Origin of the sequence: Gillisella vitis (genome assembly GCF_021559775.1) — a bacterium.
In the GTDB taxonomy this organism is placed as follows: Bacteria; Pseudomonadota; Alphaproteobacteria; order Rhizobiales; family Rhizobiaceae; genus Allorhizobium; species Allorhizobium ampelinum.
In genome coordinates this window covers 1047843-1104801 of sequence record NZ_CP056048.1, presented here as the reverse complement: position 1 = coordinate 1104801, position 56959 = coordinate 1047843, and the positions used below count along the sequence as shown (strand labels likewise).

The following is a 56959-nucleotide window of genomic DNA, read 5'->3' as shown; positions in this document are numbered from 1 at the left end:
GATTGCCTCAGACCTAACTGTATAAAGTGGCTGGATCAGAAGATTTTTGAGAACTGATCGATATTCTTGGCATCATAGACAAAGGGATCGGCCATCGCCGCTTCGCCATTGTCGCCGATTTTGATCTTGCCCATTCGTCCAGCCGGAACCTCGCTGCCGGGCTTGCCGGTCGCGTCACCTTTCACCAGATGATATGCGATCTGGGTGGCCGAATAGCCGAGATCGATGGGGTTCCAGATCGCAAATTCCTTGGTGGCACCAGACTTGATTGCACCAGCCATTTCCGATGGCAGGCCAAGACCGGTCACATAGACCTGACCGATCTTGCCTGCGTCCTTGACCGCCTGCGAGGCAGCCAAGACGCCAACCGTGGTCGGAGCAACGATAACCTTCACATTCGGATGGGAGGTCAGGATACCATTGGCTTCACGGTAGCTCTTGTCGGCAAGGTCATCACCATAGACCGTGGTGGTGAGGTTGAGGCCGGGGAAATCCTTCAACTGCTTTTTCATCTCGGCAATCCAGATATTCTGGTTGGTCGAGGTGGTGGTGGCCGAGAGAATGGCGAAATCGCCCTTGCCATCAGCCAGATGGTCGGCGGCCAGTTTCAGGCACATCTTGCCGATCAACTCGTTCGAAGACGGATTGAGATGCATGATGCGGCCAGCAGGTGCTACGCCGGAATCCCAGGAAATCACCTTGATGCCGCGTTGGGCAGCTTTCTTCAGCGCGGGAACCACGGCATCCGGGTCATTGGCGGAAATAGCGATGGCATCAACGCCTTGGGCGATCAGGGAATTGATCACCTCGATCTGGCCTTCAGCAGTCGTTGTGGTCGGACCGGTATAGATGATCTTGACGCCACCCAGTTCCTTGGCCGCCTCTTCCGCGCCTTTGTTGGCCGCCTCGAAGAAACCATTGCCGAGCGATTTGACCACGATGGCGATTTTCATGTCGGCGGCATGCGCCATGCCTGCCGTCGTGACGAAGGCAATCGCCGCCGCACCGAACAATCGTCTTGAAATTTTCATGTTGTTATCCTCCCAGATGTTGAACCCGTTAGCCCCAACCGGCGTATCGCTTCCTCAAGCGACCGAAGGGGCGTCCTCCCTGTCGGCCGAGGTCGAAGCCCGGACCGTCAAAAGCTTTATTCCAGCCGCCTCCACCATATGAGCTGCCTCTTCAGGCACGCCGTCATCGGTGATGATGGTTGAGACGGCATCCAGCCCGCATAAAATCATGCTGGACCGCCGCGTGAATTTCGTCGAATCGACCATGACGATCAGCTCGTCGGCCTGGCGCATCAACCGTTGCTCGCTCTGGATCACCAGCGCATCCGGCTCCATCACGCCTAGCGCCGAAATGCCCTGGGCACCAATGAACATCCGGCGGGCATAGAAATTGCGGATCGCATCATTCTCGAAAGGCGAAAGGATCAGGCTTTGATCCCGGTAGATCGCTCCACCCGGCACATTAATCGTGCATTTCGAATGTTTGACCAGATGCTCGGCGATGGCAAAGGAATTGGTCATCACCTGCAAGCGACGCGCTGACATGAAATGCACCATCTGAAAGGTCGTCGTTCCACCATTGATGATGATCGAATCGCCTTCCTCGCAGAGTTCAACAGCGGCGCGCGCAATTGCGCGTTTCTTATCGATATTGACCGATTCCGACACCCTGAACGGTCGGGCCGCCAGATTGCCCTGCTGCGGAGGATGTACTGCTTCCGCCCCACCCCGCACCCGGCGTAATTTCCCCTGGACATGCAGGGATGCAATGTCGCGCCGGATGGTTGCTTCGGACGCATCCGTCAATTCGGCAATATCCTGCACCGTCACCACAGGCTTTTCCTGTATGGCGCTGAGTATAATGCGATGGCGTTCGCGTTCGTGCATGGGGTCCTCCTGAGCGAGTTTTAGGCTTAACAGATTGAAGATGTCAATCATAAACGATCAAAATAGATTATATTGCAACGCACAATGAACATTTATGATCGTTTCTGATTGACACACGCGATAAATTTGCGCGATACCCATAACAGGATGGAGCGTTCGCCGATATGGCGGGCCTTAAAATCACATTTGGGAGGACTTCCATGACGGGCCAAACCGCAGCGGGCCAACCCCGCCTTCTCGACAATCGCTGGGATGATGTCTACGCCGAAACGCTGGATGAGGCAGGCAAGCTGCTCTACCGGTCCAACCTGCTTGGTGCTGACAAACGCATTACCAATTATGGCGGTGGCAACACCTCGGCCAAGGTCATGGAAACCGATCCGCTCACCGGCCAGACGGTCAAGGTTTTGTGGGTCAAAGGGTCCGGCGGCGATGTCGGCACCATTAAACTCGACGGATTCGCCACGCTTTACCAAGACAAGCTTGAGGCGCTGAAAGGTATTTACCAGGGTGTTGACGATGAAGACCGCATGGTCGGTTTCCTTCCTCATTGCACATTCAACCTCAATCCGCGTGCAGCGTCCATCGATACGCCGCTGCATGGTTTCGTGCCGTTCACCCATGTCGATCACATGCATCCGGATGCGATCATCGCCATTGCCGCGTCGAAAAACTCGAAAGAGCTGACAAAAGTGATCTTTGGCGATGAGATCGGCTGGCTGCCCTGGCGCCGCCCCGGATTTCAACTTGGGCTTGATCTGGAAGCCTTCGTCAAGGCCAATCCCCAAGCTAAGGGCGTCGTGCTGGAAAGCCATGGCCTGTTCACCTGGGATAATGACGCCAAGGCCTGCTACGAGCTTACGCTTGATATCATCAACAAAGCCATCCAGTGGTTTGCACGCGAAACAGAAGGCAAGGTTATTTTCGGCGGCGCGGCCACGCAAAGCCTGCCGTCCGCCGACCGACGCGCCATCGCTGCAAGGCTGATGCCGGAAATTCGCGGACGGATCGGCCAGGCGGAGCGCAAGCTTGGCCATTTCGACGATCAGGATGCCGTGCTGGAATTCGTCAATTCCAATCATCTCCAGCCGCTCGGCGCGCTGGGCACCTCCTGCCCCGACCATTTTCTTCGCACCAAGATCCGGCCACTGATTGTTGACTTCGATCCGAGCCAGCCGGATGTGGATGCAGTGTTTGCTGGTCTCGATGCAGCACTCGAGGCCTACCGCGCCGATTACAACAGGTATTACGACAGCTGCAAACACGATAATTCTCCCAAAATCCGTGATCCCAATCCGGTGATCTTCCTCATTCCGGGCGTCGGCATGCTGTCTTTCGCCAAGGACAAAGCGACGGCCCGGATCGCTGGCGAATTCTACGTCAATGCCATCAATGTCATGCGTGGCGCATCGACCGTTTCGCAGTATCAGGGCCTGCCGGAGCAGGAAGCCTTCGATATCGAATATTGGCTGCTGGAAGAAGCAAAGCTGCAACGCATGCCCAAGCCGAAAAGCCTGGCCGGAAAGGTCGCTTTCGTCACCGGCGGCGCGGGCGGCATTGGCAGGGCTACGGCGGAGCGGCTAGTGGCTGAAGGAGCTTGCGTTGTGCTGGCCGACATTGACGCTGCCGCACTTTCTGAGACGACCGCCGATTTCACCAAACGCCATGGCGGTGATGCCATACGCTCGGTTCAACTGGACGTCACCCGCGAAGATGCCGTGATCAGCGCCTTTGCCGAGGCCAGTGTCGAATTCGGTGGGGTGGATATTCTGGTGTCGAATGCGGGCATTGCCTCGTCCGCCCCCGTCGAAGACACCACGCTTGCCATGTGGAACAAGAATATAGACATTCTCGCGACCGGCTACTTCCTGGTGTCACGGGAAGCCTTCCGGCTATTCCGCCGGCAGGCATTGGGTGGCAACGTGGTGTTTGTCGCCTCGAAAAATGGTCTTGCCTCTTCCCCCAATGCCTCGGCCTATTGCACGGCCAAGGCAGCGGAAATTCATCTAGCGCGTTGCCTGGCGCTGGAAGGCGCCGATGCGGGAATCCGCGTCAACACCGTCAATCCGGATGCCGTGCTTCGAGGTTCAAAAATCTGGAATGGCGAATGGCGCGAGCAGCGCGCGGCATCCTCCAAGATCGAGGTGGACGATCTTGAGGAACATTATCGCAAGCGCTCGATGCTGAAGCTGAACGTATTTCCTGAAGATATTGCCGAAGCCATCTACTTTCTGGCTTCGGATGCGTCGGCAAAATCGACCGGCAATATCATCAATGTCGATGCGGGCAACGCCCAGAGTTTTACGCGCTAAACCTCTGGTAAAAGAGAATGCATCCTTGGGAGGAAAGCATGACAGACCTGAACATCACTGCGGACGCGGTTGCCGCAGACAATGACAAGAGGGCAAGCGCGCTAACGTCAGACTATACGGCGCTTGGCGAAAAGCTGGCGCGCAGCAATATCGACATCGACGCCGTCACCAAATCCGTTTCCGAGTTTTTCGTCGCCGTCCCCTCCTGGGGGGTCGGCACCGGCGGCACCCGTTTTGCCCGCTTTCCAGGACTGGGAGAACCGCGTCATATCTTCGACAAGCTCGACGATTGCGGCGTCATCCAGCAATTGACCCGTGCCACACCGAAAGTCTCGCTGCATATCCCATGGGACAAGGCCGATCCGAAGGAATTGACAGCCAAGGCCGCAACTCTTGGCCTTGGCTTCGACGCCATGAACTCCAACACGTTTTCGGACGCCATTGATCAGGTCCATTCCTACAAATACGGGTCACTCAGCCATGTTGACGCCGCAACACGGCAACAGGCCATCGAGCACAATATCGAATGTATCGAACTTGGCGATCAGCTTGGCTCGAAAGCTCTGACCGTCTGGGTTGGCGACGGCTCCAACTTTCCCGGCCAGAGCAATTTTACCAAGTCATTCGAGCGCTATCTCGCGTCGATGGCCGAAATCTACAAAACGCTGCCGGATGATTGGCGGCTATTTTCCGAACACAAGATGTATGAACCGGCCTTCTACTCCACCATCGTTCAGGATTGGGGCACCAACTACCTGATTGCCCAGACGCTGGGGCCGAAGGCACAGTGCCTTGTCGATCTTGGTCACCACGCGCCCAATACCAATATTGAAATGATCGTGGCGCGGCTAATCCAGTTCGGTAAACTGGGAGGCTTCCACTTCAACGACTCGAAATATGGCGACGACGATCTGGACGCCGGTTCCATCGAACCTTACCGCCTATTTCTGGTGTTCAACGAGCTGGTGGATGCGCAGTATCGAGGCGTCGAAGGCTTTCACCCGGCCCATATGATCGACCAGTCGCACAATGTGACCGATCCGATTGAAAGCCTGATCGCCAGCGCCAACGAAATCCGCCGTGCATACGCCCAGACCCTGCTGGTGGACCGCGCCGCTCTGGACGGCTATCAGAACGATAATGATGCGCTGATGGCAACCGAAACACTGAAGCGCGCCTATCGCACCGATGTGGAGCCGATCCTGGCAAAGGCCCGGCTGGACGCAGGCGGCGCAATCGACCCGGTCGCGGCTTATCGTGCTTCCGGTTACCGCGCCAAAGTTTCGGCAGAACGGCCAGCGGTCAAAGGAGGCTCTGGCGGCATCGTATAGTTGCATGCTCACAAACGGTTCTTGGTTCCAGTGAGTTTTGAAGCTATGCATCAGGGGGCTGGGGCGGCAATTTTGTCGCGCCCGGTCTTTTCTGTCGGAGCCCTGCGTGTCCAACATTTCTCCCGCGTCCAGCCATCAGTCGCATCAATGCTGCCTCTGTCATAAAACCGTTCCGCCAAGGCATTTGCATGCCGTCAACTCAATGCGATCTTCGTTGATAGAATTGATCGAGGCGCAATGCGGCCCGTTGGCCGCCGATGCCCGGATCTGCGATGACGACCTGTCAGCATTGCGTCGCCAGCGGGTCGAAAAACTGCTTCAGGAAGAACGCGGCGAACTTTCGGACCTTGACCGGCGCGTGATCGCCGATCTTGGCCGCGATGTTTCCACGGTTCAGACTGCGGCGGCGGAGATCGAACGGCCCACCCGGTTTGGCGATCGCGCCTCGGATGCTGTCGCCTCTTTTGGCGGTTCGTGGCGATTCATCATCATCTTTTCCATCATCCTCGTCACCTGGATGGCAATCAACTCTATCGGGCTATTTCTTCAGCCTTTTGACCCCTATCCCTACATCCTCCTGAACCTGCTGCTGTCCTGTGTCGCCGCAATGCAGGCGCCAATCATCATGATGAGCCAGAAGCGCCAGGAGGAAAAGGATCGGCAGCGGGCGGAGAACGATTACATGATCAACTTGCGCGCCGAACTGGAAATCCGCCAATTGCATGAAAAGATCGACCACCAGATGGCCCATCAATGGGCGCGCTTGGCCGAGTTGCAGCAGATACAGATCGACCTGCTCGAGGGCCGGATTTCCAAAAAAGATATATGAGACTCCAATTTATTAGATTTATTTAATATTAAGGTAAGAAACTGGTTCTACATTGTTTCTCACAGGGAATGGATCTTCCTCCGGCGTCCCCTCTGCCATTCTGAGATCCATTCGCCCAACCTGTGGCCGCCCGAAGAAGTCCCCTCGACTTCGGGAATTGCTTTAGCGCCGCGCCTCAAAACGCGGCGCTTTTTTTTGCCCAATTTTGTTGTTCCGCTATGGAATGGGGCGATAGATGACCGTATCAAAGCGCTCAGTCTTTCTGGTCAATCGGCTTAAACGTTTTCGGATCGAAATAAGCTTCGACTGCGTTGCCGCTGGAATCGACAGCGTGGGCCTCATAGCACCCGTCGCCACTCCTGATAGAGCGAACATTCCAGCCCTCTCCTTCAAGCTTTCTCTGCAAACTCTCTCGGGGTTGCCATTCTTTCAGCGGCACCGCGCATTTTTCCTCAGCCAGAACCGTGCCTGCCAGAGCCACAGTGATAGACAAGGCAATCAGCACAATCTTCATATCGACCCTTCTGTCTACCAACCCATCAACGGCTTCGGGGAACTGTCGCCGCACGCAGATAACGAACGTAGAAAATGCCGTTTATCAACGCGACTGCCCTTTATCGTCGGTTGCGCTGACACCAAGCTGAAGATCCGCTGTGTGCAGCCTACCAAGATTTTTCTGAAATTTCGACCCGCTTAAGCTAGGTGTCATAAAGAACGTCAAAAGCTTTTTATTTCGGGCGTCTTGCGCCTCTGCCGTTCTGATCGGAGACACACATGCGGGTATTGCTGGTAGAGGATGATGCAGTTCTGGGTCAGGCCATTCGCGATCATGTCGGGGCAGCCGGTCATGCTGTGGACTGGATGAAGGGGCTACAGGACGCTGAGGCCTGCACGAGAACCGTTGCCTATGGCCTGATCCTGCTTGACCTGCGTTTGCCTGACGGCAACGGCATCGACTTTCTGAAAAGGTTGCGCGAGCATGGCGACGTAACCCCACTCATCATCCTCACAGCTCATGACCAGATCTCGGATCGGATCGAGGGCCTCAACTCTGGCGCTGACGATTATCTGGTCAAGCCCTTCAATCTCGATGAGTTGACGGCGCGCATATTGGCTGTTGCGCGCCGCTACGCCGCAAAGCCAAATCCAATCATTCGCATCGGCACATTGGAAATCAATCCCACCGAGCGGCGTATTGCCGATGGTGCCGAGGCCATTAGCCTCTCCAGCCGGGAATGGGCGGTGCTGGATGCGCTTTTGGCACGGCCTGGCGCTGTGGTCTCCAAATCCCGTATCGAGGAAGCCCTTTATGCGTTCGGATCGGAAATCGAAAGCAATACGGTGGAAGTCTATGTCAGTCGGCTGCGCAAGAAAATCGGCAAGGATCGCTTGCTAACGGTCCGCGGCGTTGGCTACAGCATTGCGGGGGCGGCATGACCAAGCCAAGCATGACCCGCAAACTTCTCCTGTGGCTTTCCGCTGCGATTACCGTGCTTTGGCTGGTGGCAGCAAGCTGTGGCGCCATTGTCATGCAGGCTGAATTTGGCGAGATTTTCGACAGCGCCCTGCAGGAGACCGGCGACAGGCTTTTGCCATTGGTCGTCGATGACATCATGCAGCGCGACCCGCTGAAAAGCCCCGTGCAAATCCTCAGCACTGTCGATCCCAATTCCGATGGATATCTGATCTATCAGGTGAGGGACGCCAGCGGTCGCGTGCTGATGCACTCCCATACCGAGGCAGCAGCCCCGCTGCCAGCGCCGCTGACACCCGGTTTCTGGCAAAACGACAAATACCGGATCTATACGACCACAGCGGTCAGCGACACGATCATCGTTCAGGTGGCCGACTCGATGAAACACCGGCATATCTCTGCCCTTGCGGCAGGTCTTGCCATGTTGCTGCCAGTGATTGCGCTCGTCCCCCTCAGCGTTTTAGCCGCCTGGCTGATCATCCGCCGTTCCCTGCTTCCCGTTGAACAGTTTCGGCAGGAAATCAGCGGGAAGGACCACGGCAATCTGGTGGAAATCGACCTTAGCCCGCTGCCCAAGGAATTGCAGCCCATAGGACGTTCCGTCAATCTTCTGCTCACCCGATTGCGGGCCGCTTTGGACGCCGAGCGCGAATTTACCGCCAATAGTGCCCACGAATTGCGCACCCCCATTGCCGGCGCTCTGGCGCAGACGCAATTGATGCTGTCCCAGTTGAAGGAGCAGGAAGCCCGCGCCCGGGCAAGTCAGGTTGAAGCCTCGCTGCAAAAGCTTGCCAGCCTGGCGGAAAAACTGTTGCAATTGTCTCGTGCAGAAGCGGGCATCGGCTCGACCGGGCAGCCTGTCGATCTGGTACCCGTGCTCGATCTTGTCGTGGAGGATTTCCAGCGCGCCACGGGAAATGCCATTGTTTATCGACACCCGCCAACAGCAACCTTGCCACGCGCCGTCAGCGAAGACGCCTTTGCCATCGTCATCCGTAACATGATCGAGAATGCTGTGCGACATGGAACACAGGGCGCGCCAGTTGAGGTGACGCTTGGCGAAGACGGCACGATCCGCGTCGTCAACGGTTCACCGGTTTTGCCACCCGAACAATTGATAGCCATCCGAAAACGCTTCCAACGTGCCAATGCCACCACGCCCGGATCGGGCCTCGGCTTGTCGATTATCGAGCGTTTGGCAGAGCAGATGAATGCCCGTTTTGATATCCTGTCGCCCGCCAGCGGGCGACAGGATGGATTTGAAGCCCGGATAAGGATTTAAGCCACCGATTAGATCGTCCTGTCGCCAACAGCGCCAAGCCAGTCCTGCGGATTAGCTATGGTAATGGTGCTGCGGATGTCCTGGGCATGGGCACCGATTAGTAGCCGATACTGACCCGCTACCGCCCGGAATGCCGCTGCATCGACATCGTAATAACTCAGGTCGCGCGGGTTGATTTCAAGGGTCACTTCGCCGCTTTCACCTGGCTCCAGGGCAATCTTGGCGAAGGCCCGCAACTCCTTCAATGGACGTTCAACGCCAGAGACAGGTGCTTGGACATAAAGCTGCACCACATCGGACCCCGCACGTTTTCCGGTATTGGAGACCCTGACGGAGACTGTCACGCCGGATTCCGTCATTTCGGACGCGGAGGCCTTTGGCTCATCCCACTCAAAACTAGTATAGCCAAGCCCGAACCCGAAGGGAAAAAGCGGCTCGACGTTACGGCTGTCGTGATGACGGTAACCGACAAAGACACCTTCCTCATAACGCACATGGCCATCCTTGCCGGGATAGATCGACGGGTCATTTGTGATGGCGGAGTTATCCGACAACTGCTTTGGAAACGTTTGCGGTAGACGCCCGCCCGGTTCCTGATCGCCAAACAGCATATCGGCCACCGCATTGCCAAGTTCCTGGCCTGGATACCAGACCTGAAGCACCGTCTTGACCTTTTCCAACCAAGGCATTTCAACGGGGCCACCGGTTTGCAGCACAACAACGCAATTCGGATTGACGGCGCTAACGCGCTCGATCAATTCTTCCTGACGGCCCGGCAGGCGCATATCGGGCAGATCGAGACCTTCCGTATCCCATTGCCCCTCGCGCCCAACAAAGAGCAATGCCACATCCGCGCCTCTTGCACATTCTACTGCTTCCACCATCGCGTCTTCACCGAGAATTTTCTCGATGCCGAAACGGATCGCGGTGATATGGATGCCGTATTCCTCTGGCGGTGGCGACAGGTATTCAACTTTGATCGCGTAGCTACGGCCAGCCTTCATCTCCACCGAGTGCCGAATTTCATCATTGGCCGTGCCAAAAAAATTTTCGCCGCGCTTCCAATCGGTATAACCGTCGATCACCAGTTCCCCATCGACATACAGCTTGGCAAGACCCGAATTGGTCATGCCTAGCAAATGTGGACCATCCTCCTGCGGCGTGAAGGTGCCGGTGAACCGCACCGAGAAATCCGTCAGAGACAGATCCGGCGATGGCAGTTCGAACCAGAAAAACTCCCCTGTCTGCACCGCTTCCGTTGCAACAGGAGTACCCTGACAATTGACGCCCTTGAAATACTCGACAGTGACCGGCTGCGAAAACAGCTTGACCAACCGGCTATTGCCGCAGGCCACACTGTGCTGCACATCAGCAGTGCCTTGCAGAGCCGCGCGAATGCCCTCAAGCGGGCTGATTGTATAATGTGCATTGATCTGGGCGCTGCCGCCGCCCATCACCCGGGCAACAGCCGCATTTGGACCAATAACCGCGACACGCTTCAGGGAAGCTTTTTCCAACGGCAGGATGTTGTCATTCTTCAGAAGGACCGCACCTTCAGCGCCAATTTTGCGGATTAACGCCCGATCAGCGGGAAGATCCTCGGCATGTTCGGACAGGTCAGGCGCGGACGAAAACGCCCCGACACGCTCCAGCAGAGTGAGAATGCGCCCCGCCGCTTCGCGCACCGTTTCTGGCCTGACGGTGCCGTCGCGAACCGCCTGCACCAGCTTTTCACCACGATCACGAGTTGGACCAGGCATTTCCAGATCAAGCCCTGCATTGACGGATTCGGATGTAGAATGGGAGCCGAACCAGTCGGACATGACAATGCCGTCAAAGCCCCATTGCTCACGCAGCACATCCGTCAACAACCAGTTATGTTCGCTTGTATAGGTACCGTTCAGCCGGTTATAGGAGGACATAACCGCCATAACACCCGCCTTTTTCACCGCCTGTTCGAAGGGCAGAAGATAGATTTCGCGCAAGGCGCGTTCATCGATATCCGAGGACATCGTCTGCCGTTCGATCTCGGATTCATTGCCGGCGAAATGCTTGATCGTGGCCGCCACACCCTGGCTCTGCACGCCTTTGATATAAGCAACAGCCAAAGCCGCCGTCAGCATCGGGTCTTCGGAATAGCATTCGAAATTGCGCCCGTTCAACCCGGACCGATGGATATTGACAGTTGGCGCAAGAAGGACGCTCGCGCCCTTGCTCTTCACCTGTCCCGCCAAAGAGACACCCACCGCCTCGATGAGCGCCGGGTTCCAGGTGGCACCGAGCGCAATCGCAACGGGATAGCAAGTCGCCTTGACGCCGCCAACCAATGACCCGCCGCCGCGCGCGCCGTTTGGCCCGTCAGTCACCTTGATCTTTGGAATACCGAGCCGCTCCACCGGCACAGTGGTCCAGAAATCCGCACCTGATAGCACGGAAACCTGCTCCTCAAGGGTCATCTCATCAAGCAGACTGTCGATCATGTGATACTCCTCCCTATTTACCTACCAACTACTCGGTATTATTATTTCTCGCAAGAGATCCTGTCTGCCTTCACCCGGTTTTCGATTGAGCTCCAAAGGCGATCAGGTTCGGATTGAGCCATCACCCTTGGCCTCTTACGTTTTCGTTTGTCTTTTCAGAAAATTGGGTTCCACTTTTCCCAAGACAAGCTCTAAGGAAGGCATGCGATGCAACCTGAAAGTGAGATAAATGGCAAGACAGGACATATCCGATGCAGGCCTACCTCCCGTCGATACGGTCGCAGGCCGCCGCCGGAATTCGGTGAAAGGGGCCGCGCGGCGAGAAGAAATTCTGCAGGCTGCACTCAACCGTTTTGCCAAGGATGGCTTTCAAAATGCTGCAATCGCAGACATTGCTGAGGATGTCGGCCTGTCTCTTCCTGGTCTTCTGCATTATTTTCCGACCAAGGTTGACCTTCTCCTGGCGATCCTGGAACGGCGAGACAAAGAGACAGCGCCGGACTTAAACAAGAAAACCCCGCATTGGCGCGATTTCCTCGGCCTATTGGTTGAGGTCACCAACCAAAACATGCAATCGGAGGGGGTTGTGCGGGCATTTTCGATCCTTAACGCCGAAAGCCTGCTTGCAGGGCACCCGGCCCAGGCGTGGTTTCACAAACGTAGCCTGCAACTGCGCCACAAACTGGCCAGTATCTTTGCAGAAGGCATTCTGAATCATGAGATCAAATCCGACATAGATCCCCAAGGGATAGCAACGGAAATTATCGGCCTGATGGACGGCTTGCAAATGCTCTGGCTGCGGCTGCCCGACAGTACAGATATGGGCGTCCTGTTTTCCGCTTATGTCGCGCGGCTGATCGCGTCGATTGAGGTCGCTGAAAAGCCGTAAAATCGGAAGGTAAAGCTTTTCGGCAAAGCCGCAGTGTCGCTGGCGCATGCCTGCGCTCTCGACCTTTCCCCCCTGAGAGCCTATTTCTCATTTCGATTAGATGGAGGATTGCGGCGATAGCGCAGAGTCCACCATCCTCTAGGCGAAAGTTGGAAGACAATGACTGAGATTGACGAGCCCCAGGGCGAATTGACATTACGCACACTTGCCATGCCAGCCGATACCAATCCCGCCGGAGATATTTTTGGTGGCTGGGTTTTGGCACAGATGGACGCAGCCGCTGGCATCCGCTCTTCCGAGCGTGCGAAAGGCCGCACGGTCACGGCGGCGGTCAAGGAAGTTAGCTTCAAACGCCCGGTCAAAGTCGGTGATACCGTGTGCATCTACACATCCATCAGCCACGTCGGTCGCACCTCCATGACACTCTATGTCGAATGCTGGGTCCGCCGGCAGTTTACGCAGGAGCGCCAAAAGGTCACAGACGCCCATTTCATCATGGTGGCGCTGGACGAAAAAGGCGCGCCGCGCCAGGTAGAACCGGAAGCTGTATAACCCATCAGGGCAGAGTGCGGCACTTTCCGATTGCCTCGGCAAGTCTGCGGACCACATCGCTGTCGGTTTGCATCTGCCCTGCCCTGGCAAAACCAAACTCGACCAGAACGGGATCAGCCTCGATCGGTACGCTGCAAGAGGCGTGAAACTCCCGCAGGCCTGCCTGCCAGAACGGCGCGATGCGATCAGGCCTCAACCCGCCGCCGGGCATGATGACGATCCGGCCATCTGCCGCCCTTGAAAGCGATGTCAGCCGATCGAAACCGGCGACCACCGATTGCGCGCCACCGGACGTGAGAATTCGGCCAAATCCGAGCGCAATCGCCTGCTCCAGCGCTTGCTCAAAGTCCGGCACAAGATCGAAAGCTCGGTGCAATGTCATGGCGAGGCCAGATACGACCGCCGTAAGTTTGCCAAGCACCTCGAGGTTCAGCCGTCCATCAGGCAGAGACGCCCCAAGCACGACACCGGATAACCCTGCCTGCCGCGCGGCTTTGATATCCGCCACCATGACGGCGACCTCATCGGTTGAGAACACGAAACTACCTGCCCGTGGCCGGATCATCGCAAAAACCGGGATCGGCGCCTGAGCGGCGCGCTGCATCAGACCTGACGTCGGCGTCAGCCCCCCGCAGTCAAGGGCAGCGCAAAGCTCAATCCGGTCAGCGCCACCGGCAATCGCCGCCTCCAGCCCCGCAACGGAATCGACGCAGACTTCCAGCAAACCGCTATCGTTCTTTTCTGGTTCACGTTCTGCCATGATGCTCTCTTCTCTGTATTCCGGTCATTGAGCGCCCCTGAAGGACCGTGGCTTTTCCAGTATCAGCAACAGCAAAATACCGCAGAAGCCAGCCAGGGCACCGAGCATTGCCGTGCCTGAATAATTGCTGACCCCGGTGCCGAAAGCAAAGAGCAGCGAGTTCAATCCACCGCTCAGGAAGATATTCACCGCAATAAGCGAGCTACCAAGTCCGGCTCGATCGGCAATCAGGTTTTGCAGATAGGTAATCGGCACACTGATAATCGCCGCCGCCCCGAAACCCGCAATGCCGGAGAGCAGATAGACATGTTCTGGCCGCGAGGCGAGGCCGAGGCCCAGCAGATAGACGCAATAGATCAGCGAACCGGCAACAAGCGTCGCCACACTGGAGGTTTTGCGCTCCACCCAGCCCCAGAACAGAATGAAGACGATTTCCAGAAAGGCAACGATACCGACGATAATACCGACATCGCCGGTCGTGCCATGTGCTGGCCCGGTCATGACTAGGGGCAGCACGACGCCGTTCATTTGCAGCATGGCGGTGATCAGCGCGATGGCGCCAAGCCGCAACAATAATCCTGGCGAAGCGATTTTCGACAAGGATGAAAAAAACGCCAGACTTGCGGAGGGTTCGGCCCGTGCCTCCGCCTTCGGTAACCAGACCAGAAACAGCACGAAGCAGGCAAGCCCGCCGAGACTGGCAAACAGAAAGGCAGGCAACATGCTTTTCTGACCTGCCAGAAAGAAACCGACTAGGCCGGGCACCAAGACCCAGGAGGCCGAGATAACGGCCCGCACGCCGGAATTGACCGCAATCAACTCACGCACCGGCATATCCTTGGATGCGGCACGCACATTGGCAAATATCAGCGAATTCAATGCGTTGTAAACCGGCAGCAACAGAAGCGCGGAACCAACGAAGATGATCTGGTTCGGTTCGAGGAACACCACCCCATAACCGACCACGCCAAACAGGCTGACAATCACCATCGGTATACGAAAATGTCCAAGCCTGTCGGCCAATATCCCCACGGCAACGCTGGCGGCGACATTGACGCAGGACGCGATGAAGATCAGCAGCGAGTAATGTGCATTGCTCAATCCCAACTCGTGTATGCCGATGATCGACATATAGGGAGCCGTGGTCGCACCGGACAAGCCGAAGAAGAAAATCGCAATCGCGCTAATCCGGATACCCGGATTGGCGGCGATTATGGAGAGGACTGGCGGCATGAACGCGCTATCTTTGTAAAAACAAGCTGCCGCTGGGTTCACTGGCGGCATCTTTGGGGAAGGAGATTGCTGATCTCTCGTTTAAAGCTTGCCTGGGAGCCTGGCGGATTCAGTCTGTCCCTGAACAATTGGCGCTACCCGTCCACCGCGCTGAGGTCGTCGCTTGCGGCTGGTAATCGAAATCCTTGACGAAGGGATAGATCGGTTGTTTGCGGCGATTGCTCGGCAAGGCCTCGATATCCTGGTTGATGACCCCATCGGTTAGCGCCATCAGGTTCGGATTGGAAATTGGCTGAAGTTCGGGAGAAAGATAGCCAGACTTTACCACCAGCAACCGCACCGCTTTCGGATCAATGCCATGCCGGTTGAAATCGGCCAGATTGTGGTAGGGCCTGCGCTTACTGGCGAGAATAAGGGTAATACCACCGATTTTGACGATGGCCTGGCGCTCCATCGCCACACCCGGATCATCCAGTCGAAGCACCTCGCAATCAACCTGAACAGACGGGCTCGCCGGATCGAGTGAGCCACCAACCTTCAGCGCCAATTTCGCCCCCACGCCCGCAGAAAAACAGGCATCGACAGCGGGCTTGTCGGTAATCCCGCCAATCACCGCCCCGTCGAAATCGCGGGCAATCAATGCCGCCAGGACATCGGCGCGGTCGCCAACTCCACCGCCGGTGGGGTTGTCGCCCGAGTCAGCGAGAATAATTGGCCGGGTCCGGGTCGTTTCGGCTATGTCGAGCATATCATTCAGGGATCCCGTTACCGGGCCGAACAGGAAGGCTTGGCGCGCCTCCCAGTAAGACTGTGCGATCTCTTCAGCCACCTTTTGCGCCTCGCTTCGATCCACACCAGTAACCACAGCACAGGCAGTGGCGCGGGGCTCGTCGGCCCAGACATAACCAACCATCAGATTAGTATCCCATATGCCTGAGCGCTGATCATGCTTCGGCAATTGCGAGTAAAGGCTTTTGGCTGGCTCGTCTTCAGTAGAGGTTCGTTCTCCGGGAAGAAGAACCGGCACAGGCGCCCAGGCGACACCGGGCGTCTCGCCAGTCCGCAGCGCCTTTACCAACATGTCCCAGGCCCGCACCATGGTTTCGCGCACATCGATATGCGGCGCTGTCCGATATCCGGCAAAGATATCCAGCTGATCGATGATTTTTTGGGTGACATTGCCGTGTAGATCATAGCTCGCCGCAACAGGACAATCTGGTCCAACCACGGCGCGCGCAGCCGAAATCCAGTCCCCCTCGGCATCGTCCATGCCCTCGACATTCATGGCACCATGCATGGCGAGATAGAGCCCGTCTAGCGGCAAAGCGGCTTGCAGCCGTTCCAGGAACTCGGCCTTGAAAGTCTCATAGGTCTGACGCGAAACCGGGCCGCCCGGAACGGCGCGGGCATGCAGCAAGGGCAAAGGCTTCACCCCATCCGCGCCAAGAAAGCTGAAATAATCGGCACCTAAGAGATCGCCACCGCGCAGCACGCGAAAATCTTCGATCTGCATCAGCACCGGCGATGACGTGCTGCATTCCGTGTGAATCCCGCCAACGGCAATTCGAAATTCCATGTCCGATTTCCTTAAAAACGTGGCATCAGCGGCGCGAGCGCTGCAAACCGCAGCCAGTCCTTCTGATCCCTGGGGGTCCAGGCGGCCTCGGCAACAGCTGGCAGGCGTGGGAAGACGAGGTGGTTGAAGTAATCCCTATTCAGGAAATGCTCCGACCAGATACAGGCCTGCACACCCCGCATCCTCGGCTTTAATTCCTCAGGAAATTCCGCGACGGCTTCATAGGTGTAGGTATGGTGCGGCGGCACGGTGCCGGCCCAGTTGGCGCCCGGCTCCTGCCACGCCTCGTCCTGCACCATGTCGAGATAATAGGCCTGTCCCGGCGTCATCACCACGTCATAGCCCTGCCGCGCCAGATCCAGTCCTACCTCCGGCTTCTGCCAGGCCATCAGCAGCGTTCCCTGCGGATCGACACCGCCGCCATGGGAGACTTCGTCCCAGCCAGCCAGTTTCTTGCCGCGTTCCTTCAACATCTGCTGAATGCGCTTCATGAAATGGCTTTGCAGCCCGAATGTGCCGTCAATGCCCTCCTGCTCCATCAGCTTTTTCGCCAGTGGCGAGGCCATCCAGGTCTTGGCGGCAACCTCGTCGCCGCCGACATGCACGAGATCGGAGGGAAACAGCGTCGCCATTTCATCCAAGACCGTGCCGAGAAACGCATAGGTCTGCTCGATGGCCGGGTTAAGCGCGTTATTCGGATAGCCCTGGACGGACCGGTAGCTGTCAGGTGCTTCCTGGCCATCGACCAGCTCAGGCAAGGCTGTCAAGATCGCCGTGCTATGACCGGGAATATCGATCTCAGGCACGACTTCGACATGCAACAAAGCGGCATGGGCGACGATGTGTGCAACATCCTCCTGGGTGTAAAAACCACCGACCGGCTCCGCACCATTGCCAAGCTGCGGCAACATCGGCTCATCCGGGCCACGCAGAACGCCGAGTGTCGTCAGTTGCGGATACGCCTTGATTTCCAACCGCCAGGCCTCGTCATCGGTCAAATGCCAGTGGAAAATATTCAGCTTCATCCAGGCCATGATGTCGATCAGCCGCAGAACGTCCTGCGTCGGATAAAATTGTCGGGACACATCAAGATGGCAGCCGCGCCAACCATACCGTGGCGCATCCTTGATCTGGCCGGACGCCGGAAACCGAAACTGTACGGGCTCCTGTCTTGCTCCATGCAGCATTTGCGCCAAGGCCGTCAGTCCATATTGCCGTCCCGCCTCATCGCCAAAGGACAGCATAATCTCCTCAGCAAAGTCTAGGCGATAGGCGGATGCGCCAAGTGCGGGATCATAGGCGAACTTCAAAGCCTTGCCCTGATCGACCGGGGCCAGCGAAAACGGCACATGGCCAACCGCAAACAGCCGCCGGTAAAGCGCATTGATCCGTTCAACCGCCTGCAAGCTAGGAAGATCCGTACCCTTGGTGGGATAGATCGCCACCGGAAAACCATCACCCGCAGCAAGGTTCGCCTCGACGGGCCAGGGCAACAGCGAAAAAGGCTTGCTGGCCTCCCCCTTCGGCAACAGAACAGGGGCAGGCTCGCTCACCCGGCCTTGCAACATCAGATCATCGACCGCGACCGCGACATGACGTCCATCGGCAAGTGTCAGATAGGCCGATTTTGCGCCATCCGTGCGGTGTCGTGCGGGCCGCCAAAGGCCCTGAACCGTAAATCGCCAACACGCTCCTGGCGCCAAAACCAAGCCTTCCGGTGGTGCAAACTGGTGAAAATTGGCGTTGCGCCGCAGGAAAATAGCGTTGTCGCAGACCGGGCCGTCCTTCACCCGCGTCAAGGCGGTATAGGCAAGTTTGAAACCGCTGATGGGCTCAGAGGATAAATTGTAGAGGGTGAAGACGAAACCACCGCCGTCATCGCCCTCGACAGGATGCCAAGCATTGTCCAGACGAAAAGCGACTTCAGTCATGACGGTTCCCCTTGAGGTCTGAATGGATGGAGGATCAATAATGCTCGGACTGTGAAAATGTCCGCGCAAGTTCGCTTTGGCCTGCCGTCAACCCACAATCGACGGGAAGGCAGACGCCGGTAATGGCAGCAGCCTGATCGCCAGCCAGAAAAAACACCGCATTTGCAACATCCTGCGCCGTCGCGATCCGTTGCAAGGCATACCAGCGCTTGGCCTCTTCGAACACGGCAGGATTGGCAGCGGCGCGCGCTTCCCAGGCCTGGGTGCGCACCGTGCCGGGCGCCACCGCATTGGCACGAATGCCAAATTTCCCATATTCCACCGCGATCAACCGGGTCAGATGGATCAGGCCAGCCTTCGCAGCGCTATAGGCGGGATGGCCGAACACGGCCATGCCATTGACCGAAGCAATATTGATGACCGCGCCTTGTGATTGTTTCAGTTGATTTTCCAAAGCCCTAAAGGTCAGGAATGCCGCTTCCAGATTGAGCGCATTATCCTGGCGCCAGATGGCCGCATCGGTATCGTGCAGACTGACGGCCCTTGCCGCCCCGGCATTGTTGACGAGGGTCTTGGTCACCCCAAACTGCTGCACCGCAGATGCCAGAGCATTGATGCTGGCCTCGTCGGTGACATCACAGACCACAGGCACGAATATATCCCCGGACCCAAGACTGACCGCAGCCGTATTCACCGCAGTCTCATCAATATCGGCCAGCACCACCACATCGTGGCTTGCGGCCAGACGGCTGGCAATTGCCCGCCCGATATCACCGGCGGCACCTGTTACCACAGCCACGGATTTCGCCATCCTAGTCTCCGAGAATCTGACGGTCGTCGCCATCGCGATGTTCGACCAATTGTTGTTTGATATGGCGCAGCGTCACCATGGAAAGCTTGCGATTGCGATAGGCAACCAGACTGGCGATGACATCGACAATGGCCAGATAGGCAAAGCGGGTCGAAGTCGGGCGAAAGATATTATCGCCTTCCGGCAGGTCGATACCAACAACCAGCTCGGCAGCCTTGGCGACAGCGCTGTCACTCTGGGTCAGGGCAATCGTGGTAATACCATTGTCACGCGCCAGCGCGAAACAGCGCGCCATTTCCAGATTGCGCCCCGAGAAGGACGAGCCGACAATGATATCATTGCTGCGCGCCGCTGCCGTCAGCATCAATTGCATATGGTGATCGTTACAGGCCGTAACCCGTGACCCCAACCGGAACAGCCGGTTTTGCAATTCCGTGGCGATCATCGATGAATTGCCGCCCGAGCCGAACGCGTAGATCATTTCGGCTCGGGAAATCCGGTCTGCGACCTTTTCGATCATGGCTGCATCCAGCGCGCGATGCATCATGAACAGGGCGTTCTGCGCCTTGGTGATGACGTCCTCGGCAACATCCTGTGGCTCGGTGCTTTTCGCTTCCGGGTTCAGGTAACGCACGCCGACATAAGCAGTCTTCGCCAGATTGACCTTGAAATCCGAAAAGCTCTGGCATCCAAGCCTGCGGCAAAAACGGGTCACGGTCGGCGGCGACACTTGCGCCCTCTCCGCCAACTCGATGATCGACGCACCGACGGCAAATTCCAGCTCACTCAGGAGAATGTCGGCAATCCGCTGTTCGGAAGGCGAAAATTGCGCGCGATCTTCCTGTATGGTGGCGAAGATATCCATAAGCCCTCACAAACCAACCTTATTTGGTCGCCTTATAGGCTATGCAGTCGATCTCGACCTTGCAATCGACCATCATTGAGGCCTGGACACAGGCGCGGGCTGGCGGATGTTCGCCAAAATAGCCCTGATAGATCTTGTTGAAGCTCCAGAAATCGCGCGGATCATCAATCCAGACGCCGCAACGCACGACATGCTCTACGCTGTAGCCGGCCTCATGCAAAATGGCGATCAGGTTGCCAATCGCCTTATGGCTCTGCTCGACAATCCCGCCCTGGATGATTTCGCCGTCTTCCATCGCCACCTGGCCGGAGACATGCAGCCAGCCATCGGCTTCAACCGCTCTGGCAAACGGCAGTTTCTGCCCACCGGCACCTGCTTTTTCCGCACCATACCGCTTGATCGTCATCTCGACCTCATGCAAATTATTTTCGTGATCAATTGACAATTCATCATAGAAAACCGAATTTGACTAGGGATTTTCATAGAACATGAAAATATTTTAGACAAAGGTGGCTGAGATGCGCGATCCCTTCAAAAACCCCTTCCCGGCAACCGATGCTGCGCGCCATGCGATCTGGGAGATGCTGGTGCCCCGCGACATCGATGCTTTTCTGGCAGCAGACTGGTCGATGGTGGAAGGTGATTTCGTCGAGGACGGCTTCATCGGCATCAACGGCAATCGCGATCCCAATCCTGATCATTGGCGTCTGACTTTCCCCAATCTCGCGGCCTATCGCGACGAATGGCTGCGCCAGGCCAAGGATTTTGCCGGTCAGAGCCATGGTGAAGACCCGCGTACTGCAATTTTCTTTACCACAACGCTGGAAGAGATCGAAATCGAAGGCGAGACCGCTTTGGTGCGCAAAAAATTCGATGGCGGCATCAAAAAAGCCGATGGCGGTTTCGACACCATGCAATGGCAAACGCTTTATTATTGCCATCTGCACGAAGGCCGCTGGAAAATTTCAGGCTTTACCGGCTATTTGCCCAACCCGATGGGCTCAACCCCCATTAGCGTCGCCTGATCGCCAACCATCTGACCGTCAACCGTGATTGGAGGCCACTCCGTGCGCATTTTTACAGCCGCCTTTGCAACGGAAACCAACACGTTCTCGCCGATCTGCATCGACCGGCGCGCTTTCGAGGCTTCCCTTTACGCCCCGCCTGGGCAGCACCCGGCAACCCCCACGCTCTGCACCGCGCCAATCACCGTTGGCCGTGAGGTGTGCGGCGAAAAAGACTGGGTGCTGATTGAAGGCACCGCGACCTGGGCCGATCCAGCCGGGCTCGTCAATCGACAGACCTATGAGAGCCTGCGTGACGAAATTCTAGACCAGTTGACGGCAGCGCTTCCCGTCAATGCCGTTTTGCTCGGCCTGCATGGCGCCATGGTGGCGGATGGCTACCTAGACCCGGAAGGCGATTTCCTAAGCCGCATCCGCGCCATTATCGGGCCGGATGTGCTGCTTGCCGCAGAACTGGACCCGCATAGCCACCTCACAGCCAAGCGGGTTGAGGCGGCGGATGTCTTTGTCGTCTTCAAGGAGTTTCCGCATACGGATTTCGTTGACCGCGCCCGTGACCTCTGGCGGATCGTCGTCGATACGCTGGAAGGTGGCATCACCCCCGTCATGTCGGTCTTCGACTGCCGGATGATCGATGTCTTCCCCACCTCGCGCCAGCCGATGCGCGGTTTTGTGGACAAAATGTTGCAGATCGAACGGGAAGATCCCGACGTCCTGTCGCTATCGGTTATTCACGGTTTCATGGCCGGAGACGTGCCGGAGATGGGCACGAAAACCATCGCCATCACCAATGGCAAGGTGGAAAAAGGCCAGATGCTGGCCCGCAGCCTTGGCCTTGAACTGTTCGAAAAACGCGGCACGTTCATGATGCCGCAGATTGATGAAAAACAGGCCGTGGCCGAGGCGCTCGCAAATCCAGCCGGGCCGGTGGTGATTGCCGACATGTGGGACAATCCCGGCGGCGGCACAGCAGGAGATGCGACCGTGCTGCTTGAGGAACTTCTGGCGCAGGGTGCGACGAATACCGCCGTTGGGATGATCTGGGACCCGATTGCCGTGCAGATCTGCATGGCCGCTGGCGAAGGTGCGGAAATTCCGTTGCGTTTTGGGGCCAAATCCGCGCCAGGCACAGGCAATCCTGTCGATGGCTTGGTAAAGGTGGTAAAACTCGTACCCAATGCCGAAATGCAGTTCGGTGAAAGTGTCGCCCCGTTTGGCGACGCCGCTCATATCCACCTAGACGGCATCGATATCGTGCTCAGTTCCGTTCGGGTGCAAAGCTACGACCCTTCGCTGTTCACAGCGCTCGGCATCGATCCAACGTCCAAACATATCCTTGCGATCAAATCCACCAATCATTTCTATGCGGCTTTTTCGAAGATCGCCTCTGACATCCTTTACTGTTCAGCGGGATCGCCTTATCCCAATAATCCGGCTACCAACCCTTATCGGCGGGTTCGCCGCGACATCTGGCCGATCTGTGCCAATCCATTTAACCTCGCCCAGGACACGGAGACTGCCTGATATGGACCGCCCAATTGACAGACCAGGTCCAAGACCCGGCGATACGGTTCTCTCGCTTTCGACCCCGCTGCCGCTGATTGACGAGGATCGGCTTGCAGCCAATATTGCCCGGGTCCAGTCCTATATGGATGCCCACGGCCTTGCCTTTCGCCCGCATATCAAGACCCACAAGATTCCAGCCCTTGCCCGCCAGCAGCAAGAGGCGGGTGCGACCGGCATCAATTGCCAGAAAATTACCGAGGCTGAGGTGTTTGCCGATGCCGGGTTCGAGGACATATTGATTACTTTCAATATTCTCGGCCCTGAAAAGCTCGTGAGGCTCGCTGCCCTGAATGAGCGGATATCCGGCCTGAAGGTGGTGGCCGACAGCATCGTTACCGTCGAAGGCCTTGCAAGCTATTTTGCAGACCGCAAACCTCTGACCGTATTGGTGGAATGCGACACCGGTGCGGGACGCTGCGGTGTGCAGACACCCGCTGAAGCTGTTAAATTGGCGCAAGTGATTTCAGTCAGCAAAGGCCTACGATTCGGTGGGGTGATGACCTATCCCAAGGCCCACACAGAACAGGTCGTCGAAAGCTTTTTTGCGCAAATCCTTGCCAGCCTGACCACTCTGGGCATTGCCTGTCCGATTGTCTCGAACGGCGGAACGCCAAGCCTATTTTCCGCCCATCTTGTGCCATCAGCCACCGAGCATCGCGCTGGAACCTATATCTATAGCGACCGTAGCATGGCGAAGGCTGGACATGGCACGCTTGACGATTGTGCAATGCATATCCTCGCCACGGTCGTGTCGCGCCCGACACCGGATCGCGCCATTCTGGATGCGGGCTCCAAAGCGCTGACATCTGACCTGCTCGGCTTTAGCGACTATGGCCTAATCGTTGACTATCCGGATGCTGTCATTACCAACCTGTCCGAAGAACACGGTACCGTCGATCTCTCGAAGATGACCGGTAAGCGGCCCGAGATCGGCGAAAAAGTGCGGATTATTCCCAATCATACCTGCGTCGTGTCAAACCTGTTCGACATCATGACATTTCACCGGAATGGTGTGGTGACGCGGGTGGAGCAAGTGGCGGCACGCGGCTTGGTTTGGTAGCCGCGTTTCCGCCTATTCTTAATCCTGAACCGCCTTCAACGCATCCGGCAGAGTTTCCGCCTGCCAGTTGATATGGCGTTCCAGCGCCTCACCATCAGCGTCGAACAGATGGCAATCGCTAGCCTTGATCGTCGTTGTCATGGGCTGGTCTGGCTGAACGGGTGCAGATCCGGGGAAGACTGCACAATAAGGTTCACCATTCGCCAGCGACGCATAGGCGATTGTGCTGGCACCGAGCCGCTCAACGACACTGGGTGTCACAGTGATGGAAAAATCACCTTTGCCGAGCGCCAGATGTTCTGGGCGAATGCCAAGCGTCAGCTCCTGACCCAGCATATCGGGACGTCCGGTCACCGGGATGGTCACCATTCGGCCTTCATAGGCGACGGTAACACCATTGGGTCCGACGCCTTTACAGGAGACCGGCACGAAATTCATCTTCGGATTGCCGATAAAACCGGCAACAAACAGGTTTTGCGGTTTGTGGTAAAGCTCCAGAGGTGCCCCTACCTGGGCAATATGACCACCATGCAACACGACGATTCGGTCAGCCATGGTCATCGCTTCGATCTGGTCGTGGGTGACGTAGATCATAGTTGCCTTCAACTGCCGGTGCAGCCGGGTCAACTCGATGCGCATATCGGCACGTAAGGCGGCGTCGAGGTTGGAAAGCGGTTCATCGAACAGGAAAATCTTCGGCTCGCGGACGATGGCCCGACCAATCGCCACACGCTGCCGCTGACCGCCGGAAAGCTGGCCCGGTTTCTGCTGCAAGCGCTGATCGAGTTGCAAAACCTTGGCCACTGCGTCGATCTTTTCACGGATCTGCGCTTCGGGCATTTTCTCGACCCGCAACGGAAAAGCGATATTTTCAAACACCGTCATATGCGGATAGAGCGCATAGGACTGGAACACCATGGCAATGCCGCGCTCAACCGGCGGCAGCGCATTGACCCGAGCTCCATCGATGACGATATCGCCGCTGGTCGTATCGTCCAGTCCGGCAATCATCCGAAGCAGCGTGGACTTGCCACAGCCGGATGGGCCGACGAAGACCATGAATTCGCCGTCCTTGATGTCGAGCGAGACGCCCTTGATGACATCGAAATGGCCAAAGGATTTGACGACTTTGTTGAGATAAAGCTGGCCCACCGCGCTGCGTCTCCATACCAACCGGCGACCAAGAGGCGACCGGCGAAATTCCAAACAAAAACCGGCTGCGAACCACGATGATCCGCAGCCGGAGCCCCGATGTTTACTTGTACTGGTCGATAGCAGCCGACGCCTTCTTCAAGGCCTCAGCAGGCTCGGCCTTACCAGTGACGACAGACTGGACCATTTCGATCATCACATTCTGGAAACCCTTGTAATCCTTGAACAAAGGCTCAGGACCACCGAAGGCGATACCATCGATGAACGGCTTCCAGTAAGGCTTATCCTTGATCAACTGCTCAACCTTAGCGGAAGGACGAAGCGGCGTCAGGCCGGAATCGGTCGTCAGTTCGTATTCTTCCTGCGGTTCTGGTGAGGTAATGTATTTGGCAAATTCCGTTGCCTTGTCCTCGACACCGGAGCCCTTGAAGATCGCCAGGCTATCGGTGATCAACAGCGTGCCGGGGCCCTTAGCCGAAGGACCGAGCGGCAAAGTCGTCACGCCCCAGTGGATGTCGGTCTTCTGCAGGCGATAGGCCGCACCCGTGCTATTCTGGATCATCCCGGCCTTGCCGTCGAGAAAGATGGCCCGGATTTCATTCTGCTCGTAGGCAGTTGCCCCTTCAACCGAATAGGGAGCAATGTCCTTATAGGCCTGAAGCGCTGCCAGCACTTCCGGGCTGTCCATGACGATCTTGCCGTCCTTGTCCATCACCTGACCGTTATTGGTATACACCCAATGCATGAACTGGTGCATGGTGTTGTCGAAGGTCTTGGCAGGCATGCCGTAACCGGCAATTCCGGTCTTTTCCTTGATCTGCTTGGCAAAGGCAATTTCCTCAGCCCAAGTCTTCGGTGGGGTTTCCGGGTCAAGACCGGCTTTCTTGAACAGGTCCTTGTTCCAGAACAGCGCCTTGGTGGAGAAGGCAATCGGCACGCCCCACTGGGTATCGTCAAACGTTACGGTATCGACGATATTCGGATAATAACTCTTCTTTTCGGCATCCGTCATCGGCACCTTGACGATCAGGTCGTTCTCGGCGAACTCCTTCAACGTGCGCGAACCGACATAGGCCATTGCGACAGGTGTCCCGGCGGCAGCCAAGGTGGTTGCCTTGTCCTGGCACTGTTCCCAGCCGACCACTTCCGGCGCAATCTTCCAGCCCGGATTTTTGCCTTCCCAGACCTTGATATATTTCTCATGGATCGGGTCGATCTTGTCGCCACAATAGATCCAGCTGATTTCCTTATCCGCCGCAAAACTCGACAGAGCCGAGCTTGCCAGCAGCGCCAGCGCACCCGCCATGATGGTCAAAGTGTTTTTCATCGATGGTTCCCCTTTGTTGACATTAAACGTGTCTTGGTTGTTTCGAAACCGGCTGCCTACTTGACTGCACCCGCCGTCAGGCCACTGACCAGATAGCGTTGCAGGAAGAAGATCATGATCATCGCCGGCGCAATACCGACGAAGCTTGCGGCCATCAGCTCGTTCCAGATCACTTCCTGACGGCCGAAATAGGCAAACAGGCCAATCGGCAGTGGCATGTATTCCGTCTTCGAGTTGAAGGTCAGCGCGAAGATGAAATGCTGCGCATAGGCGGTAATGAAAGTGGTGATGCCGACGACGGCAATCCCTGGCATGGCAAGCGGCAGAACAACGCGCCGGAACGTATAGAAATAGCTCGCCCCATCCACATAAGCTGCTTCCTCAAGCTCCCGTGGAATCCGCATCATATAGGTTCTCAGCAACCAGATGGCGGTCGGGATCAGGAAGGCGATCAGCGGCACGATCAGCGCGAAATAGGTGTTCAGCATTCCCGAAATCCGCATCAGCCGAAAGATCGGAATGAGCAGAACCGCGCCTGAAAACATGTTGACGGCAAGGAACGTCCCCAGCAATACGCCCCTGCCGCGGAATTCGAAGCGGGCAAAGGCATAGGCTGCCGGGACGACGAGCAGCAGAACCACCACCGTTGCCGTGATCGAGATAAAGAAGGAATTGAAGATATAGCGGCCAAAGCCCGGAACATGGTCCCACATGGTGCGGTAGGCTTCGAATGAACCATTTTCCGGCCAAAACCGATAAGGTGACGAAAACAGCTGGCTGAGCGGCTTCAGTGACACCAGGAACCCTTCCACGAAAGGTGCCAGCACGAAGGTGAGAAACACCGCGACACCGCAATAGATGCCGATGATTTCGTACCATTTGTAGCGATTGATCATCGCCTGCCTGTTGGTGCTCATCGGGAATGCTCCTGCGAAAGGCGGCTGGTGACGCGGAAGTAGAAATAGCTGAAGATCGACAGGAAGATGCAGATCAGCACAGCGCGCGCCGCCCCTTCACCGTATTTGTACGACCCAATTGCCGTCTTGTAGGTATCGATAATCATCGTCGTCGTGCCGCCGCTTGGGCCACCGCGCGTCAATATCCAGATGATATCGAAGGAATTGAAGGTCGAGATCAGCGAAATCATCGACATGGTAATCATCGCTGGCATCAGCAGCGGCAGGGTGATGCGGCGGAACCGGTAAAACCGCCCGGCCCCGTCCGTCCAAGCCGCCTCGTGCAGATCCTGCGGGATCGCCTGCATTGCCGCCAGCAGATAAAGCGTCACCATTGGCACGCCGATCCATACATCGGTGAAAATCGTCGCCCAGAACGCCGTCGATCCATATGCGAGGAAGGCAACCGGGCCATCGACCAGGCCCACCCGCTGCAACATGCCGGAAATCATCCCGAACTGGCCGTTATACATCCAGCCCCACATGAAAATGCCAATCGCCATCGGCACGATCCAGGGCGGCATGGTCAGGATGCGAAACAAGGTTCGCCCCGGCACAGCGGTGTTCAGAAGCGTCGCGCCGAACGTGCCGATAATCATCTTGAACAGCACGGAGAAGAACGTCCACACAAAGGTGCGGATAATGACATCCGCGAAGGTGGCGTTGAAGATCTTGTTGTAATTATCCCAGCCGACCCAGTTCGTCACCCGTTTCAACGACGCATCGGTAAAGGACAGGATGAAGGTATCGACCAGCGGATAGGCAACGATGATGGCGATATAGATGGTTGCCGGCAACAGCAGGCACCAGGCGAAGAAAACGGCTCTGCGTTTCGCCTCCATGACCATCCCCTATGCCGACTTTGCAGGGGCGGCGGACGCCTCGCCATGCAGGCAGGCATCGTAACGCGCCCAGACAGGCGCGAGATCCACCACTTTACGCTCGGCTCGCGCCTGATCCAGCGCCAGGGCCAGAATTCCCGCCTCGATAGCGTCGAGAGCCGAAACCGGTTGTTTCGCACCGGTTTCAATAAAGGCCAGCACATCGGCTGCCATTTGTTCGTCGGCGCCGTAATGCTGCGACTTCTCGGAAGGTGCGCTATAGGTCTTGGCAATGACCTTGTCGTTGTTACGGGCATTGTGGACATCGAGGAAGCCGCGCACGAAGTCGCCCTCAGCCATACCCTTCGAGCCGATCACACAGAAACGGCGAAACTGATCGGGCACATTGAGATTGGTGTGAAATGTCATCGCCACGCCATTCTCATATTCGATGATCGCGGTCTGGTAATCGATAATGTCGGCATCGCTATCAAAGACCTTGTCGGAGCCGAGCCAACCGCTTGGTTTGCGGTGATAGACTTCCATGTCGTTGACGCCATCCTGCTCCGGCGCATTTTCCGGAATGAAACTCTTGCGACCACCAAAACTGGCGACGAAACGCGGGCGTGCGCCGACAACACCATTGTAAAGATCAAGGTCGTGACAGCATTTTTCCAGCATGAAACCGCCGGTATAGCGCCCGTAGCGGCGCCAATCGCGCATGAAGAAGGCGCCATGATACGGCTCGATATGCTCCGACGCCTCGATGGAGACGACATTGCCAAGCAGGCCATCCGCCTGCGCCTGACGCAAATCGCGGTAGAGCGGCGAATAGCGAAGAACAAGACCCACCAACAAGCGGTCATGACCATACATATGGAGAAGCGAAGCGAGTTCGAGGCTTTCCTCGATGGAAATCACGATCGGCTTCTCGGTAAAGACCGTCAATCCGGCTTCAAGTCCTAGTCGGATATGCTGGATATGCAGGTGATTGGGCGAACCGATCATCAGCAGATCGAAGCCGCCCCCGGCAATCAGCTGTTCCGGTGTTTCATATGCTTTGCCTGGCGATACACCTGCCTCAACCAATCCAGGCAGGCCTGCCGGACTGGGATCGACATAGCCGACAATCTCGAAAGACGGATCGATCTCACTGAGCACTCGACCGAGATAACCAAGCCGGAAACCAAGCCCGATAATGGCGACTTTCATGCTGGAATTTTCCCCGTTCACGTAATTTATTTTCTTGAGACTGCGAATTTTTGGCGGTTTCGTCAATAGAGAAAGCAATTCTCCGCAGGGTCGTGAAATTTATTTTCACAATCAGCGAGACCACCCCAAATCATTCACAGCGACATCATCAATTCCGCGCGCACCCTGGAACATTGCGTTCGACGAGCTATGCACGATTGTTCCATTTATTTATTCTTGTTAATGAATAATACCAAAAAAATGCCAATCGTCCAGACTGAATGATAATTTACCCTATTTTTTGAGGGAAATATCTGTTTTTTCAACACAATTTACACTATTACCCTCAACTTTGAGAAGACCAATGAAACATTATTGCCAAATTGGTATTGCCTTGGTACTGTAATCAAAAAATAACCATCAGCATTCGGCTAGGATACGGGGAACGTGACATGCAGACGGATGTGCTTGCTTTTGCGAGCCTGCAATCCAGCCGGGGCGGCCCGCTTTATATCAAGTTAAAGACGCTGATCGAAGATGCCGTCGAAGCTGGACAGCTTAAGCATGGCGACGCCCTTCCTGCGGAGCGCGACATTGCCGAGTCCGCAGGTATCAGCCGCGTCACGGTACGCAAAGCAATAGACGACCTTGTTGCTGAAGGTCTTCTGGTTCGGCGCCGAGGTGCTGGAACCTTTGTCGTCAAGCCCGTCAAGCGCATGCAGCAACCGCTAACACGGCTGACATCCTTTACCGAGGATATGGCCCGGCGCGGCATGGTCAGCGGTTCACGTTGGCTGGAGCGCGGCTTGTTTTTGCCAACCCCGGAAGAAACCATGGCGCTTGGGCTTTCCGGCACAGCCCGAGTGGCACGGCTGGTGCGGCTGCGCACCGCCAGCGACATGCCGATTGCGTTGGAACGTACCAATCTTCCAGATGATCTGCTGCCGGATCCCTCTCGCGTCGAGAACTCTCTCTATGCGGCACTTGGCAGTGTCGGGATTAGACCCGTGCGCGCCAATCAGCGCATTTCTGCGGTCATATTAACGGATGAAGATGCCAAACTGATCGGCATGCCGCCGGGCTCTGCCGCGCTTTCCGTGCAGCGGATCGCCTATCTGGATACAGGCCGGGTGATGGAAGTGTCGCGCGCGCTATACCGCAGCGACGCCTATGACCTGGTTGCTGAATTGACCATCGGCTCCTGATCGGAAGCCGCAGGATAAGGAAAATACGATGACGACGACTATGCGCCAGGAAATAAACGAGATTCCGCAAGCGGTCAGTAGACTGCTAAGCGATAGCCGGGAGAGTTTGGAACAAGCGGGTGCAGCACTCCGCAAGCGCGATCCTGCGGTGCTGGTCACTATTGCGCGTGGTTCTTCAGACCACGCCGCCCATTTCCTGAAATATGCTGTCGAACTGGAGCTCGGGATCGTCGTTGCCTCGCTCGGCCCGTCTCTCGCCTCGATTTATCAGGCGCCGCTGAAACTGGATCGAGCTGCGGCACTTGCAATCTCGCAATCCGGGGCCAGCCCGGACCTCGTGGCGCTCGCCAAATCCGCCGTAGCCGGTGGGGCAACGACAATTTCGCTGCTCAATACCATTTCTTCGCCGCTGGCCGCAGCCTCTGATATCGCCATCGACATTCAAGCTGGACCGGAAATTGCGGTTGCGGCGACAAAATCCTTTGTCAATTCCATTGTTGCTGGCCTGTCCTTGATCAGTGCCTGGAGCGACAACGCTCGCCTGGCAGCCGCGGTCGAAGCCCTGCCCACGCATCTTGAAAAAGCGCTCGCCCTGGATTGGAGTGGATTGGTCGAGGTGTTGAAAGACGCCGATTCGCTCTACATGCTCGGGCGCGGCCCGACGCTGGCGATTGCCTGCGAAGCGGCGCTTAAATGCAAGGAAACATCTGAGCTGCATGCGGAGGCCTATTCTTCGGCTGAAGTGTTGCATGGTCCGGTCTCTCTGGTGTCTGCGAATTTCCCGATCATCGCCTTTGCTGCCCGCGACAAGGCGGAGGCTTCTATCGCCGCCACGGCCAATGGACTTGCCGCCAAGAATGCGTCTGTTTTCCTGACATCGTCTTTGGCAAAGGAGGCCAACCATTTGCCCTTCATCGAAACCGGCCATCCGCTGACCGATGCGCTGGCATTGATTGTACCCTATTATGGCATGGTGGAATCACTATCGCGCGCCCGTGGCCTTGATCCGGACAAGCCAGCCGCTCTGAAGAAAGTAACGGAAACCCGATGAACTCGTCTCTTGCGGCTCCCTCCTCATTCGCTGTGACAGGCGGCCGGATCTTTGACGGCATGCGTTTCCATGACGATCAGGCCCTGATTGTCGATCAGGGGCGAATCGCTGATATCGTCTCCAACAATGCCGTGCCTGCTAGCCTTGCCAGGATCGAGGCAGGGTCGGCTCTGGTCGTGCCTGGCTTTATCGATCTGCAAGTCAATGGCGGCGGCGGTGTGTTGCTGAACAACCAGCCGGATCTTGATGGTATCCGGACGATTTGCGCCGCCCATGCACGGTTCGGCACCACAGCGCTATTACCGACATTGATTACTGACCATCCTGCCCTGCGCGATCAGGTTCTGAGCCTTGGCAGCCTAGCTCAGACGGAACAGATCCCAGGCTATCTGGGGCTTCACCTGGAAGGTCCACATCTGTCGCTGGCGCGCAAGGGCACCCATGATCCCGCCCTGATCCGCCCCATGAACGACGATGATCTGGCAAAGCTTATTGCCTCCGCTGGCACATTTGGCACTGCATTGATCACCATTGCGCCAGAAAGCGTTACCCCGCAGCAGGTGAAAACCCTGCGAGCAGCGGGTTATCACATCAGCCTGGGCCACACGGATGCGAGTTGCGCGCAGATTGGCGCCTATGTCTCGGCGGGCGCGACGCTCGTCACTCATTTGTTCAATGCCATGAGCCAGATGGGCAATCGCGAACCGGGCCTTGTCGGAGCAGCCCTTGCTTCGGAAACGCTGTCCTGCGGGATTATCGCTGACGGTTTCCATGTCGATCCGGTCTCGATGGGCATTGCCCTTCGCGCCAAACGCGGGTCTGGCCGGATTTTCCTGGTCACCGACGCCATGTCGAGCATCGGCACCGATGAAACCGGCTTCATGCTGAATGGTCGCCCGGTCTTCCGCCAGGGCGGACGGTTGACTTTAGCCGACGGAACCCTTGCTGGTGCTGATATCGATATGCTGTCCTGCATTCGGTTTGTCCATGAAAAGCTCCAAGCATCGCTTGAGGAAGCGTTGAACATGGCGTCGCTTTATCCAGCTGAGGCGATTGGATGCGAGACGAAAGGTCAGCTTGCGCCTGGCAAGGACGCCGACTTCCTGTTGCTCACTCCGCAACTCGATCTGGTTTCCACCTGGATCGCTGGCACATGCGTTCATAGCACAGCAACACATTCCGAGGCCCGGCGCGCATGATCGTCTGTTTCGATATTGGCGGAACCGCCATCAAGGGCGCAATTGCCTATTCGCCTGAGGATATTCGTCCCTTTCCACGCCAGCCAACGCCGGGACAGGATTTCGATGCATTTGTCGGCGTCATCAGGTCAATCATTGCCGAGGCGGGAGAGACACCAAGCTGCGTGGCAATTTCCATCTGTGGCATTATAGATGTGGATACCAGCCGCGCTGTCGTCGCCAATATACCCTGCATCCATGGCCGTTTGCTGCAACACGATCTGGAAGAGGCCTTGGGCCTGCCTGTGCTGATTGCCAATGATGCCGATTGTTTCGCAATCGCTGAGGCCGGGCTGGGCGCGGGACGCGGCCACCGCGTGGTGTTCGGCGTCATTCTCGGCACCGGCGTCGGCGGCGGACTGGTAGTCGATGGCAAACTGATCAACAGCGACGGCGGCTTTGCCGGAGAATGGGGCCATGGACCCATTGCCGCAACCGAGGTAGGCGAACCGCCTGTCGCCATCCCGCGGCTTCCGTGCGGCTGCGGTCAGAAAGGTTGTATCGACACAATCTGTAGCGCGCGCGGCATGGAAAAGCTCCATACGCACCTGACCGGCGAAAACCGAACGAGTGAGGATATCGTCAAGGATTGGGAAACCGGCGAACCAAAGGCAAGCCAAACCATCGCGGCATTTGTGGAATTACTTTCCAGTCCGTTGGCTCTGGTCGTCAATACGACGGGGGCGAGCATACTTCCGGTCGGCGGCGGCCTATCCAACGCCACAAACCTGGTTGACACCATCGATTTAGCCGTCAGAACCAAGATCTTGCGACGGTTCAATCATCCTATTGTGGTTCCAGCGCAATGCCGACTGGAGCCGGGCCTGATCGGTGCAGCCTTGCTCGGGCTTGCAAGGCCAAATTAAAGGCCTGCCGTCCAGTTCCGCTTTTCTTTTCAAATCCCGACGATCATAGCCCCGACAAACAGGAAGGCGGCCGCGCAAACAATAAAGGGAATCGCACGGCCGACCTTTTCACGCAGGCCAATCGAATGGTCCGCTACAGACTGGGTGGCAGATTGAGTGGCTCCGGCACTGGCCAATATAGGCGAGACGGCATCAAGCATCAGACGTTCAACAATACTCATCACAGCCTCCTTCACAAACGTGCTTTTCACAAAATCGGGAAGAAACCACCGAGGAGAATTGCGTGGCAATTCTTGCGATCCTCCCGAATCTTTTGCTCCTGCTCGGCATCTCGATCCTTGCCGGGCTGATTGTTAGCTGGGTTGCCGTTCCAGAACCTCGAAAACAACGATGATTCCTCGACCTTCGGGCTCATTACTGACTTTGCCACAACAGGCTTCTGTGTATGGCCCTCACCGCGAGATTTGCTGTCTTCAACCAGATCGTGGGGAACCCGTGTCAACCCAAACAGGTCGTAAGAAAACATATTTACAGCTATCGGCATCGTCACCCCTTTTGAAAATCGCAGGATATATGTCCCGTTTATTTTCACTCCAACGCTGTGCAATGGTGACAGTGGCAAGCGTTTCCGTCAATATAGTCTATAAAATTACTATTCTACTTTTGCAGACAAATGGAGAAATTTTGTTTTCAAAACATCGAAAAGCCTAAAAGACGCTGTCCACATCGGCGCATCCGCATCTCAGCCGATCATTCACTCCGAATTCACAGCCTCCAATCACAATTTACAGATTCTGCATGCACGTAATTAACCGACGCGATGTATTTCATGTAAATCTAATTTTGAATTTCGAAATACCATAAAGTGAGATTCCCATGACAGGCCAGCGGCTGGAACAGACTTTCGAGGAAGGGCCTGATCCTGAAGCGGAAAGCCCAGCACCCGCGCAATGCCGTCAGGGGCGTATGATCCGCCATCCCGATGCGACCCGAGCAATCATTCTGGATGCCGCCATTCAAGAGTTTGCCGCAAAGGGTTTTGCAGGCGCCCGAGTCGACGCCATCGCATTGCGTTCGAAAACCAACAAACGAATGCTCTACCATTTCTTTGGAGACAAGGAGGGCCTTTACGTCGCGGTTCTCGAGGTGATTTTCTCCAATGTCACCGCTGCTGGAAAAAGCCTTCACCTGTCGCGACGTCAACCGCTTGATGGCATACGCGAACTGGCTTTACACACCTGGACCTATTTTCTGACTCACCCGGAATTCGTCAGTCTACTGGCCACCGAAAACATTCTGAGGGCTGAATATTCGAGCCGATCAAAGACCATTCCCTCGACCCATGGTCCATTGCTCGCGGAAATCGAAAAGCTTCTGCAGCGAGGGATTGAGCAAGGTGTGTTTCGCGCCGATGTCAATCCGGTGACGGTCTACATGACGATTGCTGGCTTAAGCTTCTTCTACATCAACAATCGCTACACGCTGGCGCTCAATCTTAACCCGGACGTCTGGCAACCGACCGCTATCGACGCCTGGGGCGAACATATTGTGACGGTCACACTGGCTTTCCTTGCACCGGCAACCATACCGGCACCTGACTGTTCCTCATCACATTGTTGATTGCTCAGCCTTCTTCCCCACCCGCAAATGCCTTGCGGACAATGCCATGACGCTGAAGTTTGTCGTAAAAGGTCTTGCGAGGAATTTTCAGAGCCTCGATGGTCTTGCGTACATCACCCTCATAGTGGCTAAGGGTCTCACGCATGATATCCGCCTCATAGCGATCCAGCCGCTCCGGCAAGGATAAATCAGGCAGGTCGACTAAAACGACAATACTGCCGCCCGAATCCATATCTTCCAGCCCCAGAACGAAGCGTTCGGCAAAATGAGTCAATTCGCGCACATTTCCCGGCCAGTCGTGGTCCCGCAAATAACGCTCGACACCGGCTGACACCGGTGGTGGCTCGCGACGGAACCGGCTAGCGGCCCGCTCGATGAAATGGGCAAACAACAGCGGCACGTCATCACGGCGTTCGCGCAAGGGTGGAATGGTCAATGTCACGACATTCAGGCGATAATAAAGGTCCTCGCGGAATTCACCGCGCTGGGCAGGATCACTGAGATCGACTTTGGCCGCGGCGACCACGCGCAGGTCCACCGGGCGCACGTCGTTGATGCCGAGCGGCGAGACTTCCCGCATTTCCAGCACTCGCAGCATCTGCACCTGGGTCGCCGCGGGCATGCTCTCGATTTCATCGAGAAACAATGTGCCGCCGCTGGCATGTTCGATCCGGCCGATCCGCTTTTTCTGCGCACCGGTAAAGGCGCCGGCCTCGTGGCCAAACAACTCGCTTTCGATCATGCTTTCCGGAAGGGTTCCGCAGTTCAAGGCGACAAAATTGCCCTTGGCGCGTCGGCTCCAGCTGTGTAGCAGGCTCGCCACCACTTCCTTGCCGCTGCCGGTTTCGCCTGTCACCAGCACATCGACGTCGGTATCGGCGATCTGGCGCAAAGTGCGCCGCAGCCTTTCCATGGCAGGTGTCTGACCAATCAGCGGCAATCCGTCCTGGGCCGCGTCTGCCACCTGACGCAGCTTGCGATTTTCCAGCACGAGTCGTCGCATTTCCGCGGCGCGATGAACACTCTGTTGGAGCCTGTCGGTGGCAAAGGGCTTCGTGATGAAATCATAAGCGCCGTCCTTGATCGCCTGTACCGCCATGGCGATATCGCCATGGCCGGTGACCAGAATGACCGGCAATTCCGGGTCCATTGCCTTGACCCTGCTGAACAATTCCAAGCCGTCGATATCAGGCATTCGAATATCCGAAACGATGACACCGCGAAAATCACTGGAAATCCGACGAAGTGCCTCCAGCGGCGCTGAAAATGCCTGAACGGAGAATCCCGCCAACTCAAGGGTCTGCCCCGTGGCGGCCAGCAGATCTCGATCATTATCGATCAGGATCACATTATTGGTCGCCGTCGCTTGCGATGACGTCATGATATATCCGCTTTCAAAAGATGGATGGTAAAGCATGTACCGGATGGCGTGCTTTCGACACCAATCCGACCGCCGTAATCACTGATAATGTCACGGGAAATCACCAGGCCGAGACCAAGACCTTTTTCCTTTGACGTGGTGAAGGGGGTAAAAAGCAGACGCCTGATGTCCTCTGGGATGCCTGGACCATTATCCTCGATGGTCACCACGACATGTTGCTCCGTCTCTTGAACCGAGACCTCGACCCGGCCATCGCTGCGCTGCTCCAATGCTTCGAGCGCATTCTGCAGAAGATTGATCAGAACCTGCTCCAGGCGGACCCTGTTGCCTTTCACCGTCAGATCCGGAGCCACATCGGGAAGGGAAAGCGCCTCCAGCCGCCCGGCAAAACGGCTGCGCAGCAGCATGACCGCGCCCTCGATCGCCGCTCCAAGCGGCACTGGTTCCGGCGCGGTCCGCCCCTTGCGCGCAAAAGCCTTCAATTCATCGGTGATCGTGCCGATCCGCTCCGTCAGCGAGGCAATGGCGCCAAGATTGCTGTTTGCCTGCTCCGGCTGGGCACGCTCCAGAAACACCCTGGCATTTTCAGCATAGGCCCTGATCGTTGCGACAGGCTGGTTGATTTCATGGGCAACGCCCGCCGCCACCTGCCCCAGGATAGCCAGCCGGTTGGCCTGGACCAATTCCTGCTGGACACCTTGCAGCCGCTGTTCGGTGGTCTTGTGGCCGGCGATCTCCAATTCCAGCCGGTCTCGGGCCTGTGAAAGGTCGTGGGTTCGTTCATCCACCCGCCGCTCCAGCTCCAGCTGGTCGGCCTCCACCCGCGCCAGACGGATAACCGTTGCCTGCCGCCGCCAAAGAACCAGCGAGACGACCAGAAAAAATGGTGCCAGCAGGGCCAAGGTCAACAGTCGCCATTCCCTCGTCGAGGCTGCGATTGCCGGTTCAGTCGGGACGAGATAATTGAGATGCCAGTTGGTGGTCGGCACGGCAACCGATAGATCCAGATAGTCAGCGGGTATGGCGCCGGGAAAAATCGTCCGCACCAGAAGCTCATCCGGTATAGCACTCCCTGGCACCTGCTGGGCGCGATTGATCGGCAAGGCCTGCAAAGGCGCATCGCCGAACTGCAAACTGTTGCGTATTTGGGTCAATTCCTCTGGCTGCAACGTCGACAATGTCATGAAGCGCCAAGACGGAAGACTTGAAATTAGCACTACCCCATTCCCGTCGGTGACAAAAGCCGCTCGGCCCTCCTCTCGCCAATCGCTTTCCAATTGCGCGAATTCTGCCTTCACGACCACAACCCCCAAGGGGGCGTTAACCGGACCGACACGCCTTGAAATGTAGAGGCCTGGACGCTTGCTAATGTTACCGAGCGCGAAATGTTCGGCGGCACCGATCGCCATGGATCGACGAAAATAGTCTCGAAAAGAATAATCAACACCAACAAAGCTCACCGGCTCGCGCCAATTACTGGAGGCAATGGCATGTCCTGTCGCGTCCGTGACGTAAAGGACTGACGCACTTGTACCGGCAACCAAACGCTCGAGCTTGTCGTTCAAACGTTCCGTTGCAGCGACTGTGCGCAGACTCAAGGCATCGACAACCTGCTGATCCTCCGACAAAAGCAGTGGCAACGAGCGCGGTCGCTCCAACACCGCCCGCAAGAAGGCCACCTTGAGATTGGCGCTGGTGCGCGCTTGCTCGGACAAATCCTCCAATGCGGCAGTGCGGGCATAAAGCCCAACCAAATAAAGCGCAAGGAGGGTGACAACACAGGCTAGGAACGCCAGCAAAAGCCATGGCCTTCGTGGGCGCCTCACATTGGCAGGGACGGATCTGGGCTTGTCATGCGCGATAATCATCGTCAACTTTGTGCATTTTTCCGCACAACGCACAAGGCATCGAGCGGAAATTCGCGCGAAAATCCGCCGCGGATCATGGCTGAAACGCGGCTTTTCAAAGGCTTGGCACGAAGCTACACTCTGGCACGGCGATTGCATTGACGAAACCGAACATCGGTGTCGATGTTGACACGTTGCATAAGCTCCCGGGAGGCCGATGACATCGGTTGGGAGCACCTACCGGAGGATCCGATGCATATTTCTACCACCACCGCCCCGCAGGGCGGCAAGCTCCCATTTTACCGTCATCTGTATTTCCAGGTTATCGTTGCGATTATCGGCGGTATCTTACTTGGTCATTTTTACCCACAAACTGGCGAAGCCCTCAAACCGCTCGGTGATGCTTTCATCAAGCTCGTCAAAATGGTCATCGCGCCTGTTATTTTCCTGACCGTGGCCACCGGCATCGCCGGCATGTCCGACCTGAAGAAGGTCGGACGCGTTGCCGGCAAGGCAATGATCTACTTCTTGTGCTTCTCCACGCTGGCGCTCGTTGTCGGCATGCTGGTGTCCAACATCCTGCAACCTGGCGCAGGCATGCATATCAATCCCGCGACGCTGGATGGCAAGGCTGTTGCCAGCTATGCCCAGCAGGCCCATGATTCGACGATCACCGGCTTCCTGATGAACATCATCCCCGACACGATTGTCGGCGCTTTTGCCAAGGGTGACATTCTCCAGGTCCTGTTCTTCTCGGTGCTGTTCGGCTTGGCTCTCGCCATGGTCGGCGACCTTGGAAAGCCGGTCACCAACTTCTTGCAGGCGTTGACCGCGCCGGTCTTCAAGCTGGTCGCCATCCTGATGAAGGCCGCACCAATCGGCGCTTTCGGCGCAATGGCCTTCACTATCGGTAAATATGGCATTGGCTCGATCGCCAACCTGGCTTTCCTGATCGGGACATTCTACCTGACGTCGCTGCTATTTGTTCTCGTCGTGCTTGGCGGCGTTGCCCGCTATAACGGTTTCTCCATCCTGGCCCTGATCCGCTACATTAAAGAGGAACTGCTGCTGGTACTGGGAACCTCGTCTTCAGAAGCCGCCCTTCCCGGCCTGATGGCCAAGATGGAACGGGCAGGCTGCAAGCGCTCGGTTGTCGGCCTGGTCATTCCAACCGGCTATTCCTTCAACCTTGACGGTACCAACATCTACATGACCCTGGCGGCCCTTTTCATCGCCCAGGCGACGGATATCCAGCTTTCGCTTGGCGACCAGATTCTTCTGCTGCTGGTGGCCATGCTCAGCTCCAAGGGTGCCGCAGGCATCACTGGCGCCGGCTTTATCACATTGGCTGCAACGCTGTCCGTTGTCCCTTCGGTCCCGGTCGCCGGCATGGCGCTGATCCTCGGTATCGACCGTTTCATGTCAGAATGCCGGGCACTGACCAATTTCATTGGCAATGCTGTCGCAACCGTGGTCGTCGCCCGCTGGGAAAACGAACTCGATCAGACACAGTTCCGCGCCGCCATGGCGGGTGAATTGCCAGAAGAAATCGATGTCGTGGCCGAACCGGTTCCAACCGCCGCGTGATAAATTTCTAGAGCACCGGACCGAAAGTTAAGAACCGGTTTTCGGATAAATTCAGTGCGCAAACAGAAATTTAGAGCATCGATCCGATGATCTAACGTACAAACACAAAAAGCCCCGGCCAATCCAGCCGGGGCTTTTTGTTTGGGGAATGCAGACCTGATTAAAGAAGATGATCGGTGGTCGTTGTGGTGGCCGCCGCATACTCCTCAAGGGAATAGGCCTTGATATAGTCGACCTTCAACTCTGAGCCATCGCTGAAATCAGAACTGCTTGGCGTCCCAGCCATCCCGCCAACAGCCAGATTGACCACCATATACATCGGCTCATGCATATCTGACGGCGTATCCGTTTGATGCACGGCAACGTCATCAATATACCAGGTCAACGTCGTTTCCGTCCACAACACGCCGTAGGTATGATAGCCTTCGGTATCCGTGTAAACCGTCGTGGCATCGGATGTTTGTTCGCCAGTTTCATTGCTGTGCGCGGTGACAATAACCTCACCCTGGTTCTGGCCACGCATTTCAACCACATCCAGTTCCGGTGGCCAACTCCCGTCAGCCGGCAGCAGCCAGAATGCCGGCCATGCGCCCTGATCATCAGGCATATCGGCGCGGATTTCGAAATAACCGTAGGTCTGGCTAAACGTGGACTCGGTGCTGAGCATGCCCGAGGTATACTCATAGCCATTGATCTGGCTCTGGATATCTTCCGAAGCAACGGATGCGGTGATGGTCAACACACCGTCAGAGATGGAGAAAGGATTGACCGACGACGTCCCCTCATAGGACGGATTGATATACCATTGCAACTCGCTGTTATCGACCAAAGTACCGCCATTGGACGCAAACCAGCTATAGCCCGTATCCCACGTTCCGCTCGTGCCGTCATGCAGGGATAAGCTGTTGAAATCATCTGAAAATGTTTGTGTGAGATTGGTACGATCCAGTGTCAACTGAAACTGGTCGGAGGTAAAATCAGAAATTACGGTATCGCTGAACAGGATGCTTTCGCCATTGCCGAGATCGAGTGAAACATCACTTCCGGTCTGGGTCATATGGCTCTGTACCTCGGTAAAGTCCGAGAAATCATAATTCTGCAAGCGCACGGTATCATCGCTGGAGAAATCAGTGATCCTATCGCTGCCATTGCCGCTGCTGAACACGAATGTATCAGCACCGCCGCCGCCAATCAGGACATCGTTGCCACCATAGCCGTCAATGGTCTGGATACCTGTGCCGCCGGTGATGATGTTGTTCAGGCTATTGCCGAAAGCATAGCGGTTATCGCCTGTCACGACCAGGTTTTCAATGCCATCACCAAGCGTGTAACTCATCCAGGTATTGACTGTGTCAACACCCGCCCCACCTGATTCACTGGCCCTATTAATACTGGAATAGAGATAATAGACATCGTCACCCGTGCCACCATTCATGGTGACATTGACCGAGCTATCCCCATACATTGCGTCGTTTCCGCTTGATCCATTCAGCGTCAGGCCACTGCCCGTTGCTGAATACCAATGAGTCGGATCACCACTATAATAAAGCGCCTCGCCCAAGCTGTTGAGAAGATATTTGCTGGCCATGCGAACCTCTTTCAGTTGCAGTCAACACCTTACCCCTTTTGGAATGATAGGACTTTATTCGCCGAGAACCAAACGATCTTTCCCGTAATGGTAATATTTTTTCAATTTCGCAGGCCCCGAACGACCCACCATAGTTGTTTTCAAAACAGGTGTATCAAAATAGGGCAATCATCTTGTTTAAACCCCGTAGAGCGCCAGCAGCAGAGGATCGACACCGAACAACACCTCGTGGAAGGCAAACAGCAAAGCGAAGGTGCCGGCTGCGGTCAGGACAAGCGCGATCGCCATCTCGCGGTCCAGTCGCAATCTGGCACGGCCAGACAGAATGGCGGCGAAAGGCAAAACCGATGTTGCGGCAACCAATTCCGGGCCGGCTGCGTCAATAGTTGTCCGGCTTCGGCGGTCCAGTATCGCCATTCCCACCAGCGAGAAAAGCGAAAATCCGCCGAATAGAATAACGCCACGCATTTCACCATTTGGGAAAATATGACCGAAAGCCCAGAGAAAAAAACCCCACAAAACCGGATGACGGGTTATCGAAACGATGGCTCCAGGCTTTCGCCCTGCCCTGAAGGTCACCGAATATGGATTGGGGCTGATCAATCCACACACCACCAGATAAAGACCGATCGGTACGAGTACCAGCGTCAACCATGCCTGCCAAGCCCTGTCCATCCACAGTGCCACATCATCGGCTTCCATGAAGGCGTAGAAAATCCACAGTACGCCTGCCAGCGAAAGGATGGAATAAAGAACCATATAGGTCGTCCGGCCCAGACGGGACACAAGCCGACCTTTGGTGCTGGGTAGTGCCGGGACGGAATGCGTCAACACAAAGAAAATCAACGCAAAGACCAGGTTATCCATGGAACCATCCCGTAACACACACATCAATGAGAGACAGCAAACCACACACTCCTACGGCCGAGGCGCTGCACCATCACCTCAGGGAAACTGCGAGGTCCAGTCTGGACCTTGCACCCCCAGGCTTCTTGATAGCACGTCTCTTTTCAAGGAAACCGCATTCCACCTTTCCCGGATAAACTCAAGCCAAGCCCCCCCTTTTGAGGGTCACAAATGCGCGATTTGCGCAAGATCAAAGTGATGCCGCATCCGGTGATTTAAAAGCGTGAGCGAAGAGACACAAAAGAGAGTGAAACACCATGCATATCGCCTTGAAGCGCCTCGCCGCCCTGACCATCATCGGCGCGATCTCAACGGCATCGGCCTACGCCGCTGATTACGAAATCCATATGCTGAACAAGGGCGCCGATGGCACAGCCATGGTGTTCGAACCAGCCGCGCTGAAAATCGCTCCTGGCGACACCGTAACCTTCATTCCAACCGACAAGTCCCACAGTGCCGAAGCCATTACCGGCCTGGTGCCCGAGGGTGCGGAGGTCTTCAAAGGCAAGATCAATGAAACTGTGAAGGTGACATTCACGCAACCCGGTGCGTACGGCATCAAATGCGCACCGCATGTTGGCATGGGCATGGTGGCTGTTGTGGTGGTCGGCGACGTTCCGCCCGCCAACGCTGCCGCCTTTGCAGCCTCGACCCTGCCCAAAAAAGCCAAGGACAAATTGCTGGCTGAACTGGATACCCTGCACTGAATCCCAACCGCATAGGCCGAAGGGCCACTATCAACATAAAGCCGCCGATCCCTCAGGACCGGCGGCTTTATTGTCTCTATTGCATTTCAGCCAAGACTATTCGCGCTCAAAGACTATTCACGTTCACCGGTGAAATTCAGCAGAAGCTGGAAGATGTTGACGAAATTCAGGTAAAGCGACAGCGCGCCGAATACCGCCAGTTTCTGGCGCGATTCCTGATCGATATTTTCGGCATATTGCTCCTTGATATTCTGGGTGTCCCAAGCCGTCAGGCCGACGAAAACCAGGATACCGATCACCGAGATCGCAAATTGCAGCGCGCTGGAGCCTAAGAAAATGTTGACGATGGAGGCGATGACCACGCCGATCAGGCCCATCATCAGGAAGGAGCCGAATTTCGACAGGTCACGCTTCGTGGTATAGCCGTAGAGGCTCATGGAGCCGAACATGGTTGCGGCGATGAAGAATGTCCGGGCGATGCTGGTGCCGGTAAAGACCAGGAAGACCGACGCCATCGACAGGCCCATGACCGCACAAAACGCCCAGAACGCCATCTGCGCGGCACTGGCCGACATGGTCTGGATGCGGAAGGAGAAGAAAAATACGAAGGCGAGCGGCGCCAGCATCACCACCCATTTCAGCGGCGATTGGAAAATCGGCACGTAAAGCGCTGGCGTCGAACCGACGATAAACGCCACAAGGCCGGTGATAACCAGGCCAAGGCCCATATAGTTGTAGACGCGTAGCATATGCTGACGTAGGCCCTGGTCGAACAAGGCCCCCGCCTGCGCCTGCGCGCCGAAGGGATAATGTTTATTCACAGGTTCCATGATTGAGGTCTCCTCTTGATGTTCAGGCTGACAATCGATGTCACGCCGTAAGTCATTGCAGGCCCGCCGCTTTTTAACGCCGCGCCAACCCGGTTTCAGTAAAGCGTCCTGGCAAGCTGGCCCGCCACATCTGTCAATTCGTCGCCCGAGCGGTCCTTCGACACCAGCGCGTAAGCGACCTCGCCGATCTGCCAATAAGCAGCCTTTGCACCATCCGTCTGAGCGAGCGTGACATTCTGGACAGCGAAGGAGCCGGTGCGGGCGGCAAACAACGTCACCTCCGAGCCCCGCTTCGGCTTGACGGCGATTTCAACACTCGGTCCGTAAGCCGAAGGGAAAATCTGGCTATCGGCAATCGTCCAATTGCTGGGCAGATCCGGCATGACGATGCCAGTGGCAGAGCGAATTTCCTTGCGGTCAAACATCGGCGCCCCGGATTGGCCCTGACCGACTTGATCTTGGGCGATCTGCTGAGGATGAAGACTTTCGCGCAGCAAGGTCGTTTCATGGGCTTGCAGTGCTTCCCGCACAAAGGCTGGCGTCGGAACGGAGGCTATGACCTGCGTCGCCGCGAATGGATTGATGACGGAATGCGCGACCCAACCTACCCCGATGAAAATTGCTACGGCAGCTGCGCGGCGTAGCACTGTCATACGGCCTGCACGCATCAAAGCCTGCTCCAGCCGACGAGCCGCATCCCGGGTCGCCGGCCGCGCCGCGCCAAAATCAAGCGCCACTCGGTCATGGGCCAGCCCCAAGCGCAACTCGTCCCGCACACGTAGGTCGGCCATCATCCGCGCCGCCGCATCGGGATGCCTGGAAAGATAGGCCTCGACCTCAATCCGCCGCTGAACGTTCAGTTGATCGTCGATATAGGCCTGTAGATCGAAATCCAATATCGGATCAGGATGGTGTGTCATCAGAACCTCCAACAATTCGAAGGCCAGTCTGCTTCTGACTGCCCTGCCCTCGATGGGCCGGTTTCTCAACAGGCGCGGGCAGAGCCCGGCGCCCAGCATCGGTCATTTCAAGATCGCGCAGCCGTGCCCGAGCCCGCGACAGCCGTGACATCAGCGTGCCCATGGGAATATCCAGAACCTCCGCAGCCTCCTGATAAGAAAGCTCTTCGATCGCCACCAGATGCAGGACTTGCCGCTGCTCTTCCGGCAAGTCCAGAAAGGCACGGCGCACCTGGGCAAGCCGCACCACATGCTCCTGCTCTGCACCGACAACCGGATCGACAAGATCGGCTGCCAGCGCATCGCGTCTTGCCGCAGATCGCCTCCGTCGCAAGCTATCCACGTGGGTATTATGCAAGATCGAAAACAGCCACTGACGAATATTGCCGCCACGCCGGAAGCTGCTCTGGTGCTCATAGGCCCTGACCAGCGCGTCGTTGACGAGATCCTCGGCTTCATCGGAATTGCGCACAAGCGACAGGGCATAACGCCTCAGCGCTGCCAATTGTCCAATCACGTCAAAGGGGCCGGATTTGCTGTTCATACCCCTATATACGCAGGAGGATCCGTTCTTATTCCCGGGTGCGAATAATTTTTTCTGTTTTTGCGATTCCCGGTGAAACGGTTAGCCCACTCGCGATGGCCAGCCAATTTTTCAAGGGTGCGACAATTTGATTATTGCCATTTCGGTCCGCTCACCACGACAAAAACTGGTATTTTTCATCTCGCAACTGCGAAGAGAACTTGGCTAGAACCTACTGATTCGCAAGGGTTTTTGAAAAGCAAACTCTCAACATAATGATCCAACACAACAACCATAGGAGGATATATTTCCTATATTAGCGACACTCCCTGCGACAAAACGCGCATTTAATCTCACCGGAAAAGGATTAATTCGCGCTTATGCGCTTGATGAGAGTCAAAGTAATGAAAAAATTCCCGATCCTATCCTCCCTCCTGCTTTTGCCCATGCTGCTGCTTTCGGGCTGTAACATGGTGGTGATGTCTCCTGCCGGCGACATTGCAGCGCAGCAACGCGACCTCGTGGTCTTCGCCACCGTGTTGATGCTGATCATTATCGTCCCGGTGATCCTGCTGACATTTTTCTTTGCGTGGAAATACCGCGCTTCCAACACCTCGGCGGTCTACCTGCCGGATTGGAACCACTCCACAAAGATCGAAATCCTGATCTGGTCGGCGCCGGTCGCCATCATTCTGGTTCTGGGAACGGTAACCTGGATCTCCACGCATAAGCTCGATCCTTACCGCCCGCTGGAGCGGATTGATGCAGAACGGACCATTCCCGCCGACGTGAAGCCGCTGACGGTTGAAGTCGTCGCTCTCGACTGGAAGTGGATGTTCATCTATCCAGATCTCGGGATTGCAACGGTCAACGAACTGGCAGCACCGGTTGATGTTCCGATCAATTTCAAAATTACCGCTCAGTCGGTGATGAACTCCTTCTATATCCCAGCGCTTGCTGGTCAGATCTACGCCATGCCCGGCATGCAGACCAAGCTGCACGGTGTGATCAACAAGGAAGGCGTTTATGACGGCTTCTCGGCCAACTATTCCGGCGCCGGTTTTTCCAACATGCGCTTCAAGTTCCACGGCCTGAGCGATCAGGGCTTTGCGGACTGGGTGGCACAGGTCAAGGCGAAGGGCACCGCACTCAACCGCGACGCCTATATCAAGCTTGAAAAGCCTAGCGAAAAAGATCCGGTGCGCTACTTTGCATCTGCCGACAAGGACCTTTTCAACGCCATCATCAATATGTGTGTCGATCCTGCCAAGATGTGCATGAGCAACATGATGCATATCGACATGATGGGCGGAGCTGGCAAGGAAAGCGCCGAGAACCGCGAAAAGCTGCAATACGACAATCGTGGTGTCGATCTGAGCGTCACTCCAGGCCATGGAGCCGACGCGAATGCGCCACAGGATCATTCGCAGGCCGCTCCTGCTACCGACAGCATGCCCGTGGCCTCCACAACCGACGCAGGCAACCACGCGATGCATCACTCCATGGCCGATCATTCCATGCCTGGAATGGACATGCCTGACACAGATAACGGCGCGACCGCACCAGCTCAGCCCAAAAACTGAGCCGGTCATCTCGCGATATTCAACTTAAACGGGGCCTCCCATGTTCTCAAACCCTGACCTTATGAAGTTCATCTTCGGCCGGTTGACCCTAGATGCGATCCCGTATCACGAACCCATTCTCGTGCTGACCTTTCTGGCTGTCGCGATCGGTGGCATTGCCGTGCTCGGCGCCGTTACCTATTTCCGCCTCTGGGGCTATCTCTGGAATGAATGGTTCACCAGCGTCGACCACAAGAAGATCGGCGTGATGTATGTCATTCTGGCGCTGATCATGCTGTTGCGCGGCTTTGCCGATGCCTTGATGATGCGTGGCCAGCAGGCCATGGCCTTCAATGGCAATGAGGGCTTCCTGCCACCGCATCACTATGACCAGGTCTTCACCGCGCATGGCGTGATCATGATCTTCTTCATGGCCATGCCATTTGTAACCGGGTTGATGAACCTCGTCGTTCCCTTGCAGATCGGCGCACGCGACGTGTCCTTCCCGTTCCTCAACAACTTCTCCTTCTGGATGACGGTTGCTGGCGCGGTGATCGTGATGATTTCGCTGTTCGTCGGTGAGTTCGCCCGTACCGGCTGGCTTGCATATCCACCACTTTCGGGTGGCGATTACAGCCCCGGCGTCGGCGTTGACTATTACATTTGGGGACTTCAGGTGGCCGGTGTCGGAACGACATTATCAGGCATCAACCTGATCGCCACCATCGTTAAAATGCGCGCTCCGGGCATGACGATGATGAAAATGCCAATCTTCACCTGGACCTCGCTCTGCACCAACGTGCTGATCGTTGCCAGCTTCCCGATCCTGACCGCGACGTTGGCCCTGCTGACGCTCGACCGCTATGTCGGCACCAATTTCTTCACCAATGATCTCGGCGGCAACCCGATGATGTATGTGAACCTGATCTGGATCTGGGGTCACCCGGAAGTCTATATCCTGGTTCTGCCCGCCTTCGGCATTTTCTCGGAAGTCGTTTCGACCTTCTCTGGCAAGCGCCTCTTCGGCTACACGTCGATGGTTTATGCCACAGTCTGTATTACGGTCCTGTCCTATCTGGTGTGGTTGCACCACTTCTTCACCATGGGTTCAGGCGCCAGCGTCAACTCGTTCTTCGGCATCACCACGATGATCATCTCGATCCCGACGGGCGCGAAGATCTTCAACTGGCTGTTCACGATGTATCGTGGCCGCATCCGGTTTGAAGTGCCGATGCTGTGGACCATGGGCTTCATGGTGACCTTCGTCATCGGCGGCATGACAGGCGTTCTTCTTGCCGTGCCACCAGCTGACTTCGTCCTGCACAACTCGCTGTTCCTGATCGCCCACTTCCATAACGTCATCATCGGCGGCGTGGTATTCGGGCTGATGGCTGGTGTCACCTTCTGGTTCCCGAAAGCGTTCGGCTACAAGCTCGATCCGTTCTGGGGCAAGATGTCCTTCTGGTTCTGGCTGGTCGGCTTCTACTTCGCCTTCATGCCGCTTTATGTACTCGGCCTGATGGGTGTCACCCGCCGCATGAGCCAGTTCGACGATCCGTCGCTGCAAATCTGGTTCATCATCGCCGCATTTGGCGCCTGCCTGATTGCCCTTGGTATCGCTTCCTTCGTCATCCAGCTTGTGGTCAGCTATTTCAAGCGTCACGAACTGGCCGACCTGACAGGCGACCCTTGGAATGGCCGGACTCTGGAATGGTCTATTTCTTCGCCACCTCCAGCGTATAACTTCGCCTTCACGCCTGTTGTCCATGACACCGATGCCTGGGATGACATGAAGAAGCGTGGCTATAGCCGTCCTCTGCTGGGCTTCAAGCCAATCCACATGCCGAAGAATACCGGCACGGGTGTTATCCTTGCGGGCCTCAGCGTTGCCATGGCATTCGGCCTTATCTGGTACATGTGGTGGTTGGCCATCGTGTCTTTCGTGGCGATCGTCGCAGTGTCGATCTCCCACACGTTCAACTACAACCGCGACTTCTATATCTCCGCCGAAGAGGTGGTGAATACCGAGGCAACGCGGACCGCGCTTCTGGCAAGGAAGGGGTGATCAGATGGATCCCAGAACTTTAAAAACCGCAAAGCCGGAATTCTATCTGGTCGAAGAGCATCATCCGGAAAGCAGCACGAACCTTGGGTTCTGGCTCTATCTGATGAGCGACTGCCTGATCTTCGCAATGCTGTTCGCCACCTATGCCGTGCTCGGCCGCAATTATGCGGCTGGCCCGGCTCCGGCCGACCTGTTCGACCTGAAACTGGTCGCGATCAACACGGCAATGCTGCTGTTTTCCTCGATCACCTATGGCTTTGCCATGCTGTCGATGGAGAAGAACAACAAGGCCGCTACGCTGATCTGGCTGGGCGTAACCGGTGTATTTGGCGCGATCTTCCTGGCGCTCGAGCTGTATGAGTTCGTTCACCTGATCCATGAAGGAGCAGGTCCAAATCGCAGCGCCTTCCTGTCAGCCTTCTTTACGCTGGTCGGCACCCACGGTTTGCACGTTACCTTCGGCATCATCTGGCTGGTGACGCTGATGGCCCAGGTCGGCAAGCACGGACTGATCGAAGCAAACCGCCGTCGCCTGATGTGCCTCTCGATGTTCTGGCACTTCCTCGACGTTATCTGGATTGGCGTATTCTCCTACGTCTACCTGCTGGGAGTGATCGGATGAACGACAATTCGCACGCACATTCGCATGGCCACGGCCATGAGCATCATCATGGCGGCCACGAGGCCAGCCACGGCTCGATGAAGACCTATATGATCGGCTTTATCTTGTCGGTCATCCTGACGGCCATTCCATTCTATCTGGTGATGAGCGGCAGCCTGACCAACAAGGCCTTGCTGGCCGGCATCGTCATGGGCCTTGGTGCCATCCAGGTCGTGGTTCATATGATCTACTTCCTGCATATGAATACCAAGTCGGAAGGCGGCTGGAACATGATGGCGTTGATTTTCACGATCATCGTTGTCGTTATCGCACTCTCCGGCTCACTCTGGGTCATGCATCACTTGAACACCAATATGATGCCGATGAGCCCCGAAATGATGCGTAACGTCCCGTAAGGACGCCGATATCCGATCGGGCGGCATATGCATGTCGCCCGATCCGTTTCAGGACGGTTGATACATGTCAGACCAGCAGGCCAGCAGGCGTTTTCCCATGAAGAAGGTTGCACTATCCAGCTTTCTCCTGCTGGCAACGGCCTTATTCATCGCACTCGGCATCTGGCAAATAGAACGCCTTGGCTGGAAACAGGCATTGATCGCTCGCGTCGATGCGCGTGTTCATGCCGATCCGGTGGACGCACCATCCCCACCGCAATGGTCTTCGGTCAATCGTGACGCCGATGAATACCGTCATATCAAGGCTTCCGGGATTTACGAACACGACAAGGAAACCCTGGTCTACGCCGCCACGGAATTGGGCGCCGGCTATTGGGTCATGACCCCTCTCAAGACCGAAAGAGATGGAACCCTGTTAATCAACAGGGGCTTTGTGCCGATTGATCGCAAAGACCCGTCACGCCGCGCGCAAGGCCAGATCCCTGGAAACGTGACAGTAAGCGGCCTTTTGCGCATCAGTGAACCGAATGGAACCTTGCTTCGCTCCAACGATGCGAATGCCGATCGCTGGTATTCACGCGACGTTTCTGCCATTGCCGCCAAACGCAATCTGACGCAAGTAGCGCCCTTCTTTATGGATGCCGACAAGAGCGATGTGCCGGGCGGCTATCCGGTCGGCGGTTTAACCCAGATCCGTTTTCCCAATAGCCATCTCCAATATGCAATAACCTGGTTTGCCATGGCCGCCATGAGCCTGGCATTCCTGTGGTTCCTGCTGAAACGCAAGAGCGCCGCAGAAGACACCCACGACATGTGATCGAGACCAAGGGCGCAGGAACCAGCAGCGCTATTTCATAATGATACAACCGCCCAAGACGCCCCTCCCCTTCGAAGTAGGAGGGTGAAACGAGAACATAAATTGTCAAACCGAGCGTAATCGTTTGACAATTCACCGTGTAACTATTTGATTTAGTATATCTATTTTTGGGAATGGCGGAAGAGGTGGGATTCGAACCCACGGTACGGTCTCCCGCACGCCGGTTTTCAAGACCGGTTCCTTAAACCACTCGGACACTCTTCCTAAACCCGACGCCGTATGCCGACGTCCAGACTCTGTCTGGTTTTCAACAGAATCTCTGGCAGGCGTTATATCCAGCCGAACAGGAACGTCAACCACTTTACAGCGCGTCAATGACACAACATGCGGACCGGATTTGCCTTCAGCGCTACTTTTGGGAGGAATAGTCCTCAAGCATCGGGTAGAGAGCGGCGAGCGCCAGAGGTATCGCCAAAAACGCCGCAGCGGAAACGCCGATTCGTTGAAACAGGATAGCCCCGACCACGCCGCCGCCGAAAAACAGTCCAACCATGCGCACCAGCAGCCAAAGCTTCGCTAAATCGGCCCGGACCGGTGGGTATGTGACTTTACCATTTGAGTATCCGTTCCAATACAATAGCTTGCCAAGTTCGATACCTGTATCGGTGACCAAGCCCGTCACGTGGGTCGTTCGAATGCGCGCACCGGAGAGTTTTGTGATGATGGCATTCTGCAGGCCCATGATGAAGCAGAGAAGCATGACGACGAAAGCCACCGCGTCGCCCTTTTCGCTGAAACTGATCGCCCCGGAAAGGGCAAACACCCCCATCAGCCACGCCTCGACCGCCAATGGCAGCGCATAGACCGACCTCAAATCTCGTCTGCGGCCCCAATTGATCAAAATTGCGGAAAAGCCAGCGCCAGCAAGAAAGAAACAAAGAGCGAGCAGCCCCATCAGCAAAAGTTTTAAATCGCCCAGCACCAGATTGTCAGCCATGGACGAGACAATGCCCGACATGTGAGAGGTATATTGACCGACCGCCATAAACCCGCCAGCATTGGCCGCGCCGGCAATGAAGGTCAGATAAAATGCCAGATGGCGGTCGCTCGTCTCGGTGCGGTCGCGATGGGCAAGACTTTTCAAGTGGCTTTTCATGATGGATACGAGTCGGGCAAGCGCCAAGTCGGCGGGTTAAAGATGCGATTTTCCGTCCGGCCTGATTGATTTGCAAGCCCAGTCATGGGCTGCTGGAGCCAATCCTATGCGCCGGTAACATCATGGCGGCACTAAACGAGCATGAACTGCCACCACATGTCGGCACAACATCTACCATAAGCACGTAAACTTATGTAAAACTTGAACCCCTTGGTCGATTTTCACTTATAACAGGCCACCGCCACGAAGAGCTGAAAAATGACGCGTGTTCTTTTGATTGATGACGACCTGGAATTTACCGGGTTGCTTTGCGAATATCTGACGGATGAAGGGTTTGATGTACTCTCGACAGACGATGGTGCCAAGGGCCTCGCCTTTGTCGACAGTGGTGCGACCGATATCATCGTTCTCGACGTCATGATGCCGATCATGAATGGTGTCGATGTCTTGCAGAATATCCGAAAATCCAGTGAAATTCCTATCGTCATGCTGACAGCCAGGGGGGATGACAAGGATCGGATTACCGGGCTAGACCTTGGTGCCGACGACTATGTCTCCAAACCCTGTTCGCCTGGCGAACTGGTGGCGCGGTTGCGGGCAATATTGCGTCGGACGGGCAAAACACCGCCCGAACATCCATCTCAACCGCTCAAAAGCGGCGAACTCGTTCTTTATCCGACAAGCAGGCAGGCGCATATCAATGGTGAGGCTCTCGCCTTGACCGGGACGGAATACAATCTCCTGGAACTTCTGGTCCGCAATGGTGGCAAGGTCGTTTCCAAACATGACATTTCCCAAAGCGTATTCGGCAGGCCCCTAACGCCTTTCGACCGGCGTATTGATGTTCATCTCAGCAGTATCCGTCAGAAACTCGGCCTCAGAAAAGACAAACAAAGCTGGATCCAGTCTGTTCGGGGGCAGGGTTACATTCTGCTACAGGATAGCTGATGCCTCGGCTTTTCTGGCGTTTTTTCGTCATTGTCTGGCTGACAATCACGCTGACAACCATGCTGGGCATATCGCTTCCACGGTTCAACGGCCAGCTGCCGCCGCATATGCGCATCGCTGAGGTGCAGAACGAGATCATTGCCGCGCAAATCGCCGAGATGCTCCAACGGGTCGGGCCGCAGGAGACACAGGCGTTTATCCGCAGTATAACACCCAAAGGAGACGATGGGCATTTCCAACTCCAGGCAGTGCCGGCAGCTGCCCCGCAAACCTGCGCCAAGGATCAATTTCCAGGCAGCATTGCCATATCCTACGCCAACCAATGCTATACCCTCACCATCGATGAATCGTCTATCAGCAATGACTGGCCACTTGTGTTGCCTTGGCTGATCGGCCTTGTCGCAAGCCTGTTTTCCGCTTACCTGCTGACGAAATACCTGCTGACACCCATTGAGCGGCTTCGCCATGGGCTGAAAATGCTGGCAGAAGGCCACTTCAGCATCCGCATCCACGATCCTGTCAAAAATCGAAAGGATGAAATCGGAATTCTGACACAGCATTTCGATATCAGCGCCATGCGCCTACAGGAACTGCATGAGAGCCGAGAACGACTGTTTCATGATATTTCCCACGAACTACGCTCACCCTTGTCACGCCTGCAAGCCGTTACCGGTATCCTGAGGAAGAACCCAGGGCGCCTACCCGGCCTGCTGGATCGCATGGACCATGAAATCGAGCGGCTGGACAGGCTGGTCGGTGAGATCCTGACCATGGCCAGGCTGTCCTCCAAGACAGATGAAGAAAATCAGCTCCTGGTTATCGATATTCTCGATATTCTCGATGAGATTGTTCAGGACGCGACTTTTGAAGCGCAGGAAAAGGCCGTATCAATTGACTTTCAGCGGAGTGGCAGTTTTGTCGCCGCTGTCAATGGAGAGCTTATCTATCGCGCCATCGAGAATGTCTTGCGAAACGCGATCAAATATACCGGAGAAGCGACAGTAATCCGGATTTCGGCAACCGTTTCACCGAATGGCCTGACACTCACCTTCACGGACGAAGGTCCTGGCGTCAAAGAAGATGACCTCGAAAGTATCTTTCGCCCGTTTATCAGTTCAGGCAGCAGCGGCAGTGCCTCCGGATACGGCCTTGGCCTGGCAATTGCCAAGACGGCCGTCGAACGGCATGGCGGCAAGGTCTTTGCCGGCAATGTCAAGCCGAAAGGCTTGCGGATCACCATGATATTGCCTGGCGATAGCGACACACGGTCGGAATGCCACAACGCTATGCGGCAGACCTGATACCAAGGGCCATTTTCAATGGCCCTTGGTATGACGCAAAGCATTATTGTCGTTGGGAAAGCCTATTCTCCGAAGACCATGCCCTTGGTCAATTCCAACGCCTGACGCTCGAAGAGACCGCGGTAAATGCCTGACTTCATTCTGATCAGGCTCTCATGCGTCCCCTCCTCAGCGATCCGGCCGTGATCGAAGACCAGCAGCCGGTCGAGCGCCCGCACGGTCGACAACCGATGCGCCACGACCAAAGTGGTTCTGCCTTGCATAAGCCGTTCCATAGCTTCCTGGATCAGCATTTCCGATTCCGAATCCAGGCTTGACGTTGCCTCGTCCAGAATAAGAATCGGCGCATCTGCAAGGAAGGCACGGGCGATCGCAATCCGCTGGCGTTCACCACCTGAAAGCTTGATGCCGCGCTCACCCACCAGCGTGCCGTACCCCTTCGGCAAGGCCTCGATAAAGCCATGGGCGCTGGCAAGCCTTGCAGCGGTTTCGATGTCCTGCTGGCTGGCCGAGGGCCTTGCATAGGCGATGTTTTCCGCAAGCGAGCGATGGAACAGGATCGGCTCCTGCTGCACGATGGCGATCTGCTGGCGTAACGAGGTTTGGGCAACGAGTGCGATATCCTGACCGTCGATCCGGATCGCCCCACCGTTGACGTCATGCAAGCGCTGAATGAGCTTGATGAACGTCGTCTTGCCAGAACCGGAATGGCCAACCAGCCCAACCTTCTCACCGGGCTGGATCACAACGGAAAAGTCCTTGTAGAGCGGCGCAAAATGATTGCCGTAATGAAAGGACACCCGATCGAATTCGATCTTGCCGCGTTCGATGACAACAGGTTTTGCACCCGCCACATCCACGACGCCAAGGGGTTGACCATGCAGGAAAACCAGTTCCTCCATATCATTGACTGACCGTTGCAAGTTACGGATATGCATACCAATTTCCCGCAGATAGCCCTGTAGGATGAAAAAGGCCGTCAGCACGAAAGTGATGTCACCAGGGCTGGCCTTTCCAGCACTCCATAGCCAAAGGGCCAGACCCAAAACCCCACCGCGCAGCACCATCAGCAAGGCTGCTTGCAGGCTGCCATTCAGTGTGCCGCGCGTCCAGGTGCGACGCGTCCTGTCCTGCCATTTTTGCAGCACCCAGCTCAGGCGGGTTTCCTCACGGCTTTCCCCACCGAAGGCCTTGACCACTGCATTACAGGTCACCGCATCGGCCAGAGAACCACCCAGCTTGGTATCCCAACTATTGGCCATGCTGGCCATTGGCGCGACGTAACGCAGAGCCATGATTGCTGTAAACAACACGAAGCAAACGGACCCGACCCCGACCAACAGGCCCATCATCGGCCAATGCCACGTCATTAGCACTGTGGAACCGATCAGCATGACCAGCGAGGGAAACAGCGCCACGAAAACCGTATCGTTCAGCAGATCGAGTGCCCACATGCCGCGCGTCACTTTGCGCACCGTCGAACCAGCGAAGCTATTGGCATGCCAATCGCTGGAAAAGCGTTGAATGCGAGAGAAAGCATCGGCAGCAATGTCCGACATGGAGCGCAGCGTAAAGCCGATGATGGCCGTAAACGTTGCATGGCGCAGCAGGACGGCTCCGGCAGAGAGCGCCATCAACCAGGCGAAAGCGGCAATGGCGCTGTCCCAGGCTAGGCTGTCATCGGCGCGACCGGAGACGACCGCGTCCACCAAACGACCGGAGAACAGTGGCGTTAACACATCGGCCAAAGTGGAAAGCAATACGGCAAACAGCATGAAGACAACACGCCCCGGCTGCTGGCGCCAATGCACCGCACAGAAACCGAAAACGCTGCGAAATGCCCCGCCACGGCGAGATTTATAACCTAAAGCCATAGGAAAATTCCGGCGCGAGCCGGCTCCGACATATGAATAGAATGGAAACCGCGTGGAAACGCGATAAAGTGGCGTTAGAGGGAGAAAATTCTATTCCCGGACAAACCGGATTCAACACAAGGTAACGGACTGACCGTTACGCACACGCAGCTTAACTGCGGATGGCGCCTGCCAACATGAAATTGGCGCTGGCCACCGGGGAGGTGGAAAAATATGCCATAAAGCCTCCCTGATTGGTGTTGAACATAAATGGTTTTTAGATCGACTCGATTCTGAAGCCAATAAGTGATTTGCAATTTTGGGATAAAACGCACTGACTGCGGTATTTCCGCAACAGCCGCCCTTTCTACAAGGAGGACTGTTGCGCCGAGAGTGGATGATTTCAGAAACGTCATTGACGAAGAGCGACTGCACGACAATGCATTGTTTTCGCTTATATATCTGAAATATCTACTTCTAGCATCTCGCTCAGATGCTGAAAGAAAAGATTACGGATTGGTTTGGCTGGAGCTGTTGAGTGGGTTTTCTGGTTCCACTTCACCGGGATGATAGCCAATCACATAGTAGCCACCGATAAGGCAGCCAATGAT

At 56.2% G+C, this 56959-nt stretch carries 53 protein-coding genes and 1 tRNA gene (1 of these 54 running past the window's edge); 25 read left to right on the top strand and 29 right to left on the bottom strand.

Annotated elements, in window-relative coordinates:
• Nucleotides 1-35: 35 nt before the first annotated feature.
• Together rhaS and AVCG78_RS21900 are read right to left on the bottom strand one after the other, a co-directional pair.
• Nucleotides 36-1031 carry a rhamnose ABC transporter substrate-binding protein gene (gene rhaS / locus AVCG78_RS21905; RefSeq protein ID WP_070149263.1) on the bottom strand — a complete coding sequence of 332 codons (996 nt, stop codon included), beginning with the start codon at nucleotides 1029-1031 and terminating at the stop codon, nucleotides 36-38.
• A 54-nt stretch (nucleotides 1032-1085) separates the two neighbouring features.
• Complete coding sequence (locus tag AVCG78_RS21900; RefSeq protein ID WP_012654477.1) at nucleotides 1086-1898, bottom strand: DeoR/GlpR family DNA-binding transcription regulator; 813 nt, start codon at nucleotides 1896-1898, stop codon at nucleotides 1086-1088.
• 200 nt (nucleotides 1899-2098) lie between these two features.
• On the opposite strand from AVCG78_RS21900, the gene AVCG78_RS21895 reads away from it, so the two are divergent.
• The 3 genes from AVCG78_RS21895 to AVCG78_RS21885 all read left to right on the top strand — a co-directional run bounded on the left by AVCG78_RS21895 (nucleotide 2099) and on the right by AVCG78_RS21885 (nucleotide 6370).
• A complete protein-coding gene (locus tag AVCG78_RS21895) occupies nucleotides 2099-4210 on the top strand; it encodes a bifunctional rhamnulose-1-phosphate aldolase/short-chain dehydrogenase (protein WP_071207065.1) in 2112 nt (703 codons plus the stop codon).
• A gap of 38 nt (nucleotides 4211-4248) precedes the next feature.
• Nucleotides 4249-5541 (top strand): L-rhamnose catabolism isomerase, encoded by a 1293-nt coding sequence (gene rhaI, locus AVCG78_RS21890; protein ID WP_071207066.1) that lies wholly within the window; start codon nucleotides 4249-4251, stop codon nucleotides 5539-5541.
• Between the two features lie 214 nt (nucleotides 5542-5755).
• Nucleotides 5756-6370 (top strand): DUF1003 domain-containing protein, encoded by a 615-nt coding sequence (locus tag AVCG78_RS21885; RefSeq protein ID WP_234636294.1) that lies wholly within the window; start codon nucleotides 5756-5758, stop codon nucleotides 6368-6370.
• Nucleotides 6371-6623: 253 nt separating this feature from the next.
• Here AVCG78_RS21885 and AVCG78_RS21880 read toward each other — a convergent pair whose 3' ends face one another.
• Nucleotides 6624-6884, bottom strand: a complete 261-nt coding sequence (locus AVCG78_RS21880) for a PepSY domain-containing protein (RefSeq protein WP_071207312.1) — start codon at nucleotides 6882-6884, stop codon at nucleotides 6624-6626.
• A 260-nt stretch (nucleotides 6885-7144) separates the two neighbouring features.
• Here AVCG78_RS21880 and AVCG78_RS21875 point away from each other — a divergent pair, with 260 nt between their 5' ends.
• Both AVCG78_RS21875 and AVCG78_RS21870 read left to right on the top strand, forming a co-directional pair.
• Nucleotides 7145-7807, top strand: a complete 663-nt coding sequence (locus AVCG78_RS21875; protein WP_071207068.1) for a response regulator transcription factor — start codon at nucleotides 7145-7147, stop codon at nucleotides 7805-7807.
• Nucleotides 7804-9126: a sensor histidine kinase gene (locus AVCG78_RS21870; RefSeq protein WP_071207069.1), complete on the top strand. Its 1323-nt coding sequence runs from the start codon at nucleotides 7804-7806 to the stop codon at nucleotides 9124-9126. Before AVCG78_RS21875 ends, AVCG78_RS21870 begins: the two co-directional genes overlap by 4 nt.
• Nucleotides 9127-9134: 8 nt before the next feature.
• Here the strand turns inward: AVCG78_RS21870 and AVCG78_RS21865 are convergent, their stop codons facing one another.
• Nucleotides 9135-11606, bottom strand: a complete 2472-nt coding sequence (locus tag AVCG78_RS21865) for a beta-glucosidase (RefSeq protein WP_071584523.1) — start codon at nucleotides 11604-11606, stop codon at nucleotides 9135-9137.
• 229 nt (nucleotides 11607-11835) lie between these two features.
• On the opposite strand from AVCG78_RS21865, the gene AVCG78_RS21860 reads away from it, so the two are divergent.
• A complete protein-coding gene (locus AVCG78_RS21860; protein ID WP_071207071.1) occupies nucleotides 11836-12495 on the top strand; it encodes a TetR/AcrR family transcriptional regulator in 660 nt (219 codons plus the stop codon).
• A gap of 159 nt (nucleotides 12496-12654) precedes the next feature.
• Nucleotides 12655-13047, top strand: a complete 393-nt coding sequence (locus tag AVCG78_RS21855) for an acyl-CoA thioesterase (protein WP_012654468.1) — start codon at nucleotides 12655-12657, stop codon at nucleotides 13045-13047.
• Nucleotides 13048-13051: 4 nt separating this feature from the next.
• On the opposite strand, the gene AVCG78_RS21850 is transcribed toward AVCG78_RS21855, so the two are convergent.
• The 7 genes from AVCG78_RS21850 to AVCG78_RS21820 all read right to left on the bottom strand — a co-directional run bounded on the left by AVCG78_RS21850 (nucleotide 13052) and on the right by AVCG78_RS21820 (nucleotide 20629).
• On the bottom strand, nucleotides 13052-13807 hold the full coding sequence (locus AVCG78_RS21850) for a copper homeostasis protein CutC (protein WP_071207072.1): 756 nt from the start codon (nucleotides 13805-13807) through the stop codon (nucleotides 13052-13054).
• A gap of 24 nt (nucleotides 13808-13831) precedes the next feature.
• On the bottom strand, nucleotides 13832-15040 hold the full coding sequence (locus AVCG78_RS21845; protein WP_071207073.1) for an MFS transporter: 1209 nt from the start codon (nucleotides 15038-15040) through the stop codon (nucleotides 13832-13834).
• A gap of 109 nt (nucleotides 15041-15149) precedes the next feature.
• A complete protein-coding gene (locus tag AVCG78_RS21840) occupies nucleotides 15150-16616 on the bottom strand; it encodes a M81 family metallopeptidase (RefSeq protein ID WP_071584524.1) in 1467 nt (488 codons plus the stop codon).
• Between the two features lie 11 nt (nucleotides 16617-16627).
• Nucleotides 16628-18547 carry a beta-N-acetylhexosaminidase gene (locus AVCG78_RS21835; protein ID WP_071207075.1) on the bottom strand — a complete coding sequence of 640 codons (1920 nt, stop codon included), beginning with the start codon at nucleotides 18545-18547 and terminating at the stop codon, nucleotides 16628-16630.
• 34 nt (nucleotides 18548-18581) lie between these two features.
• Nucleotides 18582-19358 carry an SDR family oxidoreductase gene (locus AVCG78_RS21830; RefSeq protein ID WP_071207076.1) on the bottom strand — a complete coding sequence of 259 codons (777 nt, stop codon included), beginning with the start codon at nucleotides 19356-19358 and terminating at the stop codon, nucleotides 18582-18584.
• 1 nt (nucleotide 19359) lies between these two features.
• Nucleotides 19360-20223, bottom strand: a complete 864-nt coding sequence (locus AVCG78_RS21825) for a MurR/RpiR family transcriptional regulator (RefSeq protein ID WP_071207077.1) — start codon at nucleotides 20221-20223, stop codon at nucleotides 19360-19362.
• A gap of 19 nt (nucleotides 20224-20242) precedes the next feature.
• The gene (locus AVCG78_RS21820; RefSeq protein WP_071207314.1) at nucleotides 20243-20629 is read right to left on the bottom strand and encodes a RidA family protein; all 387 of its coding nucleotides are present in this window, start codon (nucleotides 20627-20629) and stop codon (nucleotides 20243-20245) included.
• Between the two features lie 112 nt (nucleotides 20630-20741).
• Here AVCG78_RS21820 and AVCG78_RS21815 point away from each other — a divergent pair, with 112 nt between their 5' ends.
• From AVCG78_RS21815 to AVCG78_RS21805, 3 genes are read left to right on the top strand one after another with little or no spacing between them, the layout of a single operon-like run.
• On the top strand, nucleotides 20742-21248 hold the full coding sequence (locus tag AVCG78_RS21815) for a hypothetical protein (RefSeq protein WP_071207078.1): 507 nt from the start codon (nucleotides 20742-20744) through the stop codon (nucleotides 21246-21248).
• A 42-nt stretch (nucleotides 21249-21290) separates the two neighbouring features.
• A complete protein-coding gene (locus tag AVCG78_RS21810; RefSeq protein ID WP_071207079.1) occupies nucleotides 21291-22772 on the top strand; it encodes a M81 family metallopeptidase in 1482 nt (493 codons plus the stop codon).
• A gap of 1 nt (nucleotide 22773) precedes the next feature.
• Entirely contained in the window at nucleotides 22774-23874 is a 1101-nt protein-coding gene (locus tag AVCG78_RS21805) for a D-TA family PLP-dependent enzyme (protein ID WP_071207080.1), read from the top strand.
• A gap of 18 nt (nucleotides 23875-23892) precedes the next feature.
• Here the strand turns inward: AVCG78_RS21805 and AVCG78_RS21800 are convergent, their stop codons facing one another.
• The 5 genes from AVCG78_RS21800 to AVCG78_RS21780 form a co-directional block, all read right to left on the bottom strand.
• Nucleotides 23893-25026 carry an ABC transporter ATP-binding protein gene (locus AVCG78_RS21800; protein ID WP_071207081.1) on the bottom strand — a complete coding sequence of 378 codons (1134 nt, stop codon included), beginning with the start codon at nucleotides 25024-25026 and terminating at the stop codon, nucleotides 23893-23895.
• A 103-nt stretch (nucleotides 25027-25129) separates the two neighbouring features.
• Entirely contained in the window at nucleotides 25130-26332 is a 1203-nt protein-coding gene (locus tag AVCG78_RS21795) for an ABC transporter substrate-binding protein (protein ID WP_409065502.1), read from the bottom strand.
• A 77-nt stretch (nucleotides 26333-26409) separates the two neighbouring features.
• A complete protein-coding gene (locus AVCG78_RS21790) occupies nucleotides 26410-27270 on the bottom strand; it encodes a carbohydrate ABC transporter permease (protein WP_012654455.1) in 861 nt (286 codons plus the stop codon).
• Nucleotides 27267-28151: a carbohydrate ABC transporter permease gene (locus AVCG78_RS21785; protein ID WP_012654454.1), complete on the bottom strand. Its 885-nt coding sequence runs from the start codon at nucleotides 28149-28151 to the stop codon at nucleotides 27267-27269. Before AVCG78_RS21785 ends, AVCG78_RS21790 begins: the two co-directional genes overlap by 4 nt.
• Nucleotides 28152-28160: 9 nt before the next feature.
• The gene (locus AVCG78_RS21780) at nucleotides 28161-29342 is read right to left on the bottom strand and encodes a Gfo/Idh/MocA family protein (RefSeq protein WP_071207083.1); all 1182 of its coding nucleotides are present in this window, start codon (nucleotides 29340-29342) and stop codon (nucleotides 28161-28163) included.
• Between the two features lie 431 nt (nucleotides 29343-29773).
• On the opposite strand from AVCG78_RS21780, the gene AVCG78_RS21775 reads away from it, so the two are divergent.
• From AVCG78_RS21775 to AVCG78_RS21760, 4 genes are read left to right on the top strand one after another with little or no spacing between them, the layout of a single operon-like run.
• Complete coding sequence (locus tag AVCG78_RS21775) at nucleotides 29774-30526, top strand: GntR family transcriptional regulator (RefSeq protein WP_071207084.1); 753 nt, start codon at nucleotides 29774-29776, stop codon at nucleotides 30524-30526.
• A 28-nt stretch (nucleotides 30527-30554) separates the two neighbouring features.
• Entirely contained in the window at nucleotides 30555-31577 is a 1023-nt protein-coding gene (locus tag AVCG78_RS21770) for an SIS domain-containing protein (protein WP_071207085.1), read from the top strand.
• Entirely contained in the window at nucleotides 31574-32776 is a 1203-nt protein-coding gene (gene nagA / locus AVCG78_RS21765) for an N-acetylglucosamine-6-phosphate deacetylase (protein WP_071207086.1), read from the top strand. The genes AVCG78_RS21770 and nagA overlap by 4 nt, the downstream gene beginning before the upstream one ends.
• Nucleotides 32773-33681 carry an ROK family protein gene (locus AVCG78_RS21760; RefSeq protein WP_071207087.1) on the top strand — a complete coding sequence of 303 codons (909 nt, stop codon included), beginning with the start codon at nucleotides 32773-32775 and terminating at the stop codon, nucleotides 33679-33681. The genes nagA and AVCG78_RS21760 overlap by 4 nt, the downstream gene beginning before the upstream one ends.
• A 29-nt stretch (nucleotides 33682-33710) precedes the next feature.
• Here AVCG78_RS21760 and AVCG78_RS21755 read toward each other — a convergent pair whose 3' ends face one another.
• Together AVCG78_RS21755 and AVCG78_RS21750 are read right to left on the bottom strand one after the other, a co-directional pair.
• A complete protein-coding gene (locus AVCG78_RS21755) occupies nucleotides 33711-33902 on the bottom strand; it encodes a hypothetical protein (RefSeq protein ID WP_139191582.1) in 192 nt (63 codons plus the stop codon).
• 26 nt (nucleotides 33903-33928) lie between these two features.
• Nucleotides 33929-34225, bottom strand: a complete 297-nt coding sequence (locus tag AVCG78_RS21750) for a hypothetical protein (protein ID WP_071207088.1) — start codon at nucleotides 34223-34225, stop codon at nucleotides 33929-33931.
• A 332-nt stretch (nucleotides 34226-34557) separates the two neighbouring features.
• Here AVCG78_RS21750 and AVCG78_RS21745 point away from each other — a divergent pair, with 332 nt between their 5' ends.
• On the top strand, nucleotides 34558-35301 hold the full coding sequence (locus AVCG78_RS21745; protein WP_071207089.1) for a TetR/AcrR family transcriptional regulator: 744 nt from the start codon (nucleotides 34558-34560) through the stop codon (nucleotides 35299-35301).
• Nucleotides 35302-35305: 4 nt separating this feature from the next.
• Here AVCG78_RS21745 and AVCG78_RS21740 read toward each other — a convergent pair whose 3' ends face one another.
• Entirely contained in the window at nucleotides 35306-36682 is a 1377-nt protein-coding gene (locus AVCG78_RS21740) for a sigma-54-dependent transcriptional regulator (protein WP_071584525.1), read from the bottom strand.
• Nucleotides 36679-38550, bottom strand: coding sequence for a sensor histidine kinase (locus AVCG78_RS21735; RefSeq protein ID WP_071207091.1), 1872 nt, complete (start codon nucleotides 38548-38550; stop codon nucleotides 36679-36681). Before AVCG78_RS21735 ends, AVCG78_RS21740 begins: the two co-directional genes overlap by 4 nt.
• A gap of 231 nt (nucleotides 38551-38781) precedes the next feature.
• Between AVCG78_RS21735 and AVCG78_RS21730 the strand changes: the two genes are divergently transcribed.
• On the top strand, nucleotides 38782-40116 hold the full coding sequence (locus tag AVCG78_RS21730) for a dicarboxylate/amino acid:cation symporter (RefSeq protein ID WP_012654444.1): 1335 nt from the start codon (nucleotides 38782-38784) through the stop codon (nucleotides 40114-40116).
• Between the two features lie 160 nt (nucleotides 40117-40276).
• On the opposite strand, the gene eglC is transcribed toward AVCG78_RS21730, so the two are convergent.
• Entirely contained in the window at nucleotides 40277-41704 is a 1428-nt protein-coding gene (eglC, locus tag AVCG78_RS21725; RefSeq protein WP_071207092.1) for an endo-1,3-1,4-beta-glycanase EglC, read from the bottom strand.
• Between the two features lie 177 nt (nucleotides 41705-41881).
• Nucleotides 41882-42571, bottom strand: coding sequence for an NnrU family protein (locus AVCG78_RS21720; protein ID WP_071207093.1), 690 nt, complete (start codon nucleotides 42569-42571; stop codon nucleotides 41882-41884).
• A gap of 296 nt (nucleotides 42572-42867) precedes the next feature.
• On the opposite strand from AVCG78_RS21720, the gene AVCG78_RS21715 reads away from it, so the two are divergent.
• The gene (locus tag AVCG78_RS21715; protein ID WP_071207094.1) at nucleotides 42868-43317 is read left to right on the top strand and encodes a pseudoazurin; all 450 of its coding nucleotides are present in this window, start codon (nucleotides 42868-42870) and stop codon (nucleotides 43315-43317) included.
• 113 nt (nucleotides 43318-43430) lie between these two features.
• On the opposite strand, the gene AVCG78_RS21710 is transcribed toward AVCG78_RS21715, so the two are convergent.
• The 3 genes from AVCG78_RS21710 to AVCG78_RS21700 all read right to left on the bottom strand — a co-directional run bounded on the left by AVCG78_RS21710 (nucleotide 43431) and on the right by AVCG78_RS21700 (nucleotide 45650).
• Complete coding sequence (locus AVCG78_RS21710; RefSeq protein WP_012654440.1) at nucleotides 43431-44147, bottom strand: Bax inhibitor-1/YccA family protein; 717 nt, start codon at nucleotides 44145-44147, stop codon at nucleotides 43431-43433.
• A 95-nt stretch (nucleotides 44148-44242) separates the two neighbouring features.
• Nucleotides 44243-45067: an anti-sigma factor family protein gene (locus AVCG78_RS21705; protein ID WP_071207095.1), complete on the bottom strand. Its 825-nt coding sequence runs from the start codon at nucleotides 45065-45067 to the stop codon at nucleotides 44243-44245.
• Complete coding sequence (locus AVCG78_RS21700) at nucleotides 45051-45650, bottom strand: sigma-70 family RNA polymerase sigma factor (protein ID WP_071207096.1); 600 nt, start codon at nucleotides 45648-45650, stop codon at nucleotides 45051-45053. The genes AVCG78_RS21705 and AVCG78_RS21700 overlap by 17 nt, the downstream gene beginning before the upstream one ends.
• A gap of 383 nt (nucleotides 45651-46033) precedes the next feature.
• Between AVCG78_RS21700 and cyoA the strand changes: the two genes are divergently transcribed.
• From cyoA to AVCG78_RS21675, 5 genes are all read left to right on the top strand, one after another.
• The gene (gene cyoA / locus AVCG78_RS21695) at nucleotides 46034-47212 is read left to right on the top strand and encodes a ubiquinol oxidase subunit II (protein WP_071207097.1); all 1179 of its coding nucleotides are present in this window, start codon (nucleotides 46034-46036) and stop codon (nucleotides 47210-47212) included.
• 40 nt (nucleotides 47213-47252) lie between these two features.
• Complete coding sequence (gene cyoB / locus AVCG78_RS21690) at nucleotides 47253-49256, top strand: cytochrome o ubiquinol oxidase subunit I (RefSeq protein ID WP_012654436.1); 2004 nt, start codon at nucleotides 47253-47255, stop codon at nucleotides 49254-49256.
• A 4-nt stretch (nucleotides 49257-49260) separates the two neighbouring features.
• The gene (cyoC, locus tag AVCG78_RS21685; RefSeq protein ID WP_071207098.1) at nucleotides 49261-49878 is read left to right on the top strand and encodes a cytochrome o ubiquinol oxidase subunit III; all 618 of its coding nucleotides are present in this window, start codon (nucleotides 49261-49263) and stop codon (nucleotides 49876-49878) included.
• On the top strand, nucleotides 49875-50273 hold the full coding sequence (gene cyoD / locus AVCG78_RS21680; RefSeq protein ID WP_071207099.1) for a cytochrome o ubiquinol oxidase subunit IV: 399 nt from the start codon (nucleotides 49875-49877) through the stop codon (nucleotides 50271-50273). Before cyoC ends, cyoD begins: the two co-directional genes overlap by 4 nt.
• A gap of 97 nt (nucleotides 50274-50370) precedes the next feature.
• A complete protein-coding gene (locus AVCG78_RS21675; protein ID WP_234665008.1) occupies nucleotides 50371-51090 on the top strand; it encodes an SURF1 family protein in 720 nt (239 codons plus the stop codon).
• A gap of 174 nt (nucleotides 51091-51264) precedes the next feature.
• Here AVCG78_RS21675 and AVCG78_RS21670 read toward each other — a convergent pair.
• Nucleotides 51265-51354, bottom strand: a tRNA-Ser gene (locus AVCG78_RS21670).
• A 145-nt stretch (nucleotides 51355-51499) separates the two neighbouring features.
• Nucleotides 51500-52135: a YoaK family protein gene (locus tag AVCG78_RS21665; protein WP_234643620.1), complete on the bottom strand. Its 636-nt coding sequence runs from the start codon at nucleotides 52133-52135 to the stop codon at nucleotides 51500-51502.
• Between AVCG78_RS21665 and AVCG78_RS21660 the strand changes: the two genes are divergently transcribed.
• From AVCG78_RS21660 to AVCG78_RS21650, 3 genes are all read left to right on the top strand, one after another.
• Complete coding sequence (locus AVCG78_RS21660) at nucleotides 52121-52315, top strand: hypothetical protein (RefSeq protein ID WP_234617856.1); 195 nt, start codon at nucleotides 52121-52123, stop codon at nucleotides 52313-52315. The two genes, AVCG78_RS21665 and AVCG78_RS21660, sit on opposite strands and share 15 nt — an antisense overlap.
• A gap of 189 nt (nucleotides 52316-52504) precedes the next feature.
• Nucleotides 52505-53194, top strand: coding sequence for a response regulator transcription factor (locus AVCG78_RS21655; protein ID WP_071207101.1), 690 nt, complete (start codon nucleotides 52505-52507; stop codon nucleotides 53192-53194).
• Nucleotides 53194-54495, top strand: a complete 1302-nt coding sequence (locus tag AVCG78_RS21650; RefSeq protein ID WP_012654383.1) for a HAMP domain-containing sensor histidine kinase — start codon at nucleotides 53194-53196, stop codon at nucleotides 54493-54495. The genes AVCG78_RS21655 and AVCG78_RS21650 overlap by 1 nt, the downstream gene beginning before the upstream one ends.
• Before the next feature lie 62 nt (nucleotides 54496-54557).
• Here AVCG78_RS21650 and AVCG78_RS21645 read toward each other — a convergent pair whose 3' ends face one another.
• Nucleotides 54558-56369: an ABC transporter ATP-binding protein gene (locus AVCG78_RS21645; RefSeq protein WP_012654382.1), complete on the bottom strand. Its 1812-nt coding sequence runs from the start codon at nucleotides 56367-56369 to the stop codon at nucleotides 54558-54560.
• 488 nt (nucleotides 56370-56857) lie between these two features.
• A protein-coding gene (locus tag AVCG78_RS27235; protein ID WP_267889532.1) for a hypothetical protein crosses the window boundary here: on the bottom strand, nucleotides 56858-56959 show its 3' portion. It continues 27 nt past the right edge of the window; only the last 102 of its 129 coding nucleotides appear in the window; its start codon lies beyond the right edge, outside the window — the gene reads right to left on this strand; its stop codon occupies nucleotides 56858-56860.

Excerpts from the sequence above, each read along its gene's own strand:
- rhaS (WP_070149263.1), bottom strand. The coding sequence starts at position 1,031 with ATGAAAATTTCAAGACGATTGTTCGGTGCGGCGGCGATTGCCTTCGTC.
- AVCG78_RS21900 (WP_012654477.1), bottom strand. The coding sequence starts at position 1,898 with ATGCACGAACGCGAACGCCATCGCATTATACTCAGCGCCATACAGGAA.
- AVCG78_RS21895 (WP_071207065.1), top strand. The coding sequence starts at position 2,099 with ATGACGGGCCAAACCGCAGCGGGCCAACCCCGCCTTCTCGACAATCGC.
- rhaI (WP_071207066.1), top strand. The coding sequence starts at position 4,249 with ATGACAGACCTGAACATCACTGCGGACGCGGTTGCCGCAGACAATGAC.
- AVCG78_RS21880 (WP_071207312.1), bottom strand. The coding sequence starts at position 6,884 with ATGAAGATTGTGCTGATTGCCTTGTCTATCACTGTGGCTCTGGCAGGC.
- AVCG78_RS21875 (WP_071207068.1), top strand. The coding sequence starts at position 7,145 with ATGCGGGTATTGCTGGTAGAGGATGATGCAGTTCTGGGTCAGGCCATT.
- AVCG78_RS21870 (WP_071207069.1), top strand. The coding sequence starts at position 7,804 with ATGACCAAGCCAAGCATGACCCGCAAACTTCTCCTGTGGCTTTCCGCT.
- AVCG78_RS21865 (WP_071584523.1), bottom strand. The coding sequence starts at position 11,606 with ATGATCGACAGTCTGCTTGATGAGATGACCCTTGAGGAGCAGGTTTCC.
- AVCG78_RS21860 (WP_071207071.1), top strand. The coding sequence starts at position 11,836 with ATGGCAAGACAGGACATATCCGATGCAGGCCTACCTCCCGTCGATACG.
- AVCG78_RS21855 (WP_012654468.1), top strand. The coding sequence starts at position 12,655 with ATGACTGAGATTGACGAGCCCCAGGGCGAATTGACATTACGCACACTT.
- AVCG78_RS21850 (WP_071207072.1), bottom strand. The coding sequence starts at position 13,807 with ATGGCAGAACGTGAACCAGAAAAGAACGATAGCGGTTTGCTGGAAGTC.
- AVCG78_RS21845 (WP_071207073.1), bottom strand. The coding sequence starts at position 15,040 with ATGCCGCCAGTCCTCTCCATAATCGCCGCCAATCCGGGTATCCGGATT.
- AVCG78_RS21840 (WP_071584524.1), bottom strand. The coding sequence starts at position 16,616 with ATGGAATTTCGAATTGCCGTTGGCGGGATTCACACGGAATGCAGCACG.
- AVCG78_RS21835 (WP_071207075.1), bottom strand. The coding sequence starts at position 18,547 with ATGACTGAAGTCGCTTTTCGTCTGGACAATGCTTGGCATCCTGTCGAG.
- AVCG78_RS21830 (WP_071207076.1), bottom strand. The coding sequence starts at position 19,358 with ATGGCGAAATCCGTGGCTGTGGTAACAGGTGCCGCCGGTGATATCGGG.
- AVCG78_RS21825 (WP_071207077.1), bottom strand. The coding sequence starts at position 20,223 with ATGGATATCTTCGCCACCATACAGGAAGATCGCGCGCAATTTTCGCCT.
- AVCG78_RS21820 (WP_071207314.1), bottom strand. The coding sequence starts at position 20,629 with ATGACGATCAAGCGGTATGGTGCGGAAAAAGCAGGTGCCGGTGGGCAG.
- AVCG78_RS21815 (WP_071207078.1), top strand. The coding sequence starts at position 20,742 with ATGCGCGATCCCTTCAAAAACCCCTTCCCGGCAACCGATGCTGCGCGC.
- AVCG78_RS21805 (WP_071207080.1), top strand. The coding sequence starts at position 22,774 with ATGGACCGCCCAATTGACAGACCAGGTCCAAGACCCGGCGATACGGTT.
- AVCG78_RS21795 (WP_409065502.1), bottom strand. The coding sequence starts at position 26,332 with ATGGCGGGTGCGCTGGCGCTGCTGGCAAGCTCGGCTCTGTCGAGTTTT.
- AVCG78_RS21790 (WP_012654455.1), bottom strand. The coding sequence starts at position 27,270 with ATGAGCACCAACAGGCAGGCGATGATCAATCGCTACAAATGGTACGAA.
- AVCG78_RS21785 (WP_012654454.1), bottom strand. The coding sequence starts at position 28,151 with ATGGAGGCGAAACGCAGAGCCGTTTTCTTCGCCTGGTGCCTGCTGTTG.
- AVCG78_RS21780 (WP_071207083.1), bottom strand. The coding sequence starts at position 29,342 with ATGAAAGTCGCCATTATCGGGCTTGGTTTCCGGCTTGGTTATCTCGGT.
- AVCG78_RS21775 (WP_071207084.1), top strand. The coding sequence starts at position 29,774 with ATGCAGACGGATGTGCTTGCTTTTGCGAGCCTGCAATCCAGCCGGGGC.
- AVCG78_RS21770 (WP_071207085.1), top strand. The coding sequence starts at position 30,555 with ATGACGACGACTATGCGCCAGGAAATAAACGAGATTCCGCAAGCGGTC.
- nagA (WP_071207086.1), top strand. The coding sequence starts at position 31,574 with ATGAACTCGTCTCTTGCGGCTCCCTCCTCATTCGCTGTGACAGGCGGC.
- AVCG78_RS21760 (WP_071207087.1), top strand. The coding sequence starts at position 32,773 with ATGATCGTCTGTTTCGATATTGGCGGAACCGCCATCAAGGGCGCAATT.
- AVCG78_RS21755 (WP_139191582.1), bottom strand. The coding sequence starts at position 33,902 with ATGAGTATTGTTGAACGTCTGATGCTTGATGCCGTCTCGCCTATATTG.
- AVCG78_RS21750 (WP_071207088.1), bottom strand. The coding sequence starts at position 34,225 with ATGCCGATAGCTGTAAATATGTTTTCTTACGACCTGTTTGGGTTGACA.
- AVCG78_RS21745 (WP_071207089.1), top strand. The coding sequence starts at position 34,558 with ATGACAGGCCAGCGGCTGGAACAGACTTTCGAGGAAGGGCCTGATCCT.
- AVCG78_RS21740 (WP_071584525.1), bottom strand. The coding sequence starts at position 36,682 with ATGACGTCATCGCAAGCGACGGCGACCAATAATGTGATCCTGATCGAT.
- AVCG78_RS21735 (WP_071207091.1), bottom strand. The coding sequence starts at position 38,550 with ATGATTATCGCGCATGACAAGCCCAGATCCGTCCCTGCCAATGTGAGG.
- AVCG78_RS21730 (WP_012654444.1), top strand. The coding sequence starts at position 38,782 with ATGCATATTTCTACCACCACCGCCCCGCAGGGCGGCAAGCTCCCATTT.
- eglC (WP_071207092.1), bottom strand. The coding sequence starts at position 41,704 with ATGGCCAGCAAATATCTTCTCAACAGCTTGGGCGAGGCGCTTTATTAT.
- AVCG78_RS21720 (WP_071207093.1), bottom strand. The coding sequence starts at position 42,571 with ATGGATAACCTGGTCTTTGCGTTGATTTTCTTTGTGTTGACGCATTCC.
- AVCG78_RS21715 (WP_071207094.1), top strand. The coding sequence starts at position 42,868 with ATGCATATCGCCTTGAAGCGCCTCGCCGCCCTGACCATCATCGGCGCG.
- AVCG78_RS21710 (WP_012654440.1), bottom strand. The coding sequence starts at position 44,147 with ATGGAACCTGTGAATAAACATTATCCCTTCGGCGCGCAGGCGCAGGCG.
- AVCG78_RS21705 (WP_071207095.1), bottom strand. The coding sequence starts at position 45,067 with ATGACACACCATCCTGATCCGATATTGGATTTCGATCTACAGGCCTAT.
- AVCG78_RS21700 (WP_071207096.1), bottom strand. The coding sequence starts at position 45,650 with ATGAACAGCAAATCCGGCCCCTTTGACGTGATTGGACAATTGGCAGCG.
- cyoA (WP_071207097.1), top strand. The coding sequence starts at position 46,034 with ATGAAAAAATTCCCGATCCTATCCTCCCTCCTGCTTTTGCCCATGCTG.
- cyoB (WP_012654436.1), top strand. The coding sequence starts at position 47,253 with ATGTTCTCAAACCCTGACCTTATGAAGTTCATCTTCGGCCGGTTGACC.
- cyoC (WP_071207098.1), top strand. The coding sequence starts at position 49,261 with ATGGATCCCAGAACTTTAAAAACCGCAAAGCCGGAATTCTATCTGGTC.
- cyoD (WP_071207099.1), top strand. The coding sequence starts at position 49,875 with ATGAACGACAATTCGCACGCACATTCGCATGGCCACGGCCATGAGCAT.
- AVCG78_RS21675 (WP_234665008.1), top strand. The coding sequence starts at position 50,371 with ATGAAGAAGGTTGCACTATCCAGCTTTCTCCTGCTGGCAACGGCCTTA.
- AVCG78_RS21665 (WP_234643620.1), bottom strand. The coding sequence starts at position 52,135 with ATGGCGGTCGGTCAATATACCTCTCACATGTCGGGCATTGTCTCGTCC.
- AVCG78_RS21655 (WP_071207101.1), top strand. The coding sequence starts at position 52,505 with ATGACGCGTGTTCTTTTGATTGATGACGACCTGGAATTTACCGGGTTG.
- AVCG78_RS21650 (WP_012654383.1), top strand. The coding sequence starts at position 53,194 with ATGCCTCGGCTTTTCTGGCGTTTTTTCGTCATTGTCTGGCTGACAATC.
- AVCG78_RS21645 (WP_012654382.1), bottom strand. The coding sequence starts at position 56,369 with ATGGCTTTAGGTTATAAATCTCGCCGTGGCGGGGCATTTCGCAGCGTT.